Source organism: Bradyrhizobium campsiandrae (assembly GCF_014529705.1).
GTDB lineage: Bacteria > Pseudomonadota > Alphaproteobacteria > Rhizobiales > Xanthobacteraceae > Bradyrhizobium > Bradyrhizobium campsiandrae.
The window spans coordinates 1-57671 of the sequence record NZ_JAANIH010000058.1; the positions used below are offsets into that span (position 1 = coordinate 1).

Sequence of the window (57671 nt, forward strand, 5' to 3'; positions counted from 1 at the left end):
CAGCGGCACCGGCTCCTGTTCGGGTCCCTTGAGCCGGAAGGGCTCCAGCGCCTCGCGCGTCACCACCCAGGGGCTGATTGAGGTCGCGAAGGCCTTGGCGAGGAACGGGCCGAGCGGCACATATTCCCATTGCTGGATGTCGCGCGCGCTCCAATCGTTGAGCAGCACGAAGCCGAAGATCATCTCTTCCGCCTGTTGCTCGCTGAGCATGCCGCCCATGGCTGACGGCTGGCCGATCACCACACCCATCTCCAGCTCAAAATCGAGCCGCTTGCAGGGTGCGAAGCTCGGCACGTCCGCGCTCGGCGGCTTCAGCTGCCCGCGCGGCCGCTTCACTTTCGTGCCTGACACGACGACTGTGGACGCGCGACCGTTGTAGGCGATCGGCATATGCAGCCAGTTCGGCTGCAGCGCGTTGTCCTTGCCGCGGAACATCACGCCGACATTGGTGGCGTGCTCTTTCGACGAGTAGAAATCGGTATAGCCGGAGACCGCGAACGGCAGATGCAGTTTTGCCTCACGTAGCGGCACCAGCGCTTGGCTGCGCAGCTCGTCGTTGTCGCGCAGTTCGGGATGATCGTGCCGCAACAGCTCGCTGATCCGCGCGCGCGTCCTGGTCCAGACCTTCGGCCCGAGCGCCATGAACGTATTCAGCGAGGGCCCGGAGAACACGCCGAGCGGACCGACATCGAGCCGGGAATCCTGCTCGAGCTCCCAGAGATCGAGCACGTAATTGCCGATCGCGACGCCAACCCGCGGCGTCGGACTGGCGGCGGTCGAGAACACGCCATAGGGCAGGTTCTGGATCGGGAAGTCGGAGGTGGGATCGATTTCGATGAAGGAGCGGAGGCTGGGATCGTTGGGGTGGGGCACTTTATGAATCCTGTTTGCAGTCGGGCAAACTCTCTCCTTCGTCATTCCGGGATGCGCCGCAAGGCGCAGGCCCGGAATCCATAACCACGATCGGGAGTATGGATTCCGGGCTCGCCGCTCCGCGGCGCCCCGGAATGACGAGAGGAGAAGCTACGGCCTATTCGGATCGAACTTCTTCTCCAGGCCCTTCCAGCAATCCGCGTAATCGTCCTGCAGCGTCGACGCATTCGCGGCGTGGGCCGTGACGCGCTGCGGGTAGCGGGTTTCGAACATGAAAGCCATGGTGCCGGTGAGCTTCACCGGCTTCAACTCGCCATTGCTGGCGTGCTCGAAGGCGTCGCGGTCGGGGCCGTGCGGCAGCATGCAATTGTGCAGGCTCATGCCGCCGGGGACGAAGCCTTGCGGCTTGGCGTCGTAGACGCCGTAGATCAGGCCCATGAACTCGCTCATGATGTTCATGTGATACCAGGGCGGCCGGAAGGTGTTGTCGGCGACCATCCAGCGCTCCGGGAAGATGACGAAGTCGATATTGGCGGTGCCGGCCGTCTCCGACGGCGAGGTCAGCACCGTGAAGATCGATGGATCGGGATGGTCGAAGCCGATCGCGCCGACCGGCGAGAACGTGCGCAGATCATATTTATACGGCGCGTAATTGCCGTGCCAGGCGACGACATCGATCGGCGAATGCGGCAGCGTGGTCTTGAACAAGGAGCCGCCCCACTTCACGAACAGCTCGGTCGGCGTATCCTTGTCCTCGTAATACGCAACCGGCGTCAGGAAGTCGCGCGCATTGGCAAGACAGTTGGCGCCGATCGGGCCGCGCTCCGGCAGCGTGAAGGCGCCGCCGTAGTTTTCGCAGAGATAGCCGCGCGCGGGACCATCAGGAATCTCGACGCGGAACTTGACGCCGCGCGGGATCACCACGATCTCGCCCGGCTCGACATCGATGCGGCCGAACTCGGTGACGAGGCGCAGATTGCCCTGCTGCAGCACGAACATCAGTTCGCCATCGGCATTGTAAAAGTGCTGGTCCACCATCGATTTGGTGATGAGATAGACATGCGCGGCCATGCCGGCCTGCGTATTCACATCGCCCGCCGTCGTCATGGTCTGCACGCCCTGGACGAAGGTGACGTCCTCCTTCGGTAGCGGCGTCGGATCCCAGCGCAATTGCGCGATCGGCAGGTCATGTTCGTGGCACGGCGCCGACCGCCACAGCCCGGCATCGATCTTCTCGAAGCGGCCGGAATGTTTCACCGAGGGGCGAATGCGATAGAGCCAGGAGCGCTCATTGCTGCCGCGCGGCGCGGTGAACGGCGAACCGGAGAGCTGCTCGGCATAGAGGCCGTAGGCGCAACGCTGCGGCGAGTTGCGCCCGATCGGCAGCGCGCCCGGCAGCGCCTCGGTCTCGAAACTGTTGCCGAAGCCGGACATGTAACCCGGCGTCACCTGCGCCGAGCTGCGGATGATCTGATCAGGTGAGGTATTGATGTTCATGACTATCCTCCTCCTTGCAGGGCGGCCCACATTTCCTGATCGCGCTTGTCGGTCCAGATGATGGGATCGTCGATCCCCGATGCTTCGTCATAGGCGCGCGACACGTTGAACGGCAGGCAGTGCTCGTAGATGGCGAAGCTGTGGAATTTCGGGTCCATCACCTCGCGCGTCGCCGCCATGGATTCCTTCAGCGTGCGCCCCTTCGCGACCGAGATTTCGGCCGCGCCATAGAGGGACGTGACGAAGTCGCGCGTCATTGCGATGGCCTCGCGCACGGTAGACGTGCCCTTCAGCGCATCGCCGCGGCCCGGCGCGATCGCCTTGGGATTGAAGTTGCGAATCTCGTTCAGCGTCATCGGCCATTCGCGCAGGTGAGCATCGCCGCAATAGCAGGCCGAGTGGTACTCGATGAGATCGCCGGAGAACATCACTTCGGCGTCCGGCACCCAGGCAACGATGTCGCCGGAGGTGTGGCCGGCGCCAAGCTGCATCAGCCGCACCTCGCGCTTGCCGAGATAGATCGACATCTCGCCTTCGAAGGTCAGCGTCGGCCAGGTCAGGCCGGGAATGCTGGCGGCGTCCTGGAACAGGCGGGGGAAGCGGCCGTATTCGGAATCCCAATCCTGCTTCCCGCGCTCCTCGATCAGCCGGTAGGTCTCCTGCGAGGCGATGATGCCTTGCGCCCTGTAGGCGGAGGCCCCTAACACCCGCACGGCATGATAGTGCGACAGCACGACATATTTGATCGGCTTGTCAGTGACGGTTTTGACACGCTCGATTACCTTGTTCGCCATGGCCGGCGTCGCCTGCGCGTCGAACACGAGGCAGCCGTCGTCGCCGACGATGACGGCGGTGTTCGGATCGCCTTCGGCAGTGAAGGCGTAGAGATCGGTGCCGATCTCCGAGAAAGTGATCTTCTTCTCGGAGAGGTCGCCGGTGGATGCGAAGTTCTTCGCCATTATGTGATCCTTAAGTCTTGGCTTCAGGTTCGGGACTATTGTTGCTGCTGCTGTTGCTGCTGGCTGTCGATCATGCGGCGTTTCGCCAGCACGAGCGCCTGCCGCAGCACGTCGATGTCGCCGATATGGTTGGCGAGGATCAGCACCAGCGCTGCATCGAAATCGGCGGCCTGCTCGTCGGTGAGGCCGCGATGCGCCTCGACGATGGCGCGAAAGGCATCATCGGGCCGTGGGAAATTGGAGCTCGTGGACAGCGGCATGCAAACCTCAATTCAGACCTGCGGCCCGCGACAGCGCAGCGGCGACGCCAGCGCGCGTCGGATGGCGGAACCGGGCCGCGACGTAGCCATCGGGCCTGAGCAGATAGGCCGTGTCAGGCTCGGCGTCGTAGCGCTTCGCGACGAGGCCTTGCGGATCAGCAAGCCCGCCCTCGCCGCCGATCCGGATGGCTTTCACGCCGTCGGGAGCATCGATGGCTACACCACTGCCGAACGACAGCACGGTGAAGTCCGTTCCACCCTTGCGGAACGCATCGGTCAGATAGGCCTGCTCGCCTCCGCGCGTCGCAACGGGCGCATCGAGCATGGAGCAGCCCGGCGATGGTCCGCCGCGCCAGCCGTCCGTATCGGGCGATGACAGTGGCGAGTCGTAGCTGCACGGCACCGACAGCCGACCGCCATTGACCATACGCTTGCCGAACTCGGTTTCCTTGGCCAGCGACAAGACCGCCTGGCGCAGCCGCGCCTCCTGGTGTGAGTTCGGTGCCATGAAGTCGGTCGATCGGGTCGACTCCCGGATGTTCTCGTCGGCCGCGAGGCTCCGCTCGACATGGTAGCTGTCGAGCAGGCTCGCCGGCGACGCGCCGCGCAGCACGCGATCAAGCTTCCAGGACAGGTTTTCCGCATCCTCCAGGCCGGAGTTTGCTCCGCGCGCGCCGAAGGGCGAGACCTGATGCGCCGAATCGCCGGCAAAGATCACGCGGCCATGGATGAAGCGGTCCATGCGCCGACACTGGAATTTGTAGAGCGAGATCCACTCGAATTCGAACTTGTCGTGACCGAGCATGCGCGCGATTCGCGGCCTGACATTCTCGGGCTTCTTCTCGACGACAGGATCGGCATAGCGATGGAGCTGGAGATCGATGCGCCAGACATCGTCGGGCTGCCGGTGCAACAGCGCCGAGCGGCCAGCGTGAAACGGCGGATCGAACCAGAACCAGCGCTCGGTCGGAAATTCCGCCGTCATCTTGACGTCGGCGATCAGGAACTGGTCCTCGAACACTTGGCCTGCAAACTCGGCACCGACCATCTGCCGCAACGAGGAGCGCGCGCCGTCGCAGGCGACGACATATTGCGCCTGCAGACGATAGGCGCCTTCGGGCGTTTCGATCGTCAGCAAGGCGGAGTCGTTGCGTTGCTCGACCGCCGTCACCTTGTTCCGCCAGCGCAGGTCAATCGCTGGCAGATCGGCAACGCGGTCGACCAGATAGGCCTCGGCGTAATATTGCTGGAGATTGATGAAGGCCGGCCGCTTGTGGCCGGCCTCCGGCAGCAGGTTGAATTGATAGAGCTGCTGCTCGCCGTGAAAGATGCGGCCGACGCTCCACACCACGCCCTTCTCGACCATGCGGTCGGCCACGCCGAGCCGGTCCCAATATTCCAGCGAGCGCTTCGAGAAGCAGATCGCGCGCGAGCCTTCGCCGATGCGATCGGCATCATCGAGAAGGACGACACGCTGGCCGCGCTGGGCAAGGTCGATGGCGAGCGACAGTCCGACCGGGCCAGCACCGACAACCACGACCGGATGCGCGGCCGGACTTTGGCCCGGGCGGTCCTGGTCGGGGTGACGGCGATAGCCGAACTGGATCTTCGCTCGAGAAATCGTGGCCTTTTGCGTATTGGCCGGCGCCATACACTAACCTCGGCTCTGGTCAGGAGAGGACTGATCTGCTAGATAGTCTCACGTGCAACTATTTTGGACCGGCGTCGGCCGGCCGTCAACTGGAATTCGGAGCGCTCTCCTTGGCGAGGACGACAGACACTGCGCTGAAGGCACGCGAGTCAGATCAGCCATCGCCGAAGGCAACGTCGCGGCTCGATTTGTTTAAGTTCGTGCCGTTCCGCCTCAACCGGCTCGCGGCCGAGGTCAGTTCGGCGCTCGCGGTCGAATATCAGGAGCGCCACGGCCTCGACATTCCGGCCTGGCGCGTGATTGCCACGCTCGGCTTCCGCAATGACGCCTGCAGCGCACAGTTCATCGCGCAATGCACCCGCACCCACAAATCCACCATCAGCCGCGCGGTCACGAATTTGCTGCATGACGGCTTGATCGAGCGCGTCGAGAACCAAGCCGATCGCCGCGAATTCCGCCTGCAACTGACCGGGAAGGGCCGCACCCTCTACGAAGAGCTGTTCCCGCAATTGCTGCGGCGGGAGGACGAGATCCTCGCCTGCCTCACAGCGCAGGAGCGCAAGCAGCTGTCAGCCTTGCTCGGCAAGATCGAGGCGAGCCTCGATTTGATCCAGACCAGCGCAGAGGCGGACGCGAAGCAGGCGTATTAATTTCACTCCACCCGCGCGGTGCTGATCCCGTCATCCTGAGGCGCGAGGCGCGCGATGCGAAGCATCGTGCGGGGAGCCTCGAAGGATGACTTGGCCCGGATGCAGCCGGCCGTCGCCCTTCGAGGCTTGCCCTGCTGCGCAACGCGCCGCAGGACAAGCGCCTCAGGGTGACGGGAATGAGTTGGGCTGGCTTTGTCTACACGCTCACGTCGCAAACGACCGCGACGGCGGCAGGTGCAGCGCCCAGACGTCCTTGTCGCCGGCGCGCGGATAGATTTCGGTGACGATCGGATCGTGGCCGGGAATGTAGCGGTCGGGATGACCGGCGAGACGCTCGATGGTCTCCCAGCCCGCGGCCATGTCGCCGACATTGTAGACGATCGGGAACGGGCTCTTGCGCTGGATATTGGCATAATAATGCGCGGCGTCGGAGGCCAGCACCACCGGTCCGCGCGCGGTCTCCACCTTGACCACCTGCAGGCCGTCGGAATGGCCGCCGACGCGGTGCACCGTCACGCCGGGCGCAACCTCGCCGTCACCGGAATAGAAAGTGACGCGCTCGCCGTAGACATGGCGCACCATCAGCGTGACGTGCTCGACCGAGAACGGATGTCGCAGCAGGCCGTTGCACATGCAGCGGCCCGTCGCGTAAGCCATCTCGCGCTCCTGGAGATGAAAGCGCGCATTCGGGAAGCGATCGAGATTGCCGGCGTGGTCGTAGTGCAAATGCGTCACGATCACGTCGCGAATGCTCGAGGCGGCGATGCCAAAGCGCTCCAGCGCATCGATCGGGTTGAGCGTCAACTTGCGGGCGCGCAAGCTCGCTTCCTCGGCATTGAAGCCGGTATCGACCAGGATCTCGCGGCCCTGCCCGCGGATCAGCCAAACGAAGTAGTCGAGGTCCTGCGCCGCACTGTCATGCGGGTCGGGCGCCAGGAAATTCATGCTGGGGGTGCGCGGCGACATCGTCGCATAGCGCAGCGCGTAGATTTCGTAGGCGTTTCCCTCTGGCTTGCTCATGGCTTTGATCCCGGCTCTTGCTTTTTCTGATTGAACCTTGGCGCACCAAGCCATCCTCCGCGACAAAGGTCAAACGTCCGAGGCTGCGCCGAACGCGGGGCTACAATGTGAGACCAATCACATTTTCGTCGCGGGTGCGGGCCTAACATGATGCCCAGAACCTCGAACCGGGATACCTCCAGGGAGAACCGTGATCGCCAGATTATTCCCCGCGCAACCGGCTCGTGCGTCGCGGTCAATTGTCGCGATAATGCCGAATCTCCAAGCGGTTGACGCCCCCCCTCCCCGGTTTGATAATGCACTTTGCGTAAGTTAAGGTCGCCGCGGCGCAAGCTGGAACGGCGCCTTTTTTGGCTGGACCGCGCTGATTATGAAAATTTGCTTTCTTTTTCTGCTGTCGCTGCTTGTCTTGATCATCCCGACCGCACCCTCGCTTGCGGCCGGCGACCGCGTCGCGCTGGTGATCGGCAATGCCAAATATCCCGATGCCGACAGCCCGTTGAAAGAGCCGATCAACGACGCCCGCGACGTCGCCGATGAACTCAAGCGCGACGGCTTTACGGTCGAGACCGGCGAGAATCTGACCGGCGACGGCATGCGCCGCGCCTTCGACAAGCTCTACAGCAAGATCAAGCCGGGCTCGGTCGCGCTGATATTCTACAGCGGGTTCGGCATCCAGTCGGCGCGTCAGAGCTACATGATCCCGATCGACGCGCAGATCTGGACCGAGTCCGATGTGCGGCGCGACGGCTTCAGCATCGAAGCGATCCTGGGCGAGCTCAACACCCGCGGCGCCGGCGTCAAGATCGCGCTGATCGACGCCTCCAGGCGCAATCCGTTCGAGCGCCGGTTCCGCAGCTTCTCGGCCGGCCTGACCCCGGTCATCGCACCCAATGGCACGCTGGTGATGTACTCCGCGGCATTGGCTTCGGTGGTGTCGGATGCCGGCGGCGACCACAGCCTGTTCGTGCAGGAATTGCTCAAGGAAATCCGCGTTCCCGACCTGATGGCGGAGGAAACGCTGAACCGCACCAAGATGGGCGTCACGCGCGCCTCGCGCGGCGAGCAGGTGCCGTGGATCTCGTCCTCGCTCGCCGAGGATTTCTCGTTCATTCCGGGTGCGAGCGGCTCGCGCCCGACAGCGGCAACCCCGCCGCCGGCGCCTCCCGCTCCGCCGCCTGCTCCGGTGGCCAACAACCCGTCTCCGGCTCCTCCCGCCGCCCCAGCTCCCGTGGCTTCGAACGCTCCGCCGGCGCCTCCCGCGCCTCCATCACCACCGCCGGCGCCGAAGCCGCAGGTCGAGGCTGCGCTGCCCCCGGCGCCTCCGCCGGTCCTTCCGCCTCAGCCCGTCCTGCCACCAAACGCGGATGGCGGGCCGAGCGCGGACGCGCTGGCGGAAGATCCCACCATCAAGGGCCTGAATGCGAAGCTCGCCGCCAATCCTGACGATGTGAATGCGCTGTACCGGCGTGGCCAAGTCTATGCCAGCAAGGGGGCCTACACCCTTGCCATCAAGGATTTCGACGACACGCTCCGGATCAATTCGAAGGATGTCGAGGCGCTGAACAACCGCTGCTGGACCCGTGCCGTGGTCGGCGATCTCCAGGGTGCGCTGAAGGACTGCAACGAGGCACTGCGGCTGCGGCCGAGTTTCGTCGATGCGCTGGATAGCCGCGGGCTGGTGAATCTCAAATCCGGGGCGGTGAAGAACGCCATCGCCGATTTCGACGCGGCGCTGAAGATCAACCCGCGCCTGACCTCCTCACTCTACGGCCGCGGCGTGGCCAAGCAGCGCAATGGCTCGGCCCAGGAAGGGGCGCTTGACGTCGCCAATGCCAAGGCGATGGATCCGAACATCGTTCAGGAGTTCGCAAGCTACGGAGTACGCTAGTACTTTTTTGAGTTGGGGCAGCGGACGCCTCGAACCCTGGGCGGCCCTGGAAAGACTAATAGGCGGATGCCGCAGGGGGCCTTTTCCGAGCGGCTTGTTGCAGAAATTATGGAACCACGCAGGTCTGCTGCGCAGGAGGGACTGGCAATGAGATTGGCTGCAAAGGGACTGACCGCGATCCTGTCCATCATCACCATCGGCGCAACGCTGTCGCTGACGCCTGCCTTCGCCGGCGACGACGGCAACAGCAAGAACGTCACTGAGGACGAGATCGTCCGCGCCCTGGCTCCGCCGAAAAAGCCTCTGACCCGAGGCCTCTCGATCGCCCCGCAGGCCGACCCGGCGCCGAACGCGGCGGAAACCAAGCTGATGCAGTCGGTCCGCGGCCGCGCCACGCGCTCGCTGTCGTCAACCGAGCGCGAGGAGATCGCCTCCGCCGCCAAGGACAAGCCGAACATCGATCTCGAGATCACCTTCGACTACAACTCGGCCAATATCAGCGCCAAGTCGCTGCCCTCGGTGCAGGCGCTCGGCCGCGCCCTGACCAGCCCCGACCTGAAGGGCTCGACCTTCGTGGTCGCCGGCCATACCGACGCGGCCGGCAGCGATAGCTACAATCAGGACCTGTCGGAACGCCGCGCCGATTCGATCAAGCGCTACCTCATCGAGAAATACAGCATCGCCGCAGCCGACCTCGTCACCGTCGGCTACGGCAAGAGCAAGCTGAAGGATCCGAGCCAGCCGATGGCGGAGGTGAACCGCCGCGTGCAGGTCGTGAATATGGAAAACAAGACCACCGCATCGAAGTGATCACGACGTAATCCTTTGCAGTGACAAGTCGTGATGTGGTGTAAAGTCTCAAGCCCGGCGCGCGTCCCGCAGCCCTGCGGGACGCCGCTTCGTTTCAGGGAAACGCTCCCGACAACCCCGAACCAGGCCAGGATGATCCGGCGATGAACATCTCCGAATATCTCAAGCCTGCGGGAACCGTGGCGTTCATCGTTGCGCTCGGCGTCGGCTATTATTGGTTCGAGCACCGGCATCGGCCCGAGGCCAAGGAAACGCCGGGCGAAGCACTCGTCATCGTGACGAAGTCGACCAACGCGTGCTTCTCCGACCTCGTGCGGGTGACCGGCTTCTTCGTGCCGCGGCGCGAGGCCGTGGTCATGCCCGACCAGGAGGGATCGAAGGTCACCGACGTCTTCGTGACCGAAGGCGCGGTCGTCACCGAAAATCAGGAACTGGCCCGCCTGACGGCGCCGCCGCAGATGCCGGGGCAGCCGCAACGGCCGGGACCGCAAGGCCCGATCTCGCTGAAGGCGCCTGCCCCGGGCCTGATCACCGAAGTTCGCACCATCGTCGGCGCGCCTGCTTCGCCGCAGGCCGGCCCGATGTTCCGGATCGCCGTGCTCAACGAAATCGAGCTGGATGCGCAGGTTCCCGCCGTGCATATGCCCAAGCTCAGCCCCGGCGCGACGGTGCGGATCAGCCGCGATGACGCCGCCGACCTGATCGGCCGGGTCCGGCTGGTCGCGCCCGAGATCGACCGCGCCACGCAGCTCGGCCGCGTCCGCATCAGCGTCGCCAACAATCCTTCGCTGAAGGTCGGCGTGTTCGCCCGCGCCTCCATCGACGCCAAGCGCAGTTGCGGCGTCGCCGTTCCCAAGACCGCGATCGACCACCTCACCGTGCAGGTGGTCAAGGGCAACACCGTGGAAACCCGCCGGGTGCGCGTCGGGCTGACCTCCGACAGCCAGACGGAAATCCTCGAAGGGGTCGACGTCGGCGAGATCGTCGTCGCCGACGCCGGCTCTTCACTGCACGACGGCGACCAGATCAAAACCATGTTCGCCGATGAACTCGATCGCACGCGGGTACGCTGATGGCTCTCAATATCTCGGCATGGTCGATCCGCAATCCACTGCCGTCGGTGGTGTTTTCGATCATCCTCCTGATCCTCGGCTGGACCTCGTTCAGCAAGCTCGCGATCACGCGGCTGCCGTCGGCCGACATCCCCGTGATCTCGGTCGCGGTGGCGCAGTTCGGCGCTGCGCCCGCGGAGCTCGAATCCCAGGTCACCAAGACGGTTGAAGACGCCGTCTCCGGCGTCGAGGGCGTCAGGCACATCACCTCCTCGATCACCGACGGCGTGTCGGTCACCACCATCCAGTTCGCGCTGGAGACCAACACCGACCGCGCCCTCAACGACGTCAAGGACGCGGTGACGCGCGTGCGCTCGAACCTGCCGCAGAACGTCACCGAGCCCTTGATCCAGCGCGTCGACGTGATCGGCCTGCCGATCGTGACCTATGCCGCGATCTCGCCCGGCAAGACGCCGGAGCAGCTGTCTTATTTCGTCGACGACGTGGTCAAGCGCTCGCTGCAAGGCGTGCGCGGCGTCGCCCAGGTCGAGCGCATCGGCGGTGTCGAGCGCGAGATCCTGGTCTCGCTCGATCCTGATCGCCTGCAGGCGATGGGCCTGACCGCCGTCAATGTCAGCCAGAGCCTGCGCGGCACCAATGTCGACGTCGCCGGCGGCCGCGCCGAGATCGGCAAGAACGACCAGGCGATCCGAACCCTAGCCGGCGCCAAGACGCTCAGTGATCTCGCCGGCACCATGGTCCCGCTGTTCGGCGGCGGCGAGGTCCGGCTCGACGATCTCGGCACCGTCACCGATACCATCGCCGACCGCCGCACCTTCGCCCGCTTCAACGGCGAGCCGGTGGTCGCGCTCGGCATCAAGCGCTCCAAGGGCGCGAGCGACGTGAAGGTTGCCGAGGCCGTGCAAAAGCGCATCGACGCGCTGAAGGCCGCCTATCCCGATGTCGACCTCAAGCTGATCGACACCTCCGTCGAATACACCAACGGCAATTACGAAGCGGCGATCTCGACTTTGTTCGAAGGCGCGATCCTCGCCGTCGTCATCGTGCTGTTGTTCCTGCGCGACCTGCGCGCCACCATCATTGCCGCGGTCTCGCTGCCGCTGTCGATTTTCCCAGCGTTCTGGGCGATGGACATCCTCGGCTTCTCGCTCAACCTCGTCAGCTTCCTCGCCATCACGCTGTCGACGGGTATTTTGGTCGACGACGCCATCGTCGAGATCGAGAACATCGTGCGGCACATGAACATGGGCAAGTCGCCCTACCGTGCCGCACTCGAAGCCGCCGACGAAATCGGCCTCGCCGTGATCGCGATCTCGCTGACCATCATCGCGATCTTCGCGCCCGCGAGCTTCATGTCGGGCATCGCCGGACAGTTCTTCAAGCAGTTCGGCATCACGGTCTCGGTGCAGGTGTTCTTCTCGCTGCTCGCGGCACGCTTCGTGACGCCGATGCTGGCGGCCTATTTCCTCAAGCATCACTCGCACGAAGAGCCGCCGCCGGGCCGCATCCTGCGAACCTATCACGGTCTCGTCTCATGGTCGGTGAAGCACTATTTCATCACCGTGCTGATCGGCTTCGGGATCTTCGCGGCCTCGATCTGGAGCATCACGCTGCTGCCGCAAGGCTTCCTGCCGGCACAGGACAGCGCCCGCTCGCTGCTGGCCCTCGAACTGCCGCCGGGCACCCAGCTCGCCTACACCGAGAAGGTCACCGAGGACATTGTCGCACGCCTGCGCAAGCGGCCCGAGGTGAAGAGCATCTTCGTCGACGGCGGACGCGTCCCGCCGGGCACCCAGGAAGTCCGTCGCGCCGCCCTGATCATCAACTACACGCCCAAGAACGACCGCAGCATCACCCAGCGCGAGCTCGAATTCTCGATCAGCCAGGAGCTGGAGAACGTTCCCGACATCCGCTTCTGGTTCCTGGACGAGAACGGCCTGCGCGCGATCTCGCTGGTGGTGACCGGCGTCGATGCCAACATCGTCAACAACGTCGCCAGCGAGCTCGCGACGCAGATGAAGCGGATCCCGACCATCTCCAACGTGATTTCGGAAACCTCGCTGGAGCGTCCCGAACTGCGCATCGAGCCGCGCGCCGATCTCGCCGCGCGGCTCGGGGTCTCGACCGAAAGCCTGTCGCAGACCATCCGCGTCGCGACCATCGGCGATGTCGGTCCCGCGCTCGCCAAATTCGATGTCGGCGATCGCCTGGTGCCGATCCGCGTCCAGCTCGAGGACGCCGCGCGGGGCAATCTCAAGACCCTGGAGCAGCTGCGCGTGCCGCTCGGCGAGCACGGCGAGAAGGGCGGCGTGCCGCTCTCGGTCATCGCCGACGTCAAGCTCGACCAGGGCCCGACCAGCATCAATCGCTACGATCGCGAGCGGCAGGCCACCGTCGCCGCGGACCTGGTCGGCTCCGCCGCGCTCGGCGATGCCACCAAGAAGATCTACGATCTGCCTGTGATGAAGAGCCTTCCGAAGGGCGTGAAAGTCTCCCCCTCCGGCGACGCTGAAAGCCTCAATGAACTATCCGACGGTTTTGCCACCGCAATCACGGCCGGCCTGATGATGGTCTATGCGGTGCTGGTGCTGCTGTTCGGGACCTTCCTGCAGCCGATCACCATCCTGTTCTCGCTGCCGCTCTCGATCGGCGGCGCGATCGCCGCGCTGCTCATCACCGGCAAGCAGCTGACGACGCCGGTGTGGATCGGCATTCTGATGCTGATGGGCATCGTCACCAAGAACGCGATCATGCTGGTGGAGTTCGCGATCGAATCCATCAATGCCGGCAAGCCGCGGGACGAGGCGATGATCGACGCCGGCATGAAACGCGCCCGCCCGATCGTGATGACCACGATCGCGATGGCGGCCGGCATGATGCCGAGCGCGCTCGCGGTCGGCGCCGGCGGCGAGTTCCGCTCGCCGATGGCGCTTGCGGTGATCGGCGGCCTGATCTTCTCGACCATCCTGTCGCTGGTGTTCGTGCCCGCGATGTTCATGGTGATGGATGACCTCGGCGCCCTGATCTGGCGCTTCGGCAAGCGGCTGATCGTGCACAGCGAGGATGCGGAGACCGGCGGCCATCACCAGGCGCCGGAGTCCGCACCGGCGCCGAGGAACATCGTGCATCCGGCGGCGGAGTAGCTCCCGCCAAACCGGGATCGTGGCGGCGGCTCGACCTTACTCGTTCCGCGCGATCGCCGTCAGCTTGGTCATGTTCCGCAGCAAGATCCGGCCGCGCTGGAGGTCCAGGATCGCTTCCTTGCGCCAGGCCTGGAGCTGGCGGTTGACGCTTTCGCGGGCGGCACCGACGAAAACGCCGAGCTGTTCCTGCGAGATATGGACCTCGGAACCGAAATCGGCGGCGAGCGCACAGAGCCGCCGCGCCAATCGCACCGGCAGCGGCTGCAACATGGATTCTTCCATGCGCTCGCTCTGCCAGCGGATGCGCTGACAGAGCAGCGCGATGATCTTGATCGCGACCTTGGGCTCGCGCTCGAGAAAGGCGAGGAAGTCTTCGCGCCGCAGCACGAACAACTCGCTGGCCTCGCCGGCTGTCGCGTCCGCAGTGCGGCTCTGCCCGTCCAGCACCGCGACCTCGCCGAACAGATCGCCGGCGCCCATGAAGTTCAACGTCAGCCGGCTGCCGTCGGAGGCACCGGTCTCGATGCGGACCTGGCCGCGGCGCACGCCGAACAGCGCGTCACCCGGGTCGCCCTTCTGGAACAGCACCTCGCCGTTCGCCAGATGCTGGGTGTGGCAGAGGTTGGACAAGCGCTGGAGTTCGTCCGCGCCGAGATCGGCGAACATGGCATTCATTTTCAGAATGACCGCAAATTCGGCCTGCTTGCTCATTTCAACGTCCTTGTGAATGTCTCTGGCCAGATGCCCTGACCAGTTTCCTTGACCAATTTCCTTGGCAAATCGCTTCGAAGCATCGACGTCAGAATCGCGTAAAACCGCGCCGCAGAAGTGTGTCATAAGTCACATAACTTTGCAGCACCTCCTGACTATTTTTAGCGGCTTGGAGCGGCTTCCCGTCCCGGGATAAACTCAGGCGCAAAGGACGGGTCATCCGCCGGATTCGACGCCGCTCGTCCGTCGTTGGAAAGTCGAGATGAGAGTAGTGAAATTCACCGGCGCAGCCTTGGCCGCCGTCATCATCGTGATCGTACTCCTGCTGGTGATCGGGATCCCCTCCGGGTTCCTGACCACGACCATTGCCTCGCGCGTCGAGCAGGCGAGCGGCTATCGTCTGACGATCGATGGCACCACCAAGATCAGCCTTTGGCCGACGCTGAACGTCACGCTGAGCGACCTCACGCTCCAGGACCCCAAGGACCGCAGCGGCATCACGCGCCTGACGATCGACAGCGTGCAGGCCGACATGTCGCTGGCGAGCGTCTGGTCCGGCCGCCCCGACATCCGCGAGATCGTCGTCTCCCATCCGGTGCTGCATCAGCCGCTGCTGCGAGACCGCCTGCCGAACGTCGATGCATCGCCGAAGCCGCTCGCGCTCGACATGGACGGCGCGGCCATCGACCACATCAGGATCAGCAACGGCGAAATCGTGTTCTCGCGCGTGCGCGATCGCGTCGACGGCCGCATCAGCGCCATCAACGCCGACGCCGCGATGGGGCGTGACCGCAAGCTCGACATCGCCGGCACCGCGCGCATCGGCGAGCACCCTACGAGGTTCGACATCAAGGCGACCACGCCGGCGCCACCGGTCGAGCGGCAGAGCATCCCGATGGATTTCGCCATCGACATGCCCGACGTTCTGAAGTCGCAGCTCACCGGCCATGCCGACATGCGCCTCAACGGCAGTGTCGTGATGATCAACGGCGTCAACGGCACGCTCGGCGATGGCAGCTTCAACGGCTGGGCCTCGGTCGACATCGCGAGCAAGCCGCTGGTGAAACTCGATCTCGACTTCCAGCGGCTCGCGATCCCGCTGGCGAAATCGCCGCCCGGCGCGCCCGGGCAGCCCTGGAGCGATGCGCCGATCGACGTGTCCGGGCTCAATTATGTCGACGCGCAGTTGCGGATCTCCGCCAACGAAGCCGTCATCGGCGAGGCCCGTCTTGCTCCCTTGGCGCTCGATGCAAAACTGGCGGGCGGCGTCTTGAAGGCGGGCACCGCCAATCTCGGTGCCTATGGCGGCCAGGTCTCCGGCGAAGTGATCCTCGATGCCACCACCGGCGCGCCGAGCTTTGCGATGCATTCCGACCTTATCGGCGTGCGCGCGCTGCCGCTGCTGCAGGGCCTCGCCGAATTCGACCGGATCGACGGCAGGCTGCAGGCCAAGCTCGCGTTGCGCAGCGCCGGCGCCAGCCAGCGCGCGCTGATGGCGAACATGCAGGGCACGGCCTTCGTCAATTTCCAGGACGGCGCCATCCGCGGCATCAATGTCGCACAGATGATCCGCTCGCTGACGTCGGGCACGTTGTCGGGCTGGCAGGACAGCGAGGCCCAGAACACGGACCTGTCGCAGCTCTCGGCATCCTTCCGCATCGACAAGGGCCAGGCGGTGACGACCGATCTCAATCTGATCGGGCCGCTGGTGCGCGTCACCGGCGCCGGCACCATTGCGCTCGACACCAAGATGATGGGTTTTCGCGTCGAGCCGAAACTGGTGATGACGACGCAAGGCCAGGGCCGCGCGTCCGAGCCGGTCGGCTTCGGCATTCCCGTGATGATCACAGGCAGCTGGTCGCAGCCGCGGATCTACCCTGACATGGCCGGCGTGCTCGACAATCCGGACGCCGCCTATGCCAAGCTGCGCGAGATGGGCAAGGGCCTGTTCGGGCCTGATGGAGCCGGTCTCGGCAACATCCTGAACAGTTTTGGCCTCGGCGGCACGGCTCCAAACGCCGGCAACGCCAATTCGCAGACGCCGCAGCAAGGGCAGGCGCAAGGACAGGGACAGAACAATCTGCTCGGCGGCCAGCTCGGCGAAGCGATCGGCAATCTGATCCAGCAGGGGCTCTCGAACGGCGCCGGAGGCGGCACCGGCCGAAGCCGCAGCCTGCCGGGCGCGCCGGCCACGCCGGCGCCGCTGGCTTCGCCCACTTCTCCGGTCCAGGACCCGCCCGAGGCACAGCAGGACAGCCAGCCGATGAACGACGTGATGCGGCAGCTCTTCAATCGGTGAGTGGGGGACCAAGGCGGCGAACTCCGTGCGCAGCCTTACACCCCCTCGTCACACAGTTCTTCATCCGAACGGAGGAGGCGGCCAGCGGCCTGCGGCAATACACAGCCCTGCTGCTGGCCAGCCCTGCTGCTGGCCGTCCGGCGTTCCGCCAACAGGTAACCACAGCTACCCCTGACCTGCCCCTCACCCGTCCAAAAGCCCAAATTGTGCTAGAAGGGCCATGGGGCCCCTGCGGCCCATAGCGCCGGCGTCGGTCGCGGCGCGAGAGGATCCGGATGGCGGGAGCGAAAGACAAGACCTGGTTGCTGCGCGAGGGCCTGTTCGCCAAATACGTCGTCTCCCTCGTCGGCCTCGTCGTGTTCGTGCTCGCCGTCAACGGCGCGATGGAGACCTGGATCTCCTATCGCGCCACCAAGACACAGCTGACCGACGGGCTCGAGGACAAGGCGCAAGCCGTCGCCCGGCGCATGGAGCAGTCGATCTCCGAGCTCGGGCGCCAGATCAGCTGGGTGACGGCGGCAAGCCTGGACACGCTCGAAAAGCGCCGCACCGGCTATGCCCAGCTGCTGCATCAGGCCCCGGTCGTCTCCCAATTGTTCCAGCTCGACGGCGACGGCCGCGAGGTCTTGCGCGTCTCGCGCCAATCGACCACGACTGGCAGCAACGCCGACCTCTCCCGCGACATGCGCTTCATCGACACGGTCGCCCGCGGCGTCAGCTATGCGCCGGCCTATTTCGCCGACCGCACGCCGTACATGTCGATCTCGATGGCGCATTCCGGCTTCAAGGCCGGCGTCACGGTGGCCGAGATCGACCTCAGCTTCCTCTCCGATTTCCTGACCGACGCCCAGGTCGGCAAGGTCGCCTCCGCCTATGTGGTGGACGCACGCGGCCGCGTGCTCGCGGCCTCGTCGAAGGGGCCAGAGGTCGGCAAGGACCTGTCGCAACTGCCGCAGGTCGCAGCCGCGATCGCGCCGGGCCGCGAGCCCGACACGTCAGGCACCGACTTCAATGGCCATGCGGTGCTGTCAGCTGCGAGCACGGTGCCGAAGCTCGGTTGGAGCGTGTTGTTCGAGCAGCCGACCATGCAGGCGCTGACGCCGATCCGCGACCAGCTCGTCCGCGTCGCGCTTCTGATCGGCATGGGCCTCATGGTGGCGATCCTCGCCGGCACGCTGCTGGCGCGCCGCATGATCATCCCGATCACGGCGCTACGCGATGGCGCGCACAAGCTCGGCGAGGGCGATTTCAGCCACCGCATCGACGTGCACACCTCCGATGAGCTGGAAGAGCTCGCCGGCCAGTTCAACCGCATGGCCGGCCAGCTCCAGGAGACCTACACGGACCTCGAAACGAAGGTGGAGGAGCGCACCCGCGACCTCGCGCAGTCGATCAACGAGCTGAAGGTGCTGGAGGAGGTCGGCCGCGCCGTCGCCGCTTCGCTCGATCTCAACGCCGTGCTGCCGACCATCGCCGCCCGCGCGCTGGAGATCAGCCGCGCCGACGCGGTGCTGATCTATGGCTATGATGCGGAGCAGCGGCGTTTCAACCTGGTCGAAGCCAACGGCGTCGACAGATCGGCCACCGGCGCCCATGTCACGATCGACGAGGGCGACAACATCCTGAGCGATGCCGCCCATGGCGGCGAGCCGATCGCGCTTGAAGATCTCGACCGCGCCGTCGAGCAGCCGCTGCGCGATGCCGCGATCGAAGCCGGCTTCCATGCGGTGCTGGTGGTGCCGCTGGTCGATCAGCAGGGCACGCTCGGCGCGCTGGTGGTGCTGCGCCGATCGAGCGGCGCGTTCGAAGCCAGCCTCATCGGCCTGATGCGCACCTTCGCCAACCAGGCGGTGCTGGCGATGCGCAATGCGCGCCTGTTCACCGAGGTCGACCACAAGAGCCGCGCGCTGGAGACCGCGAACGCGACCGTGCGCGCCCAGGCCGACAAGCTGCGCGAGCAGACCGAGCAGCTCAAGAACTGGAACAAGTCGCTGGAAGAGCGCGTCAAGACCCAGCTCGGCGAGATCGAGCGGATCCGCAAGCTGGAGCGTTTCCTCGCCCCGCAGGTGGCGCAGCTGATCGCCTCCTCCGACAGCCCGGAAGGCCTGCTCACCAGCCAGCGCCGCGAGGTGACGGTGGTGTTCTGCGATTTGCGCGGCTTTACGGCTTTCACGGAAGCGACCGAGCCGGAAGAGGCGATGAACGTGCTGCGCGAATATCACGCAGCGCTCGGCAAGCTGATCTTCAAATACGAGGGCACGCTGGACAAATATGCCGGCGACGGCGTGATGATCCTGTTCAACGCGCCGATCCAGTTCGAGGACCACACCGCGCGCGCCGTGAAGATGGCGGTGGAGATGCGCGACACCATCGGCCCCCTGACCGAGCGCTGGCGCAACCGCGGGCACAGCCTGGGGTTCGGTATCGGCATCGCGCTCGGTTATGCCACGCTCGGCCAGGTCGGCTTCGAGCAGCGGCTGGAATACGCCGCGATCGGCAGCGTCACCAACCTCGCCTCCCGCCTCTGCAGCGAAGCGCAGGCCGGCCAGATCGTGGTCAGCCGCCGCGTCTACGGCATGGTCGAGCCCTTCGTCGAAGCCCGTGCGCTCGACGATCTCCAGCTCAAGGGATTCAATCACCCGGTGCTGGCGATGGAGATTCTTGGCTGGCGCGAGGAGGAGACCGTGCTGGATGCGACGGCTGCAAGGCGGCGAGGATAACGCCGCGAAAGTCGAAAACAACCCCAAGCACAGTAGACAAGGCGCAGCGCGGTCTGGCGAATTTCGCCGCACTGCGGATTTTACGAAATTTACTTTGACTCGTCGGGCAAAACACTGGTATGGTGGCATCATCGGCGTTTGCGCCTGAACTCACCAAACTCTGATATGCTTGCCTGTCTGGGCGCCGAGCAACGTCCCTGCCGTTGCGATTGACTGGTCCGCGAACCACATTGCTGCTCCCCGCGACTAACCCTGGCCTCAACGACGAGGCTGAGCTTCGGACGGGAGACGAACTGTGGCATTTGCCTTGCCTTCACGCGCGTATGATTTGCAGATGCTGGACCGTCCCGCCGACCGTGCGCGCGATCATGGCTGGGTCTATGGCCTGCCGCCAGGCATCGCGAGCGAGCAATGGCCGCTCGATCGCGTCACCGGCTATCCGCTGATGCACGGCTTCACGCTGCTGCTGCCGCAGGATTATCGCGTGCATGGCGAGGACATCGTCGCGGTGTCGTTCTTTGCCACCGCCCCCGACCACAATGACGGCGGCGCGCCCGACGATCCTGAAATCCGCGAGGCGGTGGCGGCGCGGCCCACGCATGCGCGCCTTGCGCGCATGACCGACATCCTCGATTACGACTATGCCGCGTTGCTGCTGACCAAAGCCGAATATGAGGGCGCGTTCGCAATGCCGCCGGCGCAGCTGACGCTCGCGACGGCCGACCGGCCGCGCTGGCTCGATGTCGGCGGCGCCAGCGCGTTCCACGAGGCCGCCGCGCCTTATGCCAAGAAGATGTTCGCCTCTGCACCGCGCGCCGATCTCGCCGAGAACCGCGCCATTGCGCTCACCCCGCGCGCGAATGACCCCAACGCCGGCAAAGCTCCGCAAGACGGGGCTGCGAGCCGCGTCGCGCCCTCAGGCTATCAGCCGTTTTACTACTATGTCGGCGGCGTGCCCGGCCGCGACAATTTCCGCCTGCACGATTGGGCCAGGGATCACGCGCAAAACCATCTCGGCGGCACCATGCGGCCCTGCCAGTCCGTGCCGGAGATGAGCCCGTTCTACATCGAGTTCGAGGAATATTTCGGCGGCTACAATTTCGGCGGCGGCAACGCACAGCTCGACTTCAAGGAGATGAAGTTCGACTGGGCGTGTGGGTGAGGTTAGGGGTGCCCCGCTCCACCACCGAAAAACGGATTGACGATGGTAAGCCCGCCGATGTTGCGGCCATGTTGCAGGTCTTCGCTATAGAGCGTGTCGCAGCCCGCCTCGATCGCCGCGGCGATGATCAGGGCGTCATAGAAGGCAAGGGTGTGATCGCGTGCAAGGGCGAGCGCCGCAGCGTGCGTGTCTGATGTCAGCGGCACGATGTCTGGGAAGCGAAAGCGGAGGGACTGCACCGCGGCTTCGATGACTGGCCAATCCTGCTTCTGCTTCTTACGCAACACATTGGTGAATTCATTCAGCACTTGCGCGCTGATCGTGCCGCCGCCGGCGATCACGTTGAGCGCCAGTTGACGCCTTGCATCGGTCGAATAGGCATAGATCAGAATATTGCTATCAAAGAAGGCGCTCACCGCTCATTGGCCTCGTCGCGGTCGAACTTGTAGCCTTCGGGCAGAGGAAAACGAAACTGCTCCACCTGTCTGAGAAACTCAGCTCGCTTGTCGACCTTCTCGACTGCGAGTTGGCCCTTGGTGGCCTCCACTACGTGGAGTTCGTCGCCGGGAGAAAGCTTCAGCGCCTCAACGAGAGCCTTGGGCAGGCGGACCGCCAAGCTATTCCCCCATTTGGAAACAAGCATGAGAGCATCCTATGATACACGAAGACCGATGTATATCATATAACAGTTCCCTCGTTAATTCAAGTAGTTACGTCAAGATCAAAACTGCTCACATCCCCCGCTTCGGCCCCATCGCCTCAAACCCCGCCTTCTGCTCGTCGCTCAGATCCGCCTCGAAATCGTCGAGCGCGTCGGCGACGCCGCCTACCGCCTGCTGCATCGTCTGCAGCCGCGTCTTGACGGCGGCGAGGCGGGCTTGCGGGGTTGCGGGGGTGTCCTTGGCGGCGCAGGGGCTCAGCGTCTGCATGGTGCGCAGCGTGGTGTCCTGGAGCACGTCGAGACGGGCGCGGCCGGTGTCGTCGAGCTTCAGCGTGGAGGCGATGTCCTCAGTGGGCCATTGCTGCTGCACGAGTTGCTCGTACTGGCGCTGCGCCTGCACATCGTAGCGGGGATCGGCGTTGGCATCGCAGGCTGACGCCGCTTGGGCCGCCTGCGCGTCCTTGTGCTGGACCGAGGCGAGCGCCGCGCGGCGTTCGCTCGCGAGTGAATCCAGCTTTGCCTTCTGGCTCTCGTCGAGCAGATCGACGAATTTGGCAAGCGGGGCTGCGAGCGCGTCGGTGGCCTTGATCATCGCATCGAGCCGCGCCTGCATCACGGCGAGGCGCTCCGCCGCAACGGCCGGCGCCTGCGTCGGGCACGCGGCGCGGATGGTGTCGCGGGCGGCAATCCAGGCCGCGTTGAGTTCATCGAGGGCGGCGCGTTGGATCTCGTTCGGCTGCACCGCGCTCGCAATGCGCTCGACCGGCAGGCCGCCGGTATCGCTGCTGTCGCAGACCGCTTCGGCCGAGGGCACGCGACGCGCGCGCCTGCCTTGCGGCGCCGTGTAGGCGGCGAGCTCCGGCGCGGCATAGGGCGCGAAGAGCGCGGCGTAGATATCGCCATAGCCATAGAGCGAGAGGCTGGTGGCATCGCCGAAGATGACGGCACTGGTGAGATCGTCATGCGCGAACGGCCAGAACACCGGACCGACCCAGCCATAGCTGCCGTCAGGATGCCGCCACCAGCCTTGCGGCCGGCGGCCGCCATGCCAGCCCGACAGGGCCGCGCCTGCCGTCAACGCGGCCCGCAGAACAGCGGGATTGGCCGGCTGTCCGCGCTCAGTGCCGCGCGGGTCCTGCGACCGCAACGCCGCGTCGCGGGTGCGGCCACGCACGCCCATGCGGGCGGGGCGCAAGCGCGACAGACCGAGGACGTGGCCGACGGCGAAGCGGGCCACGCCGAGCGGGCCGCCGCGCAATCCGAACTGCGCTTCCGCTCGGTTCGGCAGCAGCACTGCCAGAATCACGAGAACCGCGCCGGCAAGCGTCAGTCCCAAGCGCGATCTCGACCAGACCACTGACCTGACCACGGCGTTGACCTCCCAGACACGCATCGCGTCGCAGGGAGAAGACGCGCCGGGGAACCAAATGTTCCACGGCGAGACGGTTGAAGCGAGAGAGATAAAGGTGCAGCGGCATCGGGCGCTCGGCTCCCTCTCCCGCTTGCGGGCCGCGACGAGCTTCGCTCGCGCCGAGAGGGTTGGGGAGAGGGTGTCTCCGCGACGGGACAATCCCCAAGAGGAAAGAACCCTCACCCGCCACGCGGAACGATGCTTCGCATCGCCGGCGTGTCGGCCTCTCCCGCAAGCGGGAGAGGCGAAGTAAGCCCCTCACTGCGCCTTTTGCGGCACCACCACCGTCTGGCCGGGATAGATCAGGTTGGGATTGTGGATCTTTTCGCGGTTGGCATTGAAGATCACCGCGTAGCGGGCGCCGTCGCCATAAGCGAGCCGGCTGAGCGCCCAGAGGCTGTCGCCGCGGGAAATGACCCGGCTACCGCCGGCGTCAGTCGTTGCGGTGTTGAGGATGTCCGCGGGCGAGGCCGATGCGACCGACGGGCCCGCCGCCGGCGCCCGCGCCAGGGATTTGGGCTTCGACGCACCCATCATGCGGGGCCGAACCGCGGAGCGTTCCGGCATCGCGGCAAGACGCGGCGATGGCAGCGACGCGACGATTTCGGATTTGTCGTCCGGCTTTTCGGCAGGCTTCGCCGCCGCGGCAGCGCGTGCGGGCGGCGGCGCGGCTTCCGCGATCGTCACCGGCATGGTGCGGCTGGATTGCACGACGGTGCCGTCGGGCGCGCGAGCGCGCAGTGCCAGCTCATAGCTGCCGGCGGGAAGTTTGGGCGGCGTCATCACGAACTGGCCGGATGCATCGGCCACGACGCTGTCGAGCGGCTGGCCGTCGCGCAGCAGCTCGACCTTCGCGCCCGGTGCGGCCTGCCCCGCGATCACCGCGGCCTCGCCATGATCGTCGACGCGCGCGACATCGAAACGGGGACCGGTGTCGGCGGCGGAAGGCTGCGGCCTTGCCGGCGCAACCTCGGCCAGCGCCGTGACCTGCTTCTGCGTCTCAGCCAGCGCGCCGGCCTTGAGCGCGCCGGCCTTGGGCGCGTCAGCAGGTGCCGGCGCAACGGCGGCAAGCTTCGGCTCTTCGGCCTTTGCTGCGGCTTTGGGTTCTGCCTTGATCTCAGGCTTCGCGACGGCGGCAACCTCCGTGCCCGGCCCGCCCACCAGCATGTGGCGGAGCTCGGTTGGACCGATCACCAAGACGGTGCCGACCAGCGCAAGCAGGCAGAATGCAATGATGGCCTTGGATGCCGTGATCATCAGTCCTCAAGCCTTGATCGAAACGAAGCGCCGCAAATCAACGGCGGCAAATTGCGCCGTTTTGGCCACGGCAGCAAGACGGTCGAAGGATGAACCGGGCCGGCCCCATCGGCGTCAAATCAGCGAGGCCGCGCCTGCGGCTGTTCTTTGAAGGAATTTTCCCGGTGAATCCGATTTGCCGCACCGCGCCATGGCTGGCGCTCGCCCTGACGCTCGCCGCCGCGCCCGCGCTGGCCGCCTCCGGCCCGCCCCCCGGCTTCGTCCTCACCGACAATCCCGATCTCGCTTTCACCTCGCCCGACGGCGCCACCAAGCTCGAGCAGTACATGAAGGATGGCGGCGATTGGGACGTCAAATGGCAGGTCTGGGTGCGGCGCGGCGACCAGATGACCGAGCTGAAGCCGGAGCAGGGCTATGGCGCCGGCTTCCGCTTCACCGCGGACTCGCAATGGCTGGTGCGGATGCAGAAGACCGGGTCCGGCGAGCAGGACCTGTTTCTCTATCATGCCGAGAACGGCACCTTCGTCAGCGCGACCAGGAAAAAATCGCTCAGCGATCTCGCCTGGGCCTATTTCTATGGCCGGCCCGAGACGAAGACATTTCCAAAGCTCGACTTCCACATCTCGGCCAATCTCATGGAGGGTACGGAAGATGCCTATCGCCCGCTCGGCATGGACTGGCCCAACAACCGCTACCTCGTGATCTCGCTCGGCGGCGAATTCGACAAGCACCCGAAGAACACCGTGATGAAGGGGCTGGGCGGCTGGCAGTGCCGCTACGACCTGAAGACCGGCAAGTTCGACGTGCCGGCGGAGTGGGCCAAGCGAAATGCCGAAGCGCTCAAGTGGGAAGTGAAGCGGCAGTGATGGGACCGGCTTCATAGCTGCGAAGCTGGTCACTCCGGATCTTCGTAAAATCATCGCTGCGGCGTATGGGTCCCGGATCTGCGCTTGCGCTTGTCCGGGACGACGATCTCGTTTGACGCGGCAGTTTCGCGGTATTATGGCGCAAACGCCACCGGTGGCGCTGGAGGAAATCTAGTCGCCCTTAGACGGGGGAGAGCTCGGCTTTTTGTACTCAGGCTGAGGGAAGAGACTGATTACTCCTCCTTTCGGCGTAGTCTCAGACAGCAGTTTTACGCTGATGTAATTTTCTTGCCCCAATATTTTTGCTTTTGCTTCTGAAGGAACTTTTAGCTCAATGACATGCGGGCTTACGTCCAAAATATAGAAAACGATTTTGTGGGATGCGCCTGGATCAACTTTGCCTGAGGTAAAATCCCACGACCTCTCAAGGATAGTGGCTCCAGAACCGAAGACCCCGCCTGCGGCCAAGAATTTTTTGTATGTCAATGCGAACTCGATCCGGACATCTAACAGAGTGTGATCGCCGTAATTGGTCAATTCGCACCTAAATGCGTTGTGTGCGATTGCCCCTTCAGAGAAGCGATACTCTGAATTTGGAATTGTCACCATTTGCGACCATGTGAACAGTGGCCGGTCGGCTGCGGCAAAACCTAATCTGGCAACCGTGAGCTTGCCGCTCTCCGGCACTTTAACCGGCTGAGACGCCATCTGACATTCCAAGTAGAGACTCGGAATGGTAGCCTGCTCATGGGTCTGGGCGGGCTGCGCTTCCGCCGGGACAGAATGGCCGGACTGTTCTGATGTATCGGAAGTACGGTAGGAACGACTAAAATGCCATAGCAGTCCAACGCCAACTAGCATGGCCCCAGCAATGATGGCGGCCAGTGGGCCGTATTGCAGCCTTGCGTGAGACAATTCTTCGATGCCTAAGATAAGGCTATAGGTCAGCCAAGAGAGGCCAATGCCCGCCAGTGAATAGCTAAGCGCTCTGGGCATCTTAGGCCAAAACTCTGGGGCAACGATGGCTAGAAATCCTAGCCCAACCCCAACCGCTTCTGTGCCTGTCATGCCGATAGCTCCACGGGAACCATAGCCTAGGAACGGCTGATTCTGAACAACGTGAAGCGTGTTGTGACCGGGTCATATGCGCCGCCCGGTGGCGTTTGCGCCATAATACCGCAGTTTCGTAGGTTGTCCGGCGCCGCGCCAACTCGCTGATTTTGTTCCAATTCATACTTTCCTAACCTTCGATGGTAACGGGGTCTTGTCGGTTTTGCTGCATCTTGCATCCCACGGGAGGGCTGGATGGGCGCATCAATCCGATGGACTGCGCGACTGCGCGCGCTGCTTCGCCGCTGGCGGGGCGCGCCACAGACGTGGCTGATCGTCGGCGGCTTCGTGCTGATGGCGGCGATGGCCATCGGCACCGGGCTCACCGTCGACCGCTTCCGCCAGAACGCGATCGAGACCGGCCGCGACAGCCTGGAAAGCTCGGTCCGTCTGCTCGCCCGCCATTTCGACCGCGAGTTCGAGGATTTTGCGGTGCTCCAGAAGAGCATCATCGCCGAGCTCGAGAGCCACGGTATCGAATCCGCCGACGTGTTCCGCAGCGAGATGGGCACGCTCGCCATGCACGAGGTGCTGCGCACCAGGGCGAGCGGCTGGTCCGACGTCGCCGGCGCCAACGTGTTCGATGCGAACGGCGTGCTGATCAACTCGTCCAGGCGCTGGCCCGTCGCCGACATCTCGGCGTCCGATCGCGGCTATTTCACCAGGCTCAAGAACGACCCGGCGCTGCAGGAAGAGATCGAGGTCGTGCCCGGCCGCTTCGGCAATGGTCCGGCGATCGTGTTCGCGCGGCGCGTGTCGGGGCCGCATGGCGAGTTCCTCGGCCTGGTGTCGCGCGCCATCGCACCTGAGCAGCTCGAATCCTTCTTCGCATCGACCGGGCTCGGCGAAGAATCCTCGATCGCCATGCATCACCAGAACGGCCAGCTGCTGGCGCGCGTCCCGCATGTCGACGCCATGATCGGGCAGAACTACCGCACCGGCTCGGCGGAGCAGAAGGCCGTGTTCGAACGCAGCTTCGTCACGACCGAGCTCGCGAGCCCGATCGACGGCAAGGACCGCCTGGTCGCCTCGCGCATGCTGGCCGGCGAACCGCTGGTCGTGGTCGCCACCAAGTCGCGCGACGCAACGCTCGCGACCTGGCGCACGCAGACCAAGTTCTTCGTCACCGTGGCCGTGCTATCGATCGGCCTGCTGGTGCTGACGCTGCTGCTGATCTTCCGCCAGGTGACGCGCCGCGTCTCGCTGGAGAAGCAGCGGCTCGACACCGCGATGAACACGATGACGCAGGGCCTTCTGATGTTCGACCAGGACCAGCGGCTCATCGTCTGCAACCGCCGCTACATCGAAATGTACGGCCTCTCGACCGCGGTGGTGAGGCCAGGCACCTATTTCCGCGAACTGATCCAGCATCGCGCCGACACCGGCTCGTTCGACGGCGACGTCGATTCGTATTGCGACGACATTCTGGCCAACATCGGGCGCATCAAGAGCAACATCGTCGAGACGTCCGACGGCCGCCTGATCGAGATCAAGAACCAGCCCAGCGCGGCCGGCGGCTGGCTCGCCACCCATGACGACGTCACCGAGCGCATCCGCGCCGACGAGCGCATTGCGCATATGGCGCATTACGACGCGCTGACCGACCTGCCCAACCGCGTGCTGATGCGCGGCCATCTGGAACGGCGCGTGGCCGAGCTCGCCCACGGCAATCCGTTCGCGATCCTCTATATCGACGTCGACGAGTTCAAGGGCGTCAACGATTCGCTCGGCCACGAGGTCGGCGACGAATTGCTGCGCCAGGTCGCAAGCCGCCTGCGCGCCTGCGTCAGCGGCAACGATCTCGTGGCGCGGCTCGGCGGCGACGAGTTCGCGATCATCAAGGCCGGCACCAGCGACCGGGCCGAGCTGACGGCGCTCGCCGAACGGATCCTGCGGGCGCTGCGCATGCCGGTGGACTGCAAGGGGCAGGAGATTTCGACCGATGCCAGCATCGGCATCGCGATCGCGCCCGACCATGGCGACGATCTCGAAGAGCTGCTCAAGCGCGCCGACCTCGCGATGTATGCGGCGAAATCGGAGGGCCGCGGCACGTTCCGCACCTTCGTGCCGGAATATGACGACAAGGCGCGGCAGCGCCGCCAGCTCGAGCTCGATCTGCGCCAGGCGCTCGCGCGCGGCGAGTTCGAGGTGCACTACCAGCCGCTGGTCGATCTGTCCGCCAATGTCGTCACCGGCTGCGAGGCGCTGCTGCGCTGGCGCCATCCCGAGCGCGGCATGGTCTCGCCCGCCGATTTCATTCCGGTCGCGGAAGACACCGGCCTGATCGGCGAGATCGGCGAATGGGTCTTGAAGCAGGCCTGCCTCGAAGCCGCCTCCTGGCCCGGCGACATCCACATCGCGGTCAACGTCTCGCCGGTGCAGTTCCGCTCCAGGACGCTGGCGCTGAAGGTTGCCGCGGCGCTCGCCGAATCGGGCCTCGCGCCCGGACGGCTCGAGCTCGAGATCACCGAAACCGTGCTGATCCGCGACGACGCGGAGGCGCTGACCATCCTGCAGCAGCTGCGCGAGCTCGGCGTGCGCATCGCGCTCGACGATTTCGGCACCGGCTATTCGTCACTGAGCTATCTGCACCGCTTCCCGTTCGACAAGATCAAGATCGACCGCAGCTTCATTTGCGACATCGGCGAGCCCGCCGATTCCTCGCCGATTGTCCAGGCCGTGGTGCACATGGCCGCCGCCCGGCACATGGCGACGACAGCGGAAGGCGTCGAGACCGAGACGCAGCGCGAGGTACTGCGCCAGCTCGGATGCAGCCAGATGCAGGGCTGGCTGTTCAGCCCGGCGGTGCCGGCGGCGAAGCTGAAGCAATTGCTGTCGAAGCAGGCGGCTGCGGCCTGAGCCGCGGCGGTCCGAATTCAGGCCGTCGACTTGATCAGGCGGAACGCCTCGTCCAAGAGATGCGGCGTGTGCTTGCCGGGCGAGAGCTTGCAGGCGCGATCGAAATAATCCTGCAGCGCGGGCCGGAACGCCGGATGCGCCGCCTTGTCGATGATGGTTGCGGCGCGCTGCTTCGGCGACAGGCCGCGCAGATCGGCCAGGCCCTGCTCGGTCACGATGATTTGCACGTCATGCTCGGTGTGATCGACGTGGGTGACCATCGGCACGATGGCCGAGATCGATCCGCCCTTCGCGGTCGACGGCGTCATGAAGATCGACAGATAGGCGTTGCGGGCGAAATCGCCGGAGCCGCCGATGCCGTTCATGATGGCGGTGCCGCGGATATGGGTCGAGTTGACGTTGCCGTAGATGTCGGCCTCGATCAGCCCGTTCATGGCGATGACGCCAAGCCGCCGGATCACCTCCGGATGGTTGGAGATCTCCTGCGTGCGCAGCACGATCTTCCGCTTGAGCCTGTCGATCTCGCCGTTGAACTGCCTGGTCGCGCCGGCGCTGAGCGACAACGCGGTGGCGGAGGCGAGCGTCATCCGGCCGGAGCGCAGCAGGTTCAGCATGCCGTCCTGCAACACCTCGGTATAGGCCGTCAGCCGCTCGAAGGGGCCGTCTTCGAGGCCTGCCATCACGGCGTTGGCGACATTGCCGACCCCGGACTGGATCGGCAGCAATTCCGGCGGCAGCCGGCCGTGGCGAACCTCGTGGCCGAGAAACTCGAGGATATGGCCGGCAATGGCCTTCGAGGTCGCATCGGGCGCGGCGAAGGTCGTGTCGCGGTCCGGCGCGTTGGTCTCGACCACGGCGACCACCTTGTCGGGGTCGCAGCGAAGCACGGCCTCGCCGATCCTGTCGCCGGGACCGACGATGGGGATCGGCTTGCGGTGCGGCGGCAGCCTGGTGCCGTAGTAGATGTCGTGCATGCCGTGCAGCGCCGTGCTCACGCCGGAATTGACCTCGAGAATGATGCGGTCGGCCTGATCCAGCCAGGTCTTGTTGTTGCCGACGGAGGCCGAGGGCACCAGGCTTCCGTCCGGCAGGATGGCGGTCACCTCAATCAGCGCGACGTCGAGATGGCCGAGAAAACCGAACCAGGCGTATTGCGCGACATGGCTGAGATGGATGTCGATGTAGTCCATCGTGCCGGCATTGATGTGCGCGCGCGCGATGGGATCGGATTGATAAGGCAGGCGCAGCCCGACGCCGTCAACCCTGGCCAGCGCACCATCGAGCTCGGGCGCGGTCGAGGCGCCGGTCCATACGCCGATGCGAAGCTGATCGCCGCGCGCATGCGCCTGCTCGATCCGGCGCGCCAACGCCATCGGAACCGCCTTTGGATAGCCCGATCCGGTGAAGCCGCTCATGCCCACATTCGCGCCGTGCGACACCAGCGCAGCGGCATCGTCGGCGGACATGATTTTCGAGCGAAGGGCCGGCGATGCAATGCGCGAACGATCAAAGGACACACGAACCTCTCTGTTTGCGCGGATTTTCCATGAAATCGGCCGTGATCGGATGATCTAGATCAAGCGCTGCGCGGACGCGCTTCGACGTGACGTCATCCCACGTGCCTCTCCTCTCCGCCTCTTGTATTTGCGCGGTGTTTCCATATCTGATCGGCATGATGATGAAGCTCACACTCGTGCAGGACCAGGCCATTCAGGCGCTCACGGCGGGCATCGTCGGCGCCGAGACCTTCGACCGTCTGTTCGCGGGCATCCGTTTCGACAAGCTCGACGACACGATGCTCTACGCCTTCGCCAGGGACGAGGAGATCGCATCCGACATCGAGGACAGCTACGCGCCCTACATCGCCGCCGTCGCAACGCAGGTGCTGGACACGCAGGTCGATGTCGTCGTCGTGATGCCGAAGGTGTTGCAATAGGCCCGCCGGCAAGGTCTGCGTCTGCGCACGCCAAGGCCTGCTGACTCAATCCACGACTTGCTCCATCGAGGAACGCTGCAAGCGTCTTCGCTGTCCCGGAGGGATGAGTTCCCCGAGGCAGCGAAGGCGCGAATGCGCACGCGTTCTCCATTGCCGATCTGTCTCGCCAGTGAGACAGATCGTCTAAAAAGGACGTCTATCGGACCGGCTACGGATCACTAATTTGCGGGGTGTCTTCTAACCCCATCAAGGAGTGACCCCCATGACCATTCTCGTAACCGGTGCCACCGGCCGTGTCGGCCGCCATGTTGTCGAACAGCTCGTCAAGCGCGGCGCCAAGGTGCGCGTGCTGACCCGTGACCCCGCCAAGGCCAAGTTCCCCGCTGGCGTCGACATCGCCAAGGGCGACCTTCTCGACATCGAGGCGCTGCGCGCCGCCTTCTCGGGCGTGCGAACGCTGTTCCTGCTGAACGCCGTGACCGGCGACGAATTCACGCAGGCGATCATCACGTTGAACATCGCCCGCGAGGCCGGTGTCGAGCGGGTCGTCTATCAATCGGTGTTCGACGCCGACGGGGCCGTGAACGTGCCGCACTTCGCCGTGAAATCGGGCGCCGAGCGCATGCTCGCGCGGATGGGCTTCAGCGCCACCATCCTGCGCCCGAGCTACTTCATCGACAACGAGGTCATGATCAAGGACGTGATCCTCGATCATGGCGTCTATCCGATGCCGATCGGTAGCAAGGGCGTCGCCATGGTCGATGCGCGCGACATCGCCGAGGTCGCCGCGCTCGAACTGATCCGGCGCGACCAAGCCTCGGAAAAGCTCCCCGTGGAAACCATCAACCTGGTCGGCCCGGATACGCTGACCGGTCCTGACGCCGCCAAGATCTGGTCTGATATCCTGGGACGCCCGATCGTCTATGGCGGCGACGATCCCAGCGGCTTCGAGCAGACCATGGCGAGCTTCATGCCGAAATGGACGGCCTATGAGATGCGCCTGATGGCCGAGCGCTATGTCAGCGACGGCATGATCCCCGCAGCCGGCGACGTCGAACGGCTGACCCGGATGCTCGGTCGTCCGCTGCATTCCTACCGCGATTTCGCCGCCCAGATCGCGGCGGCCGCCGCCAAGCCGGCCTGACCATAGCGGCAGCGCCGTTACGACGACATTTTGCCATCGGCCCGGGCCTCGCCACGCGCGACGCCCGGGCCTTTGGCGTGACCTCGCGGCAAAACCACGCTACCCTCCCAAGACAAGAGCAAGAGGAAACGCCAATCGTGTACGACTACATTATCGTGGGCGGCGGCTCGGCAGGGTCCGTGCTGGCCCACCGGCTCTCCGCTGGGAGTGCCAACAAGGTCCTGCTGTGCGAAGCCGGACAGGACACGCCGCCCGGCAACGAGCCGGCCGAAATCAGGGACAGCTATCCAGGCACCGCCTATTTCGATCCACGCTTCCACTGGACGGAATTGAAAGTCACGACCCAGGTCGTCAGCCACAACAATCCGCATGAAGCCCGCCCTCCCTTGCGCAAATACGAGCAGGCGCGCGTGCTCGGCGGCGGTTCCTCGATCAACGGCCAGATGGCCAATCGCGGCGCGCCGACCGATTACGACGAATGGAACGCGCGCGGCGCCGAGGGCTGGTCGTGGGCCGACGTGCTGCCCTTCTTCAAGAGGGTGGAGCGCGATCTCGATTTCGACGGCCCGTATCACGGCAAGGACGGCCGCATTCCGGTGCGCCGCATTCCCAGAGAGCATTGGACGAAGCATTCCCAGGCGTTCGCCGACGCCTTCCAGCAGGCCGGCCATCAATATCTGCCCGACCAGAACGGCGAGTTCGTCGACGGCTATTTCCCGGTGACGCATTCCAATGAGGCCGAGCAGCGCGTCTCGGCCGCGATGGGCTATCTCGATCGCGACACCCGCAAGCGCGCCAATCTTGCGATCTCCACCAACACGCAAGTGCGAGAGCTGCTGTTCGAAGGCACGCAATGCGTCGGCGTGAAGGCCGTCATCGACGGCCGCGAGCAGCAGTTCCGCGGACGCGAGATCATCCTCTCCTCCGGCGCCATCCATTCGCCGGCGCATCTGCTTCGTGCCGGGATCGGCCCGGTGGGCCACCTCAAGGATCTCGGCATTCCGGTGCTGATGGGCCTGCAAGGCGTCGGCCAGCGCCTGATGGATCATCCCTCGATCTCGCTGTCCTCCTTCGTCCGACGCGGCGCGCGCATGAACGAGCACACCAGGCGGCACATGCAGCTCGGCCTGCGTTACTCGTCAGGACTCGAAGGCGTGCCGAAGGGCGACATGTTCGTCGTGGTGCTGTCCAAATCGGCCTGGCACGCCGTCGGCGCGCAGATCGGCTCGCTGCTCACCTTCGTCAACAAGACCTATTCCGAAACGGGACAGGTCAAGCTCGCCTCGCGCGATCCGACCGCCGAGCCGATCGTCGAGTTTAATCTGTTGTCCGACCGGCGCGACCTCGATCGCCTGATGAGCGGCTTCCGCAAGATGGCGGCGATCCAGATGAGCGACGTCGTGAAGCAGGTGACGGACAAGCCATTCCCGGCGGCCTATACCGACAAGGTCCGCAAGATCGGCGTGGTCAACACCAGGAACAAGATCCTGACCAGGATCGCCGCGACGCTGATGGACGGACCGGCAGCGCTGCGTCACTATTTGATCGACAATTTCGTCGTCGAAGGCTTCACCTTCGAGCAGGTGATGAATGACGACGAGGCACTGGAGGCCTTCGTGCGCAAAGCCACGATCGGCGTGTGGCACGCCTCATGCTCGTGCCGCATGGGCCGTACCGAGGATCCGATGGCGGTGGTCGACAATCAGGGACGCGTCAAAGGCATCCAGGGCCTGCGCGTCGTCGACGCCTCGATCTTCCCGGTGGTGCCGTGCGCCAACACCAATTTTCCGGTGCTGATGTCGGCGGAGAAGATCGCGGCGGCGATGATGGGGTGATGCCGTAGGGTGGGCAAAGCGAAAGCGTGCCCACGCAATTTTCGTGATCGAGAGAGGTGGTGGGCACGGCGCGAGGGCGCCTTTGCCCACCCTGCAGATTCGGAGATCGCCTCATGCCGCGCGGAGATCGCCGACGAAGCGATCGACGTCGCGCTTGAGGTCGTCGGACAGGCGCGCCAGCATCTTGGCGGAATCGAGCACTTCGCCGGCGGCGGCTCCCGTCTGCCCGGCGGCCTGCGACACGCCGGAAATGTGCCGCGAGACTTCGTTGGTGCCTTGCGAGGCCTGCTGCACGTTGCGCGCGATCTCGCGCGTCGCGGCGCCCTGCTCCTCGACGGCGGCCGCGATCGCGGCGGCGATCTCGTTGACGCGCTGGATGGTGGCGCCGATCGACTGGATCGCGCTCACCGAGGAATGGGTCGCGCCCTGGATCGCGGCGACCTGTCCCGTGATTTCTTCCGTCGCTTTCGCGGTCTGCGTGGCCAAGTTCTTCACTTCCGATGCCACCACCGCAAAGCCGCGGCCGGCGTCGCCGGCGCGCGCGGCCTCGATGGTGGCGTTGAGCGCGAGCAGATTGGTCTGCTCGGCAATGCCGGTGATCAGCGCGACGACATCACCGATGCGCTGGGCGGCATCGGCCAGCGCCTGCACCTCGGCATTGGTGCGATCGGCCTCGCTGGCGGCGGCGCTTGCGATGCTGGAGGATTCCGCGACCTGGCGGCTGATCTCGGAGATCGAGGCCGACAGCTCTTCCGTCGCCGCCGCCACGGTCTGCACGTTGGAGGAGGCATCGCCCGACAGGCTCGCGACCGAGGCCGCCTGCGACGAGCCCTGCTCGGCGGTCGACGACATCGACTGCGCGGTGGCGTTGAGCTCGCCCGAGGCCGAGGCCAGCGTGTGCAGCGATTCCGTGACTGATTTCTCGAACTGCTCGATCAGGCGCTCGACGGCGAGCTGGCGCCGCTCCTTCTTCGCCTGCTCGGCGGCCTTTTCCTCGCCGAGACGATCGCCCGCGATCATGTTCTCCCTGAACACCGACACGGCACGCGACATTTCGCCGATCTCGTCGCCGCGCTCGATGCCTGCGAGCTCGATCGCGTAGTCGCGCTCGGCGAGCTTCCGCATCGCCTGGGTCAGCTTGCGGATCGGCGTCGAGACGCGGCGGTTCACGAGGATGAAGCCGAACAAGGTGATGGCGAGCGCGATCAGCATCATCGCGCCGTTGAACGCGAGGCTCCATTTTGCCGAAATCATCTGCTGACCGGCGCGGGAGACCATTTCAGCCAGCGCGGCCTGGCCGGCCTCGACGTAGAAATTGAGGATGGCGGTGTTGAGCTTGGAGAGCTCCACACCCTTGATGTCGATGGTCTGGTTGTTGCTCAGCGCCTTGATGAGACCCTGCTGGCGCTCGACCATGGCGATGGCGTCACCCTGCTTCGAACGCGAGATCACGTCGGTGAGGCTCGCCGGGGCGTCGGTGCGGCTTGCCGCATCCTGCACCTGGCTCCAGGCCTGCCTGGCACGGCCGGTATCCTCGGCCGCCCCGACGATGTCTTGGGGGCTCCAGGGCTTGGCGGCCGCGCCCGCGGTCTCGAGACGGATCGCGACAAGGCCGCCGAAATTACGGGCGGCCCAGGCCGACTGTTTCACGCCGAGGAGATGATCGACCACGGGGTCCGTGAGCTTGAGCGCATTCTCAAGCTCGCCGGTCAGCGCCAGGATGGCGTCGAGATAATCCTGCGCAGTCTTCCTGAAGTCGTCGGCCGCCTTGGTGTCGCGCGCCGCCTTCGGCTGATGGATCAGGCCTTCGGCCTTGGTCCGCAGCGGCATCAGCGCATCATGGAGTACAACGAGCTTGCCGAGGAGGCCGGCGAGGCGTGAATCGGACACGCCATCGAGGCGTTCGAGCACGTTCTTGTAGGCCGCTTCCGACGTCTGGCGGTTGGCGGCGATCCGATCGTCGGCAGCGGCATTAGCCGGCTCTTCCGCAACCAGCGCCGACAGGAAGGTCCCGCGCTCGATCCGGAAGCCGAGCAGAGAAGTGAAAAGTTGCTGGTCGGTGCCGGCGTAGCGCTCGACCTTTTGCGCGGCGCTGTTGCGCTCGGTGGCCCCGAACAGCCCGGTCGCAAGCTGCCCCACCAGGAAAAGGCCAAGCACGCCGATGATGGCGCCGAGAATGGAACGAATAGAGGGATTACCGAACAATGCCATTGGGAGCGCCGGGTCTTCTGGAAAAGATGCAGAAAAATACCGACGTGCCCCTAAGATTTGGTTCACCAAATGCCTATCGGCCCGTGCGGGCCTGGCTCGTTGAACCCGCGAGGGGTGGCGACCTCAGGCCGGCTGGCTCATTTCATCCGCCTGGCGGCCTGGATCTCGACGAACTCGGCGTCCGGATGCGTCACGATGGTAGTGAACATGATGCCGCTGATGATGAGCGACCAGGCGGTGTCCCAATAAATCCAAAACACTTTCCAGCCTCCGTTGTGCCAGCCTCCGTTTCGCCAGCCTTGCGTTTTGGCGTCTTCCGCCCGCCGGACCGGGGTAACGACGATGAGAGACTGCCGTTCCCTGGAGATCCGTGGCCGGGGCCTGCGAAGCAATAGCAGACAAAGCTTAGCGCTTTCTGCTGTTGGTCGGCGAGACCGTCGCGCCGGTTTGATCGGCTTTGCGGGTGTGGCGCTTTGCCACGACGTCTTCATCGTTCCCGCCTTCACGGGGAGGCGGCGGCGGCTTGGGCTGGCCGGACTGGCCGCCATGCTTGCCGCCCATATCGGGCTTGCCTTCAAGATCGTTTTCGCGGGGCATGCCGGGTCAATGCGCTCGGCCAGCGAAGGTTCGCAATTTGATGGCGTGTCCGGCTGTGAACAGGTTCATAGTACCGTCTCCTTTTGCAGTGCACGATGGTTGCGCCCATTGAGCGCTTCGAACCTCACGGACGGATTTAGCCTGATGCGGACGCGACTCGTCGCCTGGACCCTCCTGACCTCGGCCTTGCTGGCGGTCGCCGTGTGGACCGTGCTCGGTCCGCCCGACCGTCCGGCCGGCTCGCGTCTGCCATTGCACGACCTGACAGCGTCGGTGCGCTAGAGCCTTTTCCGTTCCGATGGAATCGGAACGGGGCTCTAGATTCTTGTTTTGACGCGTTTTCTTCACGCGAACCGGGCAGCCACTTCGCTCGAAAACGCTCCAGCGTCCCGTCACCCACCTGACGCGCAAGCGCTTTGCTGCGACCGATGCAATTTCGGCATCGATTCATCCCATCTGGATTTTGGTGCCGGGCAATACGAGCCGCTATCCTCTGCCGCAAAACGACAACACCGCATCGGCAGGAGGACGCCCTTGATCGCACCGACTCGTCCCGCATTGCGAGCCGCTATCTGCACCGCTCTCGTCAGCTCTCTCATCAGTTCTCTTGCCCTCATTTCAGGAGTCCGTGCCGGCATGGCCGAAACCTTCGCCTATGTCGGCAATGCCGACTCCAACGACATCAGCGTGTTCAAGGTCGCCGACAACGGCGAGATGACACTGGTGCAGACCGCCGCCTTCCCCGGCGTCGACAAGCCGGGCTCATCGACACCGCTCGCGATCACGCCCGACCATCGCGTGCTGATCGCCGGCGTCCGCTCGCAGCCCTTCCTTGCGGTGAGCTTCGCGATCGACCAGACGACGGGCCAGCTCAGCCCTATCGGCAACGGACCGCTCGCCGACAGCATGGCGAATATCGCCACCGACCGCGGCGGCAAGGTGCTGTTCAGCGCCTCCTATGGCGGCAACAAGGTCGCGCTGAATCCGATTCAAACGAGCGGCGTCGTCGGCGAGCCGAAGCAGGTGATCCCGACCGGGCTCAACGCGCATGCCTTCCTGCCCTCCCCCGACAATCGCTTCGTGTTCGCGACCAATCTCGGCTCCGATCAGGTGCTGAGCTTTGCGTTCGATGCAGCCGCCGGCACGCTGGCGCCGACCGATCCGCCCGCGATCAAGACGCCGGAGAAATCGGGACCGCGGCACTTCGTTTTCCACCCGGGCGGCAAGTTCGTCTACCTCATCCACGAACTGAACGGCGACGTCGCCGCGTACAGCTATGAAGCCAGCAGCGGAGCCTGGAGCGAGATCCAGCGCACCACCGCGCTGCCCGAGGGCTTTGGCGGCAGAGACTCTGGTCAAAAGGACTCTAACCAAAAACCATGGGCTGCCGACATCCACATCACCCCGGACGGCCGCTTCCTCTACGCCTCCGAGCGCACCACCAACACGCTCACTGCCTACAAGGTCGATGGATCGAGCGGCAAGCTGACCACGATCGGCAGCGTGCCGACCGAGAAGCAGCCACGCGGCTTCAACATCGATCCAACAGGTCGCTACCTCGCCGCCGTCGGCGAGCTCTCGGACGGCATGACGGTCTACGCGATCGACCAGGCCAGCGGCGCGCTGAGCAAGCTGAAATCCTATCCGACCGGCAAGAAGCCGAACTGGGTGGAGTTCTTGAGCCTGCCGTGAATGTGCGCCAACGGCGACGCCGGAAACCTACGTAAACATCCGTAGTTTCAGGCAGTGTCCGGATTCTCCATGTTGCGCGGCATGGACCGCCATATCATTTTCAAATGCCCGCAAACCGGCATGAACGTGCAGCATCGGCTTGCCGCCGTGCCGGCGGACGTGGCCAATACGCACGTCTCGGTGGAGTGCCCGGCTTGCACACGCCTGCATTTCATCAACCGGTCGACCGGCCAGATCCTCGGCGACACCAAGCGCCGCGACTGACGCGGCCAGCCCTGCAGACACGCCATCGCAGTCCTCCGCGCGCGGCCGGACCTTGATCCCGCGCGGCGGCGAACCTCACCGCCAATCCCGCGACTAATCAACAGCCCCTCCTGCCGACCCGGCGGCGCCCTCCGCCATGGGCGGCCCCGCCCCATGGCCGGCCGAACCGCCATCTGCTATCGATTGCTCCTGTGGATCTTCGTGGAATTTCCGATGCGTCATTTGTCTCGAGGCCTGTTTCCCGCAGCGATCGCCGCAGTGCTCCTCGTCGGCCGATACCCGGCTGGAGCTGCCGATGACGACGCTCCCAAGGGGCCGGCGGTCACGGTGCTGAAGGCGGCAAAGTCCTGCTTCTCCGACATCGTCGAGGCCACCGGCTCGATCATCGCGCGCGAGGAGACCTCGGTGCGGCCCGAGCGTCCGGGGCTGAAGGTGACGGAGGTGCTGGCCGAAGCCGGCGAGACCACGACGGCCGGCCAGGTGCTGGCGCGGCTGGCGCTGCCCGAAGGCGGCACGCTGCAGGTCACCGCCCCCGTGGCCGGCGTCATCGCCACCTCGACTGCGCAGATCGGCAACCTCGCCTCGGCCAAGGGCGAAGCGCTGTTCACCATCGTCGCGCGCAGCGAATACGATCTCGTCGGCCTGGTCGCGACCAATGATGTCAGGAAGCTCGCGGTCAATCAGCCGACCACCGTGCGCATTGCCGGTGCCGGCGATATCGACGGCAAGGTGCGCCGCATCGGTCCGACCGTGGAACCGAACATCCAGCAGGGCATGGTCTATATCGGCATCTCCTCGCAGAAGCGGCTGCTGCTCAACGCAAGCGGGCGCGCGCTGATCAAGACCGGCCAAAGCTGCAACGTCGCGGTGCCGCTCACCGCCGTGCAATATTCATCCGCCGGCACCGTGGTGCAGGTGATCCGCCGCAATCGCGTCGAGACCAAGCGCGTCGAGATCGGACTGATGTCTGGCGGCAATATCGAGGTCCGCGACGGACTCAACGAAGGCGACATCGTCGTCGCCCGCGCCGGCGCGCTGCTGCGCGAAGGCGATCCCGTGCGCCCGGTGATGGCCGCGGAGGCGGCGAAGTAGACGGTCTCGTAGGGTGGGCAAAGCGAAGCGTGCCCACGTTCTCTATCGAGTCAAATCATGAAGATGCCGTGGACACGGCGCTTTGCGCCTTTGCCCACCCTACGGGAGCGACGGGAGCTCGTTGCGTGGCAACGTTCGCCGCTAAAACCTACCCGCCGGCTTCGTTGAAGCTGACGTCCTCGAGCAGCGAGGAGGAGACGGTCGGGACCTGATCGCCCTCGGAGGCGCGGGAGATGGCGACGCGGGTCTTGTTGAAGACGCTTTCCGCGCTGCCTTGGCTCTGGCTGTTGAGATTGTTCAGGAGCTCGCTGACCAGCGTCGAGTGCTCGCCCTTGCCGTCGTCGACGACCTTGCCGGGCGAAGCCGAGGAGAGGATCAGCGCGTTGTCGGGCGTGCCGATCGGCGCAAGACCGTGCGAATAGGACCGGAAGCGGCGCTCGTAGGGATTGCGGCGGGACGCATCGACGACGACGAGCTTGGCCTTGGCGCCCTGCTGCTTCATCATGTCGAGCACGCTCTCGATCGAGACGCCCTGGCGGCGAACATCGCTTTCCTTCCAGATCACGGCGTCGACCGGCAGCATGTAGCTCTCGCGGCCGGCCTGCACGCCATAGCCGCCGAAGAACAGCATGACGACGGTGTCGCGCTTGATGCGGGACTTCAGGCGGTTGACGGCGCGGACCATGTCGTCCTTGCTGGCGTCTTCCACCATGTCGACGTCAAAACCGTTCTTGCGCAGCGTCGAGGACAGCGCGCGCGCGTCATTGATCGACTGCGTCAGCGGTGCGTTGGCGTCGGGATAGTGGCCATTGCCGATGACGAGCGCGAGGCGCGAGGTCTGGCCGACGGAGCCCGCGACCTGATCGGTCGTGACCGCCTTGGCAGCGTCGAGCGCGCGCATGTTGAGGGCAGCATGGGCGCCGATCGCCAGCGACACCGTGCCGATGAGGGCCGCGGCGAGCGCAATCGAGCGTCTGGAAATGTCGAGCTGCCTTACATTCATCTCGGTTCATTCCTGTCGGTGCCAAAGACCTGCCAAGCGCGCGCACACTGTTTGAGTAGCGCGATGGCGTCTTTCGGTTTGAGGGATTGGCCGGGGGAGTGCCCCCGAATTGCGCGCAATTTGCGGCGCCGCACCAAACAAACCCTTAACCCGAGATCGCCGGCCCGGCAATAGATCGCCTCAAAATTGATATAAGCCACTGAATATATTAGTTAATTAAGCGACCTCGAAGTCTCCCTTTCTGGCGTCCCCGTAACCTTCCGGGGCACGATCATGCAGCCCTTGTGCGGGATATTTCCGTGACTTTCGTCACATTTGTATTTCCTGCGAATCCGGGTAGCTTTTTCAACGACTTGCGGGGGATGGGCGATCGAGCTGGCCTCCGGATGAGTCCCCCGCGACCAGGTATTTCATGAGCTTTCATTATTTCGCAGGGGCCGCGTGCCGGGCGCTGATGGCCCGGAAAGACGGCCCCTCCCTTTATGACGTCTGCGATCCCGTATTGTCTGCACCCGCCAGCGGCGATCCGCATCTGGCCAAATTCTACAAGACCGCGCTCGGCAACCCCGCGCTGCGGGTGCTGCTGCGTCGCGCCGGCCTCAGCGAGCTGCGCGACGAGGCGAGGCTCGCCCGGCTGCGCGAGGCCCTGGTGCGCGCTCGCGACGATGCCGAGCCCGACTGGGCCGCGGTCGGCCAGCCCGTGGCCGAGCTCGTCGACAGCATCGCGCTCGACCATCCAAAGCCGCCGCCGGCCGCGTTCGCGGGCGCGATGCCCGTGCCCGCGCGGATCGACGGCCTGATCCGCGATTGCGCGCAGCATCTGCTCGGCTCTTACGGCAAGAACGGTTTCCTGCCGACCTATGCGGCCTTCAACCTGATCGGCGACCCTGATGTCCGCGGGCGCGAACTGATCATGGCGCTCACCGGACTGAATGCGCGCGGCTACAAGAATTCGTCGCTGCTGTTCAACCTCGCGCGCGTCTTCATTGCGCGCTCGCCCGCGGCCGCCGTGGTCAATCCACCCTGGAAAGGCATCGCCGAGCCGATGTGGGAACCGGTGCAGATCCGTCACCGCTCGGCCTATTACGACGCGTTCTTCATCGAGGCATTGCTCAGCTATGTCGAGACCGGGCTGGCGTCACCGGCGGAGAAGACGGGAGCGGAGCGCGCCATCGCCGACATGGTCGATTTCTGCGTCAATGTTAGCCGCGAAGAAGTCGAGGGCGCCGGCGGGGCACGCTTCAATGTCATCACCGCGCTGGCGCCGGCGCCGCATCCGCGCTTTTCGCGCTATTTCGCGCAGATCAAGCAGGATCTCGGCTTCGGCATCTATGTGCCTGACTGTGACACCACGGCATGCTCGATCTCGGCGGCGACGCAGGCCGGCTGCACCGATCCCATCATCGACCAGCCGCTGCTCGATTTCTACGCGGGCTACCAGGTGCATGCCGGCGTCAACGAGCCGCGCGTGACGGTGCCGCTCAACGACCTCATCGACTATGAGGGCGGCATTGCGACCTGGATCGACAATCTCGCCGGCGAGCGGCCCTACGGCAACGATCTCGATCCGACGCTCAATCTCGACATTCTCGAGGTGAGCTTTCGCAACCTGGCGCGCTGGAAGATCCTGGAGACGCCGACGCGGCTCGCCACCGTGCATCGCATCATCGGCTTTCAGAAGCGCTTGGCGGCGAGCGGCGCCTTTTCCAATCCGCGCGCGCATATCTACTATCTGCCGGAACTCTACAGCGCCTATTTCGGCCGCTGCTATGCGGCCTTCCTGGCGCTGCCGCTCAGCGCGCAGGCCGCGATCGATCCCGCCGGCGATTTCGATTTCATCCGCCATCGCGTGCTGTCCTACGTCAAGGGCGAACTGATGGCCGCCGAGATGAACGTGTTCGACGCGGCGCTGGCGCTGATCGCGCTCGGCCATCTCGGCGCCGACCCGCGCGCCTTCGCGCCGGCGTTGAACGTGATCGTCGCGGGCCTTGGCGAAGGCGGCCGCCGCGGTCCGTTCCGCGCCTATGAATGGAACAAGATGAAGACGCCAACGCGGATCCTGGTCGGCGGACCGGAGGTGACGTCGGCCTTCGTGCTGATGGGGCTGGCGGTGGCGAAGCGGGCGATGGCACGGGGGTGAGCCCCCGCAATGACGGGAAGTTGAAAGCCTCGTAGTGAGGCATATGCTGGCCCGATAGCCTAAAGCCGACCACAATTGCGCGGCTTATCGAGGTGCTTCCAGACAAGCGGACCGGCATGTTGCGAAAATTCCTGATTGCGCTGTCTTTGCTCAGCTTGCCCTCGCTGGCGCTGGCCGCCGACATCACCGGCACCGCAAAGGTCCGCGACGGCGATTCCGTCCTGATCGGCACCACGCGGATCCGGCTCGGCGGCATCGACGCGCCCTCGGCCGACCAGCTCTGCCTCAACACCAAGAGCGAGCGCTGGACCTGCGGCGTCGCCGCGCGCGACGAGCTCGCCAAATTTGCCGAGGGCAAGACCTGGGTCTGTCATCCCCGCTCGATCGATCGGCGCGGCCGCACCGTGGCGCGCTGCGAGGTCGGCGGCGAGGACATCCAGAAATGGCTGGTGCGCAACGGCTGGGCGCTGGCCTATGTCCGCGTCTCGAAGGACTACGAGGCCGATGAGGCCGTCGCGCGTGAGGCAAAGGCCGGAATGTGGCAGGGCGCCTTCATCGCCCCCTGGGACTGGCGCGTACGCAACAAGAAGACCGCGGTTCTGGGCGCCACCAAGCCGCCGGAAGGTGCCCATGCGGTGCTGCTCGCCTCGGCCTCGGGGCCGGTCGCGCCATCGCCCGACTGCACCATCAAGGGTAACGTCAACACAGCGGGCGAGTGCATCTACCACACCCCGACCAGCCGCTGGTACACCCAGATCAAGATGAAGATCAGCAAGGGCACCCGCTGGTTCTGCTCGGTCGAAGAGGCCGAAGCCGCCGGCTGTCGCGAGACCAAACGATAGGGGCCGTCAGGGCTGCGTTTTCCGTACTTTTCTCGAACCGCCCGGCCGCGTAAAAGAACAAATCAGCGACCCACCAGACAGTCTTCACGACACAAGGACGATAGCAATGACCGTTCGCGCGGGCCGGGAATTTCTGGCCATCCCCGGGCCCACCACGATGCCCGACGCGGTGCTGCAGGCCATGCATCGTCCGGCGATCGACATCTACTCCAAACAGATGAACGAGCTGACCGAGAGCCTGATCCGGGACATCGGCAAGCTGTTTTCGACCAAGGGCAAGTCCTACATCTATATCGCCAACGGTCACGGCGCCTGGGAAGCGGCGCTGAGCAACGTGCTGTCTCGCGGCGACAAGGTGCTGGTGCTGGAGAGCGGACGCTTCGCGATCGGCTGGGGCAATGCGGCGGCGCTGATGGGCGCCGAGGTCGAGGTGCTCAAGGGCGACTGGCGCCGCGCGGTGCGGCCGCACGAGGTCGAGGAGCGCCTGCGCCGCGACACCGATCACAAGATCAAGGCCGTCGTCGTCGTCCAGATCGACACCGCCTCGGGTGTGCAGAACGATATCGAGGCGATCGGCAAGGCGATCAAGGCGGCCGGCCATCCTGCGCTGTACATGGTCGACACCGTCGCCTCGCTCGGCTGCATGCCGTTCGAGATGGACAAATGGGGCGTCGACGTCGCGATGTCCGGCTCGCAGAAGGGCCTGATGACGCCGCCCGGCCTCGGCTTCGTCTCAGCCAATGCGCGTGCGCTCGAAGCGCACAAAAAGGCGAACATGGCGACGCCCTATTGGAGCTGGAGCGAGCGCGAGGGCGCCGAGCATTATCGCAAATATGCCGGCACCGCGCCGGTGCATCTGTTGTTCGCGCTGCGCCAGGCCATCGACCTGCTGCATGAGGAAGGCCTGGAGAACGCCTTCCGCCGCCACGCCCTGCTCGGCGAAGCCACGCGCCGCGCGGTCGGCGTCTGGTCGGAAGGCCAGGTGCTCGGCTTCAACGTCGCCGAACCGCATGAGCGCTCCAACACTGTGACCACCGTGACCATGACCACGGGCCACGATCCGGCGGTGCTGCAGCGCTATTGCAAGGAGAAGTGCGGCGTGGTGCTCGGCACCGGCATCGGCGACCTCTCGGGACAGGCCTTCCGCATCGCCCATATGGGCCATGTCAACGCGCCGATGCTGCTCGGCACGCTCGGCGTCATCGAGGTCGGCCTGAACGCGCTGAAGATCCCGCACGGCAAGGGCGGGCTCGAGGCGGCGGTGTCGTATCTCGGCGAGCAGGTGGCGGTGTAACCCGCCACAAACTCCACTGTCGTCCCGGACAAAGCCGGGACGACGGCGGAATGTGTGGCAAGACCTGAGCCTCACATCCTTATCGTCCTTCTTTAAATCCCCCACATTCGATCTGATATAGGGACAAGACATGCCCCTATCTCGAGGATCGATTTGCCCAAATCCGCCAGCACGACACCGACCGCCCCCGTCGCCCCGCGCGGGCCGCATTCCTTCACCCGGCACGGCATCACCGTGACCGACGACTATGCCTGGCTGAAGGACGCGAAATGGCAGGAGGTGCTGCGCGACCCGAAGGTGCTCGATCCCGATATCCGCAAATACCTGGACGAGGAGAACGGCTATACCGAAAGCCTGCTCGGGCACACGGCCGGCTTGCAGAAGACGCTGGTGCGCGAGATGCGCGGACGGATCAAGGAAGACGATTCCAGCGTGCCCTCGCCCGACGGGCCGTTCGCCTATTTCCGCAGGTTTCGCGAGGGCGGGCAGCACGAGCTGTTCGGCCGCATGCCGCGTGACGGCGGCGTCGAACATATCGTGCTCGACGGCGACGCACTGGCAAGGGATCACAAATATTTCAAGTTCGGCGGCAGCCGCCACTCGGGCGATCACAAGCTGCAGGCCTGGAGCGCCGACACCAAGGGCTCGGAATATTTTTCGATTCGCGTGCGCGACTGGGCCACGGGGAAGGATCTCGACGATCTCGTCGAGGAGACCGATGGCGGCGTGGTCTGGGCCGCGGACGGCAAGAGCTTCTTCTATGTGAAGCTCGACGACAATCATCGCCCGATGCAGGTGTGGCGGCACAGGCTCGGCACCAGGCAGGCCGACGACACCCTCGTCTATGAGGAGCAGGATGCCGGCTGGTTCACCCATCTGCACGAAAGCACCAGCGGCCGCTTCTGCGTCATCGCCGGCGGCGATCACGAGACCTCGGAGCAGCGGCTGATCGATCTGGCCGACCCCGAGGCGCCGCCGCGTCTGGTCGCGGCGCGCGAGGAAGGCGTGCAATATTCGCTGGCCGATCGCGGCGACGAGCTGTTCATCCTCACCAATGTCGATGATGCCATCGACTTCAAGATCGTCACTGCCCCGCTCGGCGCGCCCGAGCGCAAGAACTGGCGCGACCTGATCCCCTATCGTCCGGGCATCTACATCATCGACCTCGATCTTTATGCCGGCCATCTGGTGCGGCTGGAGCGGGCCAATGCCCTGCCGTCGGTTGTGATCCGCGATCTCACCAGCAAGGAGGAGCACGCCATCGCCTTCGACGAGGCCGCCTATTCGCTCGACACGATGGGCTCCTATGAATTCGAGACGACCAACTTGCGCTTCTCCTATTCGTCGATGACGACGCCATCGGAAGTCTACGACTACGACATGGTCAAGCGCACGCGCGTGCTTCGCAAGCGGCAGGAGATCCCGTCGGGCCATGATGCGGCGGATTACGTCACCACCCGCATCATGGCGAAGGCGCATGACGGCGCCGAGGTGCCGGTGTCGATCCTCTATCGTCGCGGGCTCAAGCTCGACGGCACCGCGCCGCTGCTGCTCTACGGCTACGGCTCCTACGGCATGGCGATGCCGGCCTCGTTCAACGCCAACCGGCTGTCGCTGGTCGATCGCGGTTTCGTCTACGCCATCGCTCATATCCGCGGCGGCGCCGACAAGGGCTGGGGCTGGTATCTCGACGGCAAGCGCGAGAAGAAGACCAACTCGTTCGACGATTTCGCCGCAAGCGCCCGCGCGCTGATCGACGCGAAATACACCAGCGCGAAACGCATCGTCGGCCATGGCGGCTCGGCCGGCGGCATGCTGATGGGCGCGGTCGCCAACCGCGCCGGCGAATTGTTCGCGGGCATCGTCGCCGAGGTCCCGTTCGTCGATGTGCTCAACACCATGCTCGACGACACGCTGCCGTTGACGCCGCCGGAATGGCCGGAATGGGGCAATCCGATCGAGAGCGAGACGGATTTCCGCACCATCCTGTCCTACTCGCCCTACGACAATGTCGCGGCAAAGGACTATCCCGCGATCCTGGCGATGGGCGGATTGACCGATCCGCGCGTCACCTATTGGGAGCCCGCCAAATGGATCGCGCGCCTGCGCGCGACCATGACCGGCGGCGGCCCGGTGCTGCTGCGCACCAACATGGGCGCCGGCCATGGCGGTGCCTCGGGGCGATTCGACCGGCTCGATGAAGTCGCGATCGTCTACGCTTTTGCGCTGTGGGCGACGGGGATGGCGGAAGCTTAACTTCTATCGTCGTCCTGGCGAAATCCAGGACGACGAGGGGACAACTACCTCCCGGTCTTCTTCCGCCATTCCGCGAAATCGGTCAGCGTCTGCGGATCGGTCGCGGGATAGAGCCCAAAGATACCGCGGCCCTTGCCGACTTCCTCCGTGACGAAATCCTCGAACGCGGTCATCTCGAACGTCTCATTGGCGATCTCGTCAGCGAGATGTGCGGGAATGACGATCACGCCGTCGGCATCACCGAGAATGACGTCGCCGGGAAACACCGGCGCGTCGCCGCAGCCGATCGGCACGTTGATTTCGATCGCCTGATGCAGCGTCAGGTTGGTCGGCGCCGAGGGGCGATGGTGGTAGGCGGGAATGCCGAGCCTGGCGATCTCCGCGGAATCGCGAAAGCCACCGTCGGTGACGACGCCGGCGACACCGCGCTTCATCAGACGCGTCACCAGGATCGCGCCGGCCGAGGCCGCACGCGCGTCCTTGCGGCTGTCCATCACCAGCACGGCGCCGGGCGGGCAATCCTCCACCGCCTTGCGCTGCGGATGCGAGCGATCCCTGAACACGTCGATGGTGTTGAGATCCTCACGCGCCGGCATGTAGCGCAGCGTGAAGGCCTCGCCGACCATGGTCGGCTTGTCCGGGCCGACAGGACGCACGTCCTGGATCATCTGGATGCGCAGGCCACGCTTGAACAAAGCGGTTGCGACGGTCGCGGTCGAGACGGATTTGAGCTTGTTGCGGGTGGTTTCGGAAAGCTTTGACATGTGCGTCCCTCAGTAAATCGACGGCTCGCCGATCGGCGCGCCGAAACCGGTCTCGAGAAAATCGAAGTCGCAGCCGTCATTGGCCTGCTTGATGTGCCTGGTGAACATCCAGCCATAGCCGCGCTCGAAGCGGCGCTCGGGCTGCTTCCAGGCGGCACGGCGTTTTTCGAGCTCGGCTTCCGGTACATCGAGATTGATGGTGCGCGCCGCGACGTCGAGCGTGATGCGGTCGCCGTTCTGCACCAGCGCTAAGGGCCCGCCGATATAGGACTCCGGCGCGACGTGCAGGATGCAGGCGCCGTAGCTGGTGCCGCTCATGCGCGCGTCCGAGATACGCACCATGTCGCGCACGCCCTGCCTCACGAGCTTTGTCGGAATCGGCAGCATGCCCCATTCCGGCATGCCGGGTCCCCCTTGGGGGCCCGCATTGCGCAGGATGAGGATATGGTCCTCGGTGACGTCGAGGTCGGGGTCGTCGACCGCCTTCTTCATCGCCGGATAATCGTCGAATACCAGCGCCGGCCCGGTGTGCTTGAGGAAGCGCGGCGCACAGGCGCTCGGCTTGATGACGCAGCCGTCGGGCGCGAGATTGCCCTTGAGCACGGCGAGCGCGCCTTCCATGTAGATGGGGTTGGCAGTGGTGCGGATCACGTCGGCATTGTGCACCTCGGCGCCGTCGATATTTTCGCCCAGCGTCTGGCCCGTCACCGTGATGCAGTCGAGATGCAGATGGTCCTTGATCTGGCCCATCAGCGCCGGCAGTCCGCCGGCATAGAAGAAATCCTCCATCAGATAGGCCTCGCCACTCGGACGGACATTGGCGATCACAGGCACCTTGCGGCTGGCCTTCTCGAAATCGTCGAGCCCGACGTCCTGGCCGGCACGACGGGCTTGCGCGATCAGATGGATGATCGCGTTGGTCGAGCAGCCCATCGCCATCGCAACCGCAATCGCGTTCTCGAAGGCTTTGCGGGTCTGGATCACCTTCGGCGTCAGATCCTCCCACACCATCTCGACGATGCGGCGGCCGCACTCAGAGGCCATGCGGATGTGGTTGGCATCGGCGGCGGGAATCGAGGAGGCGCCCGGCAATGTCATGCCGATCGCTTCCGCGATCGCGGTCATGGTCGAGGCCGTGCCCATGGTCATGCAGGTGCCGTAGCTGCGGGCGATGCCGGCCTCGATGTCGAGCCAGTCCTTGTCGGAGATCTTTCCGGCGCGGCGCTCGTCCCAATATTTCCAGCCGTCGGAGCCGGAGCCGAGCGTCTTGCCCTTCCAGTTGCCGCGCAGCATCGGGCCTGCCGGCAGATAGATCGCCGGGAGGTTCATCGAGGTCGCGCCCAGCAGCAGCGCCGGCGTGGTCTTGTCGCAGCCGCCCATCAGCACCACGCCATCGACGGGATGGCTGCGCAGCAGCTCCTCGGCATCCATCGCCAGCAGATTGCGATAGAGCATGGTGGTCGGCTTCAGCAGCGATTCCGACAGCGACAGCGCCGGCAATTCCAGCGGCAGGCCGCCAGCCATCAGAATGCCGCGCTTGACGTCGTCGACGCGCGACTTGAAATGCATGTGGCAGGGCTGGGCGTCCGACCAGGTGTTGAGGATCGCGATAACAGGACGGTCCTTCCACTCCTCGGGCGCGTAGCCCATCTGCATGGCGCGGGAACGGTGGCCGAACGAGCGGAGATCGTCGGGCGCGAACCAGCGCGCGCTGCGGAGCTGGTCGGGTGTTTTCTTCCTTGTTTTGGTCATTGTCCTCGTCCGTCGGGAAGCTCGCCCTGCTCTTCCCACAGGCGGTCCACGTCTCGCAAGGCACCGGTAGCGGGGTGAACCCCAGGCATGCATGCAGGCGTGCATACCTCAAGGTGCGGCGCAATATCGGGCGACTCCGGCCAAGCCCACCGCGAAGTGCTTGCGGGGCGGGCGGAATCCGCGCAACAATTTCGTATTTGGAGCTTTGATTTGGGCCGCTGGGAGCATCCCATCCGGTCCGGAGGTTTTAGCGTGGCCAACATCCTCATCGTGGATGACGACCCGGCCGTTCAGTTGACAATCCGGCTGCTGTTGGAGCGGGCCGGCCACCACGTGACCGTCGCCGGCGACGGCCACAGGGGGCTCGCTCTGTTCGAGGGCAACCCGTTCGACCTGCTGTTCCTCGACATCTTCATGCCCGGCATGGACGGGCTGGAGACCATGCGCCACGTCCGGGCGCTGAGACCTGCCATTCCGATCATTGTCATTTCCGGCCGGTCGGTCACGCCTGATGTCTATGCCGAGCCGGACTTCCTGAAGATGGCAACCAAGCTCGGCGCGGTCGCGAGCCTGCAGAAGCCGTTCAGGGCCGATGCACTGCTGGCGGCAGTCGACAATTGCCTGAGGGCAGGCGAGTCGGAGGGGTCCGATGTCAATGCCAGCCGCCGATGACGGGAGCCCCTCCGCCGCCCGAGGCCAGAACAGGCGCGACCATCCACGGGATCCTGCAAGGATTCCCGTGACGCTCGCAACACGACTGGCCGTCGCAATGATTCTGCTGGTGGCGGTGACGGTGGCGGCAGTCGGTTGGCTGGGCTATCGCAACATCACGCAAGCCGTCATTCCGCGCGTGCTGGAGCGGGTCGAAGCCCAGTCACGGCTGCTGGCCAGCAATCTTGAATCCTACGTTGCCGGGGCGCGCGGCGATTTGACCGGCTACCGCTCCGCCGCGGCCATCAACGGCCTGATCCGCGCTCACATCGGCGGAGGAATTGACGCGCTTGACGGCGTGTCCGAGCAGACCTGGCGCGATCGCATCGCGGCGCGACTGGCAGCCGAAATCGAGGCCAAACCCAGCTACGGGCAGTTTCGCATCATCGGCGTTGACGACGACCAGCGCGAATTGGTCCGGGTCGATCGCTCCGGCCCGAACGGGACAGCGCGGATCATCCCCAACAGCGAACTGGAGCACAAGAGCGATCGCGCCTATTTTCGAGAAACGATCCGACTGGCGCCGGGCGAGATTTATGTCTCGCCGATCGATCTGGCGACCCAACGGGGCGGGACCACGGAGTTGCACATTCCGACTCTGCGGGTCGCAACGCCATTGTTCGCGCCCGACGGCAAGCCGTTCGGCATCATCATCGCCAATATCGACATGCGTCCGGCGCTCGATCGCGTCCGCTCGACGGCGAGTTCAGGCGGCGAGATTTTCGTCGTGAACGCGCGCGGCGACTATCTCGTTCATCCCGATCGCGCGCGAGAGTTCGGCTCATTGCGCGGCCGCCCCACCAACTGGCGTGATGATTTTCCTTTCTTTGCGGCCATGGCGGGCATCCGGGACGCGTCGACCCGGCTCACCACCGATGAGTCCGGCCGGACGAGTGGCGCGGCAATGGCGCCGGCGCTGCTCGCCGATGCGGATTGGGTCGCGATCATCGAGACGATTCCTCCGGCGGTCTTCGGCCGCGTACCTGCCGCGATTCAAAAGACGTCGCTGCTGGTCGGCATGCTCGCCGTCCTCGCCGCAGCTTTGCTCGCCGTGCTGTTCGCACGCTCATTGACGCACCCGATCGCCCGCCTGACCGCGGCTGTGGAAGCGATCGGCAACGGACAGCCGGCGGACATTCCGGTCGATGCGCCCGGCGAGACCGGCGCGCTGGCGCGGGCCTTTGCCCGGATGGTCGAGGAGACGCGCACGAAAGCAGCCGCGCTCGAACGCGAGGTTGAGGAGCATCGCCGTACCGAGGCCGCGCGCAGCCATCATGCGGCGCGCGAGCTCCTGTTCAGCGCCGCCGTGGAATCATCCGACGATGCGATCGTGATGCAATCGCTCGATGCCATCATCACCGGGTGGAATCCCGCCGCCGAACGTCTCTATGGATATCAGGCGAGTGAAGCCATCGGACAATCCACCGCGATCATCGTCCCGCCCGACCGCCGCGAGCAGGGCAGGGACTATTTGGCGCGGATCTCGAGAGGCCAGCCGATCGAACGCTTCGAGACGGTCCGGCTGCGCAAGGACGGCACGCCGGTCGAAATCTCGCTGAGCCTGTCGCCGATCAGGGGACCCTCCGGCGAGATCATCGGCGTTTCCGGATCTGCACGCAGTCTGACCGACGGGCGGCGCGCGGAGCGGGCGTTGCAGCAGCAACTGGAAGAGCGACGGCAGCTGTTCGACACCTCGCAGGACCTGATCATGATCATGAACTCGCATGGCGAGATCGTGCAGATCAGTCCGAGCTGCGAGACCATTCTCGGCTACCGGCCCGACGAGATGATCGGTCACACCGGCATCGATTTCATTCATCCCGACCATCTCGAGCAATCCCGCGAGGAGATGCGCGAGCTCCGGCGCGGCGGGCATCCCAAGCTCGCCGACACCCGCTGCATCCACAAGGACGGGCGCGAAGTCTGGCTGTCCTGGCTCGGCAGCTGGTCCGATCGGGTCAAGCGCTTCTTCTTTGTCGGCCGCGACATGACCGAGGCGAGATTGGCCGCCGTGTCCTTGCGTGACAGCGAGCAGCTCGCGCGCAACATCGTCGAGACCGCGCTCGACGCCTTCGTCCAGACCGACCATGTCGGTACCATCCTGATCTGGAACTCGCAGGCCGAGAAGCTGTTCGGCTGGCCGCGTCACGAGGCCATCGGCAGGAATGCACTGAATCTCTTTATTGCCCCCAGCGAACGGGAAGGAGCCTTGGCCAGAGTCCAGCTCTTTCTTGAATCCGGGGAACAAACACTACCCAGCCCCCGGCGCGAACTCCTCGTGCGGCGGCGCGACGGCAAGGAATTCACGGCCGAGCTGAGCGCCACGGCGCTCCGGCAGCGCGAAGGCGTGTTCTTGAATTCGTTCTACCGCGACCTCACCGAGAAGATCGCTTCCGAGGAACGCATCCGCCACGCCGAGAAGATGGAGGCAGTCGGCCAGCTCACCGGCGGCGTGGCACATGATTTCAACAACATCCTCACCGTCATCACCGGAACGATCGAAATCCTGGCCGATGCGGTCGCCAAGGACCCGGGGCTTGCGGCGATCACCAAGATGATCGACGAGGCTGCCGGCCGCGGCGCCGAACTGACCCAGCATCTGCTCGCCTTTGCACGCAAGCAGCCGCTCCAGCCACGCGAGATCGACATCAACTCGCTGATCATCGACACTGCAAAGCTGCTGCGACCGACGCTTGGCGAGCAGATCCAGATCGAATCCGTGTTCGAGGACGAGAGCTGCGTCGCCGTCGTCGATCCGAACCAGCTCACCACGGCCATCCTCAACCTCGCACTCAACGCCCGCGACGCGATGCCCGGCGGCGGCAAGCTGATCGTGGAGACCGGCGCGGCCTATCTCGACGAGGTCTATGCCAGCGCCAATGATGTCCCGCCCGGACATTACGTGCTGATCGCGGTGAGCGACACCGGAACCGGCATTCCCTCCCACATGCTGCCGCGCGTGTTCGATCCCTTCTTCACCTCGAAGGGCCCGGGAAAGGGCACCGGGCTCGGTCTCTCGATGGTCTACGGGTTCATCAAGCAGTCCGCCGGCCACATCAAGATCTACAGCGAGGAAGGCCACGGCACGACGATCAAGATGTATCTGCCGCCGGGTAAGACGCCCACGGCCGTGGGCGACGGCGTGACGCCTGTTGCAGTCGAGGGCGGACACGAGACCATCCTCGTGGTCGAGGACGACCGGCTGGTGCGCGAATATGTGCTGGCGCAGCTGCACTCGCTCGGCTACGTCACCCTGCAGGCCGCCAACGCCGCGGAAGCGCTGGCGATCGTCGCCGCCGGAGAACCGTTCGACCTGCTGTTCACCGACGTGATCATGCCGGGCAAGATGAACGGGCGGCAGCTCGCCGACGAGGTGCTGAAGACGCGTCCGGGCCTCAGGGTGGTCTATACGTCGGGCTACACCGAGAACGCGATCATCCATCACGGCCGGTTGGATTCAGGCGTGCTGCTGCTGGCAAAACCCTATCGCAAATCGGATCTGGCGCGGATCATCCGCAAGGCGCTGGGCGGTTGAGGAGCGAGCTTCCGTGGGTCCCGTAGGGTGGGCAAAGCGAAGCGTGCCCACGTCTTGCCTATTTGATGAAAAGACGTGGGCACGGCGCAAGAGCGCCTTTGCCCACCCTACGGCATCTCGCGCGTAAACTACGATGCGCGCTGGGCCGCGGTCATCACGATGCGGATCAGGTCGGCGGCATTGCGGGCGCCGAGCTTCTTCATGATGTTGGCGCGGTGATCCTCGATGGTGCGCGGGCTGATGCCGAGCGTGCGGCCGGCCTCCTTGTTGGAGGCACCGGCAGCGAACTGCTCCAGCACCTCGCGCTCCCGGCGGGTCAACGGCTCGCGTCCGGGGAAATGCAGCGAGCCGAATTTCGGTGACGCGTTCTCTGCCTGCCTGCGTGCATAGGCGCCGATCGCCTCGTCCAGCCGGCCGACGATCTCGCTGCCACGGAATGGCTTCTCGATGAAGTCGAGCGCGCCGCTCTTGATGGCGCCGACCGCCATCGCGATGTCCCCTTGTCCGGAGATCATGAAGATCGGGGCCGGATAGTCCTCGCCGTGCAGCTCTTTCAGAATGTCGAGACCCGACTTTCCGGGAATATGCACGTCGAGCAGAATCGCAGCCGGTGTGCGGCTTCGCGCGACTGACAACAATGCTGCGCCGTCCGCAAAACAGATCACCTCATAGCCCGCTGCCTTCAACACCATCGACAGGGTGTCGCGAACAGCAGGGTCGTCATCGACCACGAAGATCTCGCCACGGGAGCTTTGTTCGACCATGTGCCACGTCCATTCGCCAAGCCACGCCGGCATTGAAGGACTCGCGTCCGCGCCTGACGTTATGGCTTTCGGCGCAGATTCGGCCCACCCGCATTTGTACGGGACATGAACTTAACGCACAAGTAGCGCTGAGGTGCCTTATTGCGGGGGACGGAGAATATCCATGCTAAATTACGCAGGCACACCCCCGCTCGCGGCGATGGCTGAAACGGACAGCCGTCAGCTGATCGCGGCCGAACTTCGCTCCCTGATCGCCCGCATCGACATCAGCATGCGCCTGATCGACGCGGCGATGGAGCCCGAGGACGACAGCGCTATCGTGAGTGGCGACCCGGGTTCCACCGAGATTGTCGTGCTCGACGACGTCACGCCCCGTTATGCCACGGCGAGCGCCGCCCTCAATGCCTGCCGGGCGGAGCTCGGCCAAGCCCTTCAGCGCTTGTCGGAATCCGGCAATCCAGCATAGGCCGGGATCGGCGCAGCCGATTTGCCGTAGCCGATGACGCGGCAGCTCCGCGCCTCAGGCGCGGTGCCGCTCCACGATCGCGTCGGTGGCGACGCCGCCCCAGGTGTGGATCGTCGGCAGCCCCATCGCCGTCTTGCCGAGATTGGCGAGGCTGATGCGCAGCGCCGCGAGATCCAGCGGCTTCGGCAGGCTCTGAAGCTCGATCCCGACGGAACGGGCGAAGCTGCGGGCAGCGCTGCGGCGCTTGCCGTCCATGCCGCTAATCACGATCACCGAGCCTGAGAATTTCGCCGCCGCCATCTCGCGCAGCACCTCGATGCCATCGCCATCCTCCAGCACGAGATCGAGCGTGACGCAGTCGAAGCGCGCGCCGCGCAGCTTTTCGATGGCCTCCGCGACCGACGGCGCAACCGCGACTTCGTGGCCGGCCTGTTTGGCGGCGACCGTGATCAGGCTGCGCTGGGTGGCGTCGTCATCGATCACCAGAAGCTGAAGCGCGCGCCGTTCGGCGGCGTCGGACAGGTTTGACGGGATAGGAGAAAGAGAGCTTCTTGGCATGGCCGGCCTCTGAAATTGCGACCTGCTATCGATACACGTCCCGCGCTTAGGCCGCGTAAAGCGAGGTCTACGAATTCGTTCGGATGTTTTCAGAAAATGTGAAGCAAAGCGCCAGCAACGGCCGCACAGCGCGCGTTGCGCTCACGCCGCCGCGTCATGGCCGCCGGCAGGGCCGCGCTTCTTGCGGTTCTTGCCGCGCAGGAACTGGATGTCCATCTCGGCGCCGTTGACGCGCACCAGCTCGCAGCGGCGGTAGGCAAGGCCCGTGGACGACAGCAGCAGGAAGAATTCTTTCAGGTTCAGCCCCTGGATCGAACCTTCAACCGTGAGGATGGCGTCGGTGTCGGAGATCGCATTGAGGGTGCAATCGCGGCGCCACGTGCCGTCGATGGCCATGATGCAGACATCATAGCCCCGACTGAATGTGACGCGCTCTGCGCCCTTGCCGTCCTCGGCCATACTATCGTCCTGCCATCGCCGCCATCCGCGGCGCCTCCGCAGCCGGCTTGGCCGCCGCGGCACGCGGATCGTTCGGCTTGTAGAGACCGCGGCGATCCGCGATCGGCCTGAACGTATCGGTCAGTCCGACCACGGTTTCCGCAGCCCCGAGCACCAGGAAGCCGTCGGGCTCGATCTGCCGCGCCAGGCGGCTGAAGATGTTGATCTTGGTCTCCTGGTCGAAATAGATCAGCACGTTGCGGCAGAAGATGACGTCGAAGGTGCCGAGGTGCGAGAAATCCTGCAGCAAATTGAGCTGCCGATGCTGGATCATCGCACGCAGCTCGGGATTGACCTGCCAGGTCTCGCCGGTCTGCTTGAAATATTTCATCAGCATCTGGATCGGCAGGCCGCGCTGCACTTCGAACTGGCTGTAGACGCCGGCCTTGGCCTTCTCCAGCACCTCCTGCGAGAGGTCGGTCGCAATGATCTCGACACGCCATCCGGTGAGCGCGGCGCTCATCTCCTTCAGGGTCATCGCCAGCGAATAGGGCTCCTGCCCGGTCGAGCCCGCGGCGCACCAGATCCGCACGCTGCGGCGGGCGGCACGGGCCTTGAGGATCTCCGGCATGATGGTGTCGCGGAAATGATCGAACGGAACCTTGTCGCGGAAGAAGAAGGTCTCGTTCGTGGTCATGGCTTCGACCACGCTGGTGATCAGCGCGCCGGAGCCGCCTTGCAGCTTCTGCACCAGTTCGGGGATGCCGGAGAGTCCGGCCTTGCGCGCCAGCGGCAGCAGGCGGCTTTCGATCAGATATTGCTTGTCGGCGGACAGGTCGAGACCGGAGCGCTCTTTCAGCAACTTACGCAGATACTCGTAGTCGGGCGCGTTCACAGGATACCTCTTGACGCTACTGGCGGGTGTATTTTCAGGCAGCGGTCTCTTCTTCGCGCGCGACCAGTCCGACCTCCTGGAATTTCGCCAGCACGATCTCCTTGTCGAATGGCTTCATGATGTACTCGTTGGCGCCGCCGCCCATCGCCTTGGTGATGTGGTCGATGCCGTTCTCGGTGGTGCAGAACACAACCTTGGGCTCATCGCCGCCGGGCATGCGGCGCAGCGTGCCGAGGAACTGGAAGCCGTCCATGACCGGCATGTTCCAGTCGAGCAGGATCGCTTCCGGCATCGCCTTCTTGCAGTGAACCAGCGCTTCGACGCCGTCTTCCGCTTCAATGACCTGGAAGCCCAGCGCTTCGACGATACGGCGCGCGACCTTGCGAACGATGCTGGAATCGTCAACCACCAAACAGGTCTTCATCTCGTTTCTCCGGCTTAAATGTCTTTTGTGAAAGGTCAGGCAGCCATCTGCACTTCGGTCTTCAGCTCGAGGACGCGATCGACGTCGAGGACGACCATGAGCTGGCCGTCGAGACGGTGGACGCCGCCGGCGAGCTTGGCCATGCGGGGGTCGAGGTTGACGGGGTTCTCTTCCT

At 64.9% G+C, this 57671-nt stretch carries 48 protein-coding genes and 1 pseudogene (1 of these 49 running past the window's edge); 24 read left to right on the forward strand and 25 right to left on the reverse strand.

The genetic code is table 11. From position 1 onward, the window contains the following. The 5 genes from fahA to G8O24_RS32220 all read right to left on the reverse strand — a co-directional run. The coding region (gene fahA, locus G8O24_RS32200) for a fumarylacetoacetase (protein WP_188106413.1) at positions 1-873 on the reverse strand (873 nt) is incomplete at its 3' end. A gap of 150 nt (positions 874-1023) precedes the next feature. Next, the gene (gene hmgA / locus G8O24_RS32205; protein ID WP_188106415.1) at positions 1024-2370 is read right to left on the reverse strand and encodes a homogentisate 1,2-dioxygenase; all 1347 of its coding nucleotides are present in this window, start codon (positions 2368-2370) and stop codon (positions 1024-1026) included. Between the two features lie 2 nt (positions 2371-2372). Then, positions 2373-3329 carry an MBL fold metallo-hydrolase gene (locus tag G8O24_RS32210; protein WP_188106418.1) on the reverse strand — a complete coding sequence of 319 codons (957 nt, stop codon included), beginning with the start codon at positions 3327-3329 and terminating at the stop codon, positions 2373-2375. Between the two features lie 35 nt (positions 3330-3364). Next, the gene (locus G8O24_RS32215) at positions 3365-3589 is read right to left on the reverse strand and encodes a DUF2783 domain-containing protein (RefSeq protein WP_188106420.1); all 225 of its coding nucleotides are present in this window, start codon (positions 3587-3589) and stop codon (positions 3365-3367) included. 7 nt (positions 3590-3596) lie between these two features. Further along, entirely contained in the window at positions 3597-5240 is a 1644-nt protein-coding gene (locus tag G8O24_RS32220) for an FAD-dependent oxidoreductase (RefSeq protein WP_188106421.1), read from the reverse strand. Positions 5241-5350: 110 nt separating this feature from the next. Between G8O24_RS32220 and G8O24_RS32225 the strand changes: the two genes are divergently transcribed. After that, on the forward strand, positions 5351-5890 hold the full coding sequence (locus G8O24_RS32225) for a MarR family winged helix-turn-helix transcriptional regulator (RefSeq protein WP_188106423.1): 540 nt from the start codon (positions 5351-5353) through the stop codon (positions 5888-5890). Positions 5891-6094: 204 nt separating this feature from the next. Here G8O24_RS32225 and G8O24_RS32230 read toward each other — a convergent pair whose 3' ends face one another. Then, positions 6095-6910 (reverse strand): N-acyl homoserine lactonase family protein, encoded by an 816-nt coding sequence (locus tag G8O24_RS32230; protein ID WP_188106425.1) that lies wholly within the window; start codon positions 6908-6910, stop codon positions 6095-6097. Positions 6911-7280: 370 nt separating this feature from the next. On the opposite strand from G8O24_RS32230, the gene G8O24_RS32235 reads away from it, so the two are divergent. The 4 genes from G8O24_RS32235 (at position 7281) to G8O24_RS32250 (ending at position 13827) form a co-directional block, all read left to right on the forward strand. Beyond that, positions 7281-8801 (forward strand): caspase family protein, encoded by a 1521-nt coding sequence (locus G8O24_RS32235; RefSeq protein WP_188106427.1) that lies wholly within the window; start codon positions 7281-7283, stop codon positions 8799-8801. A 147-nt stretch (positions 8802-8948) separates the two neighbouring features. After that, positions 8949-9611 (forward strand): OmpA family protein, encoded by a 663-nt coding sequence (locus tag G8O24_RS32240; RefSeq protein WP_188106428.1) that lies wholly within the window; start codon positions 8949-8951, stop codon positions 9609-9611. A 143-nt stretch (positions 9612-9754) separates the two neighbouring features. Further along, a complete protein-coding gene (locus G8O24_RS32245; protein ID WP_188106430.1) occupies positions 9755-10684 on the forward strand; it encodes an RND family efflux transporter in 930 nt (309 codons plus the stop codon). Further along, the gene (locus G8O24_RS32250) at positions 10684-13827 is read left to right on the forward strand and encodes an efflux RND transporter permease subunit (RefSeq protein WP_188106432.1); all 3144 of its coding nucleotides are present in this window, start codon (positions 10684-10686) and stop codon (positions 13825-13827) included. The genes G8O24_RS32245 and G8O24_RS32250 overlap by 1 nt, the downstream gene beginning before the upstream one ends. A gap of 36 nt (positions 13828-13863) precedes the next feature. Here the strand turns inward: G8O24_RS32250 and G8O24_RS32255 are convergent, their stop codons facing one another. Continuing rightward, positions 13864-14538, reverse strand: a complete 675-nt coding sequence (locus G8O24_RS32255) for a Crp/Fnr family transcriptional regulator (protein WP_188106434.1) — start codon at positions 14536-14538, stop codon at positions 13864-13866. Positions 14539-14800: 262 nt separating this feature from the next. Here G8O24_RS32255 and G8O24_RS32260 point away from each other — a divergent pair, with 262 nt between their 5' ends. The 3 genes from G8O24_RS32260 (at position 14801) to G8O24_RS32270 (ending at position 20719) form a co-directional block, all read left to right on the forward strand. Then, the gene (locus G8O24_RS32260) at positions 14801-16837 is read left to right on the forward strand and encodes an AsmA family protein (protein ID WP_188106436.1); all 2037 of its coding nucleotides are present in this window, start codon (positions 14801-14803) and stop codon (positions 16835-16837) included. 275 nt (positions 16838-17112) lie between these two features. Next, positions 17113-19557, forward strand: coding sequence for an adenylate/guanylate cyclase domain-containing protein (locus G8O24_RS32265; RefSeq protein ID WP_188106437.1), 2445 nt, complete (start codon positions 17113-17115; stop codon positions 19555-19557). 334 nt (positions 19558-19891) lie between these two features. Then, positions 19892-20719, forward strand: coding sequence for a hypothetical protein (locus G8O24_RS32270; RefSeq protein WP_191093412.1), 828 nt, complete (start codon positions 19892-19894; stop codon positions 20717-20719). A 2-nt stretch (positions 20720-20721) separates the two neighbouring features. On the opposite strand, the gene G8O24_RS32275 is transcribed toward G8O24_RS32270, so the two are convergent. From G8O24_RS32275 to G8O24_RS32290, 4 genes are all read right to left on the reverse strand, one after another. Further along, positions 20722-21135, reverse strand: a complete 414-nt coding sequence (locus G8O24_RS32275) for a PIN domain-containing protein (RefSeq protein ID WP_188106441.1) — start codon at positions 21133-21135, stop codon at positions 20722-20724. Next, positions 21132-21362 carry an AbrB/MazE/SpoVT family DNA-binding domain-containing protein gene (locus tag G8O24_RS32280; protein ID WP_188106443.1) on the reverse strand — a complete coding sequence of 77 codons (231 nt, stop codon included), beginning with the start codon at positions 21360-21362 and terminating at the stop codon, positions 21132-21134. The genes G8O24_RS32275 and G8O24_RS32280 overlap by 4 nt, the downstream gene beginning before the upstream one ends. An 88-nt stretch (positions 21363-21450) precedes the next feature. After that, positions 21451-22773 carry a Spy/CpxP family protein refolding chaperone gene (locus G8O24_RS32285; RefSeq protein WP_188106444.1) on the reverse strand — a complete coding sequence of 441 codons (1323 nt, stop codon included), beginning with the start codon at positions 22771-22773 and terminating at the stop codon, positions 21451-21453. A 276-nt stretch (positions 22774-23049) separates the two neighbouring features. Further along, a complete protein-coding gene (locus tag G8O24_RS32290) occupies positions 23050-24048 on the reverse strand; it encodes a LysM peptidoglycan-binding domain-containing protein (protein ID WP_188106446.1) in 999 nt (332 codons plus the stop codon). A gap of 164 nt (positions 24049-24212) precedes the next feature. Between G8O24_RS32290 and G8O24_RS32295 the strand changes: the two genes are divergently transcribed. Further along, positions 24213-24914 (forward strand): hypothetical protein, encoded by a 702-nt coding sequence (locus G8O24_RS32295; protein WP_188106448.1) that lies wholly within the window; start codon positions 24213-24215, stop codon positions 24912-24914. A gap of 171 nt (positions 24915-25085) precedes the next feature. On the opposite strand, the gene G8O24_RS32300 is transcribed toward G8O24_RS32295, so the two are convergent. After that, on the reverse strand, positions 25086-25982 hold the full coding sequence (locus tag G8O24_RS32300; RefSeq protein ID WP_188106451.1) for a hypothetical protein: 897 nt from the start codon (positions 25980-25982) through the stop codon (positions 25086-25088). Between the two features lie 237 nt (positions 25983-26219). Here G8O24_RS32300 and G8O24_RS32305 point away from each other — a divergent pair, with 237 nt between their 5' ends. Further along, a complete protein-coding gene (locus G8O24_RS32305; protein WP_188106453.1) occupies positions 26220-28883 on the forward strand; it encodes a bifunctional diguanylate cyclase/phosphodiesterase in 2664 nt (887 codons plus the stop codon). A 17-nt stretch (positions 28884-28900) separates the two neighbouring features. Here the strand turns inward: G8O24_RS32305 and scpC are convergent, their stop codons facing one another. Next, complete coding sequence (gene scpC, locus G8O24_RS32310) at positions 28901-30400, reverse strand: succinyl-CoA:acetate CoA-transferase ScpC (RefSeq protein WP_497717861.1); 1500 nt, start codon at positions 30398-30400, stop codon at positions 28901-28903. Between the two features lie 86 nt (positions 30401-30486). Between scpC and G8O24_RS32315 the strand changes: the two genes are divergently transcribed. The 3 genes from G8O24_RS32315 (at position 30487) to G8O24_RS32325 (ending at position 33798) form a co-directional block, all read left to right on the forward strand. Beyond that, entirely contained in the window at positions 30487-30819 is a 333-nt protein-coding gene (locus G8O24_RS32315; RefSeq protein ID WP_368736635.1) for a hypothetical protein, read from the forward strand. A 262-nt stretch (positions 30820-31081) separates the two neighbouring features. After that, complete coding sequence (locus G8O24_RS32320; protein WP_188106456.1) at positions 31082-31963, forward strand: SDR family oxidoreductase; 882 nt, start codon at positions 31082-31084, stop codon at positions 31961-31963. 137 nt (positions 31964-32100) lie between these two features. After that, on the forward strand, positions 32101-33798 hold the full coding sequence (locus G8O24_RS32325; RefSeq protein WP_188106459.1) for a GMC family oxidoreductase: 1698 nt from the start codon (positions 32101-32103) through the stop codon (positions 33796-33798). 111 nt (positions 33799-33909) lie between these two features. Here G8O24_RS32325 and G8O24_RS32330 read toward each other — a convergent pair whose 3' ends face one another. The 3 genes from G8O24_RS32330 to G8O24_RS32335 all read right to left on the reverse strand — a co-directional run bounded on the left by G8O24_RS32330 (position 33910) and on the right by G8O24_RS32335 (position 36606). Continuing rightward, complete coding sequence (locus G8O24_RS32330; RefSeq protein ID WP_188106461.1) at positions 33910-36009, reverse strand: methyl-accepting chemotaxis protein; 2100 nt, start codon at positions 36007-36009, stop codon at positions 33910-33912. A 137-nt stretch (positions 36010-36146) separates the two neighbouring features. Beyond that, entirely contained in the window at positions 36147-36269 is a 123-nt protein-coding gene (locus G8O24_RS45250; protein WP_311972559.1) for a hypothetical protein, read from the reverse strand. A 145-nt stretch (positions 36270-36414) separates the two neighbouring features. Continuing rightward, on the reverse strand, positions 36415-36606 hold the full coding sequence (locus G8O24_RS32335) for a hypothetical protein (RefSeq protein ID WP_188106463.1): 192 nt from the start codon (positions 36604-36606) through the stop codon (positions 36415-36417). A gap of 144 nt (positions 36607-36750) precedes the next feature. On the opposite strand from G8O24_RS32335, the gene G8O24_RS32340 reads away from it, so the two are divergent. From G8O24_RS32340 to G8O24_RS32355, 4 genes are all read left to right on the forward strand, one after another. Then, on the forward strand, positions 36751-36888 hold the full coding sequence (locus tag G8O24_RS32340) for a hypothetical protein (RefSeq protein WP_188106465.1): 138 nt from the start codon (positions 36751-36753) through the stop codon (positions 36886-36888). A gap of 288 nt (positions 36889-37176) precedes the next feature. Continuing rightward, positions 37177-38298 (forward strand): lactonase family protein, encoded by a 1122-nt coding sequence (locus G8O24_RS32345; protein WP_311972560.1) that lies wholly within the window; start codon positions 37177-37179, stop codon positions 38296-38298. 69 nt (positions 38299-38367) lie between these two features. Then, a complete protein-coding gene (locus G8O24_RS32350; RefSeq protein WP_244646107.1) occupies positions 38368-38562 on the forward strand; it encodes a hypothetical protein in 195 nt (64 codons plus the stop codon). Positions 38563-38775: 213 nt separating this feature from the next. Then, the gene (locus tag G8O24_RS32355; RefSeq protein ID WP_188106468.1) at positions 38776-39654 is read left to right on the forward strand and encodes an efflux RND transporter periplasmic adaptor subunit; all 879 of its coding nucleotides are present in this window, start codon (positions 38776-38778) and stop codon (positions 39652-39654) included. A gap of 148 nt (positions 39655-39802) precedes the next feature. Here G8O24_RS32355 and G8O24_RS32360 read toward each other — a convergent pair whose 3' ends face one another. Beyond that, the gene (locus tag G8O24_RS32360; protein WP_188106471.1) at positions 39803-40657 is read right to left on the reverse strand and encodes a caspase family protein; all 855 of its coding nucleotides are present in this window, start codon (positions 40655-40657) and stop codon (positions 39803-39805) included. Between the two features lie 412 nt (positions 40658-41069). Here G8O24_RS32360 and G8O24_RS32365 point away from each other — a divergent pair, with 412 nt between their 5' ends. The 4 genes from G8O24_RS32365 to G8O24_RS32380 all read left to right on the forward strand — a co-directional run bounded on the left by G8O24_RS32365 (position 41070) and on the right by G8O24_RS32380 (position 47189). Next, entirely contained in the window at positions 41070-42797 is a 1728-nt protein-coding gene (locus tag G8O24_RS32365) for a hypothetical protein (protein ID WP_188106473.1), read from the forward strand. Positions 42798-42913: 116 nt separating this feature from the next. Then, positions 42914-43639: a thermonuclease family protein gene (locus G8O24_RS32370; RefSeq protein ID WP_188106474.1), complete on the forward strand. Its 726-nt coding sequence runs from the start codon at positions 42914-42916 to the stop codon at positions 43637-43639. A gap of 106 nt (positions 43640-43745) precedes the next feature. Further along, on the forward strand, positions 43746-44933 hold the full coding sequence (locus G8O24_RS32375) for a pyridoxal-phosphate-dependent aminotransferase family protein (protein ID WP_188106476.1): 1188 nt from the start codon (positions 43746-43748) through the stop codon (positions 44931-44933). 153 nt (positions 44934-45086) lie between these two features. After that, positions 45087-47189, forward strand: a complete 2103-nt coding sequence (locus G8O24_RS32380) for a S9 family peptidase (RefSeq protein ID WP_188106478.1) — start codon at positions 45087-45089, stop codon at positions 47187-47189. A 44-nt stretch (positions 47190-47233) separates the two neighbouring features. On the opposite strand, the gene G8O24_RS32385 is transcribed toward G8O24_RS32380, so the two are convergent. Next, positions 47234-47953 carry a ribonuclease activity regulator RraA gene (locus tag G8O24_RS32385; protein WP_188106480.1) on the reverse strand — a complete coding sequence of 240 codons (720 nt, stop codon included), beginning with the start codon at positions 47951-47953 and terminating at the stop codon, positions 47234-47236. Positions 47954-47962: 9 nt separating this feature from the next. Then, positions 47963-49705 carry an L-arabinonate dehydratase gene (araD, locus tag G8O24_RS32390; protein ID WP_188106482.1) on the reverse strand — a complete coding sequence of 581 codons (1743 nt, stop codon included), beginning with the start codon at positions 49703-49705 and terminating at the stop codon, positions 47963-47965. A 252-nt stretch (positions 49706-49957) separates the two neighbouring features. Between araD and G8O24_RS32395 the strand changes: the two genes are divergently transcribed. Both G8O24_RS32395 and G8O24_RS32400 read left to right on the forward strand, forming a co-directional pair. Beyond that, positions 49958-50377 (forward strand): response regulator, encoded by a 420-nt coding sequence (locus tag G8O24_RS32395; RefSeq protein ID WP_188106484.1) that lies wholly within the window; start codon positions 49958-49960, stop codon positions 50375-50377. After that, positions 50355-53951 carry a PAS domain S-box protein gene (locus tag G8O24_RS32400; protein WP_188106486.1) on the forward strand — a complete coding sequence of 1199 codons (3597 nt, stop codon included), beginning with the start codon at positions 50355-50357 and terminating at the stop codon, positions 53949-53951. Before G8O24_RS32395 ends, G8O24_RS32400 begins: the two co-directional genes overlap by 23 nt. A gap of 128 nt (positions 53952-54079) precedes the next feature. Here G8O24_RS32400 and G8O24_RS32405 read toward each other — a convergent pair whose 3' ends face one another. Continuing rightward, complete coding sequence (locus G8O24_RS32405; RefSeq protein ID WP_128969109.1) at positions 54080-54715, reverse strand: response regulator transcription factor; 636 nt, start codon at positions 54713-54715, stop codon at positions 54080-54082. 163 nt (positions 54716-54878) lie between these two features. On the opposite strand from G8O24_RS32405, the gene G8O24_RS32410 reads away from it, so the two are divergent. Then, on the forward strand, positions 54879-55181 hold the full coding sequence (locus tag G8O24_RS32410; RefSeq protein ID WP_188106488.1) for a hypothetical protein: 303 nt from the start codon (positions 54879-54881) through the stop codon (positions 55179-55181). A 54-nt stretch (positions 55182-55235) separates the two neighbouring features. Here the strand turns inward: G8O24_RS32410 and G8O24_RS32415 are convergent, their stop codons facing one another. From G8O24_RS32415 to G8O24_RS44545, 5 genes and pseudogenes are all read right to left on the reverse strand, one after another. Further along, the gene (locus G8O24_RS32415) at positions 55236-55739 is read right to left on the reverse strand and encodes a response regulator (RefSeq protein ID WP_188106490.1); all 504 of its coding nucleotides are present in this window, start codon (positions 55737-55739) and stop codon (positions 55236-55238) included. A 141-nt stretch (positions 55740-55880) separates the two neighbouring features. Next, positions 55881-56198 (reverse strand): PilZ domain-containing protein, encoded by a 318-nt coding sequence (locus G8O24_RS32420; protein ID WP_188106492.1) that lies wholly within the window; start codon positions 56196-56198, stop codon positions 55881-55883. A gap of 1 nt (position 56199) precedes the next feature. Beyond that, positions 56200-57072: a CheR family methyltransferase gene (locus tag G8O24_RS32425; protein WP_188106494.1), complete on the reverse strand. Its 873-nt coding sequence runs from the start codon at positions 57070-57072 to the stop codon at positions 56200-56202. Between the two features lie 34 nt (positions 57073-57106). After that, a complete protein-coding gene (locus G8O24_RS32430; protein WP_188106496.1) occupies positions 57107-57496 on the reverse strand; it encodes a response regulator in 390 nt (129 codons plus the stop codon). Positions 57497-57531: 35 nt separating this feature from the next. Beyond that, positions 57532-57671 (reverse strand): annotated as a pseudogene (locus tag G8O24_RS44545) (chemotaxis protein CheW); its annotated part runs 18 nt beyond the window's last position; the annotation flags it as partial.

Excerpts from the sequence above, each read along its gene's own strand:
- hmgA (WP_188106415.1), bottom strand. The coding sequence starts at position 2,370 with ATGAACATCAATACCTCACCTGATCAGATCATCCGCAGCTCGGCGCAG.
- G8O24_RS32210 (WP_188106418.1), bottom strand. The coding sequence starts at position 3,329 with ATGGCGAAGAACTTCGCATCCACCGGCGACCTCTCCGAGAAGAAGATC.
- G8O24_RS32215 (WP_188106420.1), bottom strand. The coding sequence starts at position 3,589 with ATGCCGCTGTCCACGAGCTCCAATTTCCCACGGCCCGATGATGCCTTT.
- G8O24_RS32220 (WP_188106421.1), bottom strand. The coding sequence starts at position 5,240 with ATGGCGCCGGCCAATACGCAAAAGGCCACGATTTCTCGAGCGAAGATC.
- G8O24_RS32230 (WP_188106425.1), bottom strand. The coding sequence starts at position 6,910 with ATGAGCAAGCCAGAGGGAAACGCCTACGAAATCTACGCGCTGCGCTAT.
- G8O24_RS32235 (WP_188106427.1), top strand. The coding sequence starts at position 7,281 with ATGAAAATTTGCTTTCTTTTTCTGCTGTCGCTGCTTGTCTTGATCATC.
- G8O24_RS32240 (WP_188106428.1), top strand. The coding sequence starts at position 8,949 with ATGAGATTGGCTGCAAAGGGACTGACCGCGATCCTGTCCATCATCACC.
- G8O24_RS32245 (WP_188106430.1), top strand. The coding sequence starts at position 9,755 with ATGAACATCTCCGAATATCTCAAGCCTGCGGGAACCGTGGCGTTCATC.
- G8O24_RS32250 (WP_188106432.1), top strand. The coding sequence starts at position 10,684 with ATGGCTCTCAATATCTCGGCATGGTCGATCCGCAATCCACTGCCGTCG.
- G8O24_RS32255 (WP_188106434.1), bottom strand. The coding sequence starts at position 14,538 with ATGAGCAAGCAGGCCGAATTTGCGGTCATTCTGAAAATGAATGCCATG.
- G8O24_RS32260 (WP_188106436.1), top strand. The coding sequence starts at position 14,801 with ATGAGAGTAGTGAAATTCACCGGCGCAGCCTTGGCCGCCGTCATCATC.
- G8O24_RS32265 (WP_188106437.1), top strand. The coding sequence starts at position 17,113 with ATGGCGGGAGCGAAAGACAAGACCTGGTTGCTGCGCGAGGGCCTGTTC.
- G8O24_RS32270 (WP_191093412.1), top strand. The coding sequence starts at position 19,892 with ATGCTGGACCGTCCCGCCGACCGTGCGCGCGATCATGGCTGGGTCTAT.
- G8O24_RS32280 (WP_188106443.1), bottom strand. The coding sequence starts at position 21,362 with ATGCTTGTTTCCAAATGGGGGAATAGCTTGGCGGTCCGCCTGCCCAAG.
- G8O24_RS32285 (WP_188106444.1), bottom strand. The coding sequence starts at position 22,773 with ATGCGTGTCTGGGAGGTCAACGCCGTGGTCAGGTCAGTGGTCTGGTCG.
- G8O24_RS32290 (WP_188106446.1), bottom strand. The coding sequence starts at position 24,048 with ATGATCACGGCATCCAAGGCCATCATTGCATTCTGCCTGCTTGCGCTG.
- G8O24_RS32300 (WP_188106451.1), bottom strand. The coding sequence starts at position 25,982 with ATGACAGGCACAGAAGCGGTTGGGGTTGGGCTAGGATTTCTAGCCATC.
- G8O24_RS32305 (WP_188106453.1), top strand. The coding sequence starts at position 26,220 with ATGGGCGCATCAATCCGATGGACTGCGCGACTGCGCGCGCTGCTTCGC.
- G8O24_RS32320 (WP_188106456.1), top strand. The coding sequence starts at position 31,082 with ATGACCATTCTCGTAACCGGTGCCACCGGCCGTGTCGGCCGCCATGTT.
- G8O24_RS32330 (WP_188106461.1), bottom strand. The coding sequence starts at position 36,009 with ATGGCATTGTTCGGTAATCCCTCTATTCGTTCCATTCTCGGCGCCATC.
- G8O24_RS32335 (WP_188106463.1), bottom strand. The coding sequence starts at position 36,606 with ATGCCCCGCGAAAACGATCTTGAAGGCAAGCCCGATATGGGCGGCAAG.
- G8O24_RS32340 (WP_188106465.1), top strand. The coding sequence starts at position 36,751 with ATGCGGACGCGACTCGTCGCCTGGACCCTCCTGACCTCGGCCTTGCTG.
- G8O24_RS32350 (WP_244646107.1), top strand. The coding sequence starts at position 38,368 with ATGTTGCGCGGCATGGACCGCCATATCATTTTCAAATGCCCGCAAACC.
- G8O24_RS32355 (WP_188106468.1), top strand. The coding sequence starts at position 38,776 with ATGCGTCATTTGTCTCGAGGCCTGTTTCCCGCAGCGATCGCCGCAGTG.
- G8O24_RS32360 (WP_188106471.1), bottom strand. The coding sequence starts at position 40,657 with ATGAATGTAAGGCAGCTCGACATTTCCAGACGCTCGATTGCGCTCGCC.
- G8O24_RS32365 (WP_188106473.1), top strand. The coding sequence starts at position 41,070 with ATGAGCTTTCATTATTTCGCAGGGGCCGCGTGCCGGGCGCTGATGGCC.
- G8O24_RS32370 (WP_188106474.1), top strand. The coding sequence starts at position 42,914 with ATGTTGCGAAAATTCCTGATTGCGCTGTCTTTGCTCAGCTTGCCCTCG.
- G8O24_RS32375 (WP_188106476.1), top strand. The coding sequence starts at position 43,746 with ATGACCGTTCGCGCGGGCCGGGAATTTCTGGCCATCCCCGGGCCCACC.
- G8O24_RS32385 (WP_188106480.1), bottom strand. The coding sequence starts at position 47,953 with ATGTCAAAGCTTTCCGAAACCACCCGCAACAAGCTCAAATCCGTCTCG.
- araD (WP_188106482.1), bottom strand. The coding sequence starts at position 49,705 with ATGACCAAAACAAGGAAGAAAACACCCGACCAGCTCCGCAGCGCGCGC.
- G8O24_RS32400 (WP_188106486.1), top strand. The coding sequence starts at position 50,355 with ATGTCAATGCCAGCCGCCGATGACGGGAGCCCCTCCGCCGCCCGAGGC.
- G8O24_RS32405 (WP_128969109.1), bottom strand. The coding sequence starts at position 54,715 with ATGGTCGAACAAAGCTCCCGTGGCGAGATCTTCGTGGTCGATGACGAC.
- G8O24_RS32410 (WP_188106488.1), top strand. The coding sequence starts at position 54,879 with ATGCTAAATTACGCAGGCACACCCCCGCTCGCGGCGATGGCTGAAACG.
- G8O24_RS32415 (WP_188106490.1), bottom strand. The coding sequence starts at position 55,739 with ATGCCAAGAAGCTCTCTTTCTCCTATCCCGTCAAACCTGTCCGACGCC.
- G8O24_RS32420 (WP_188106492.1), bottom strand. The coding sequence starts at position 56,198 with ATGGCCGAGGACGGCAAGGGCGCAGAGCGCGTCACATTCAGTCGGGGC.
- G8O24_RS32430 (WP_188106496.1), bottom strand. The coding sequence starts at position 57,496 with ATGAAGACCTGTTTGGTGGTTGACGATTCCAGCATCGTTCGCAAGGTC.